This is a genomic window from Peribacillus frigoritolerans (genome assembly GCF_001636405.1).
GTDB lineage: Bacteria > Bacillota > Bacilli > Bacillales > DSM-1321 > Peribacillus > Peribacillus frigoritolerans.
Genome location: NZ_KV440950.1, coordinates 891,712 through 949,382, shown reverse-complemented (window position 1 = coordinate 949,382; position 57,671 = coordinate 891,712). Strand labels below are relative to the sequence as shown.

57 protein-coding genes and 3 pseudogenes (1 of these 60 running past the window's edge) are annotated in these 57,671 nt (G+C 42.1%); 15 read left to right on the top strand and 45 right to left on the bottom strand.

The window, feature by feature from the left end; genetic code table 11:
* From A6755_RS04665 to A6755_RS04630, 8 genes and pseudogenes are all read right to left on the bottom strand, one after another.
* Positions 1-2,283 carry the 5' portion of a YhgE/Pip domain-containing protein gene (locus A6755_RS04665; RefSeq protein ID WP_063592431.1) on the bottom strand. It extends 567 nt beyond the left edge of the window, so 2,283 of the gene's 2,850 nt are visible here — the first part of the coding sequence; it begins with the start codon at positions 2,281-2,283; its stop codon lies beyond the left edge, outside the window.
* A 2-nt stretch (positions 2,284-2,285) separates the two neighbouring features.
* Positions 2,286-2,792, bottom strand: a complete 507-nt coding sequence (locus tag A6755_RS04660; RefSeq protein ID WP_034310735.1) for an RrF2 family transcriptional regulator — start codon at positions 2,790-2,792, stop codon at positions 2,286-2,288.
* 167 nt (positions 2,793-2,959) lie between these two features.
* The gene (locus A6755_RS04655) at positions 2,960-3,322 is read right to left on the bottom strand and encodes a thioredoxin family protein (protein WP_371748549.1); all 363 of its coding nucleotides are present in this window, start codon (positions 3,320-3,322) and stop codon (positions 2,960-2,962) included.
* Between the two features lie 598 nt (positions 3,323-3,920).
* Positions 3,921-4,317, bottom strand: a pseudogene (locus tag A6755_RS04650) (VOC family protein).
* Positions 4,318-4,362: 45 nt separating this feature from the next.
* Complete coding sequence (locus tag A6755_RS04645; RefSeq protein ID WP_063589904.1) at positions 4,363-5,640, bottom strand: family 8 glycosyl hydrolase; 1,278 nt, start codon at positions 5,638-5,640, stop codon at positions 4,363-4,365.
* Positions 5,641-6,081: 441 nt separating this feature from the next.
* Positions 6,082-6,771 (bottom strand): VOC family protein, encoded by a 690-nt coding sequence (locus A6755_RS04640; RefSeq protein WP_244889632.1) that lies wholly within the window; start codon positions 6,769-6,771, stop codon positions 6,082-6,084.
* Positions 6,772-6,939: 168 nt separating this feature from the next.
* Positions 6,940-7,587, bottom strand: coding sequence for a pentapeptide repeat-containing protein (locus A6755_RS04635; protein WP_084737416.1), 648 nt, complete (start codon positions 7,585-7,587; stop codon positions 6,940-6,942).
* A 215-nt stretch (positions 7,588-7,802) separates the two neighbouring features.
* Positions 7,803-8,285, bottom strand: coding sequence for a DUF4306 domain-containing protein (locus A6755_RS04630; RefSeq protein WP_174878694.1), 483 nt, complete (start codon positions 8,283-8,285; stop codon positions 7,803-7,805).
* 134 nt (positions 8,286-8,419) lie between these two features.
* Between A6755_RS04630 and A6755_RS04625 the strand changes: the two genes are divergently transcribed.
* Positions 8,420-9,064 (top strand): DUF6944 family repetitive protein, encoded by a 645-nt coding sequence (locus A6755_RS04625; protein WP_063589902.1) that lies wholly within the window; start codon positions 8,420-8,422, stop codon positions 9,062-9,064.
* On the opposite strand, the pseudogene A6755_RS27490 reads toward A6755_RS04625, so the two are convergent.
* Positions 9,061-9,219: pseudogene (locus A6755_RS27490) on the bottom strand (VOC family protein); the annotation flags it as partial. The gene A6755_RS04625 and the pseudogene A6755_RS27490 sit on opposite strands and share 4 nt — an antisense overlap.
* Positions 9,220-9,294: 75 nt before the next feature.
* Complete coding sequence (locus A6755_RS04615; RefSeq protein ID WP_063589900.1) at positions 9,295-9,696, bottom strand: hypothetical protein; 402 nt, start codon at positions 9,694-9,696, stop codon at positions 9,295-9,297.
* Positions 9,697-9,859: 163 nt separating this feature from the next.
* Here A6755_RS04615 and A6755_RS04610 point away from each other — a divergent pair, with 163 nt between their 5' ends.
* Both A6755_RS04610 and A6755_RS04605 read left to right on the top strand, forming a co-directional pair.
* Positions 9,860-10,279 carry a MarR family winged helix-turn-helix transcriptional regulator gene (locus A6755_RS04610; RefSeq protein ID WP_034311740.1) on the top strand — a complete coding sequence of 140 codons (420 nt, stop codon included), beginning with the start codon at positions 9,860-9,862 and terminating at the stop codon, positions 10,277-10,279.
* A 12-nt stretch (positions 10,280-10,291) separates the two neighbouring features.
* Positions 10,292-11,491 (top strand): MFS transporter, encoded by a 1,200-nt coding sequence (locus tag A6755_RS04605; protein ID WP_063589899.1) that lies wholly within the window; start codon positions 10,292-10,294, stop codon positions 11,489-11,491.
* Between the two features lie 69 nt (positions 11,492-11,560).
* Here A6755_RS04605 and A6755_RS04600 read toward each other — a convergent pair whose 3' ends face one another.
* The 10 genes from A6755_RS04600 to A6755_RS04560 all read right to left on the bottom strand — a co-directional run bounded on the left by A6755_RS04600 (position 11,561) and on the right by A6755_RS04560 (position 19,056).
* Positions 11,561-12,772, bottom strand: a complete 1,212-nt coding sequence (locus tag A6755_RS04600) for a hypothetical protein (protein WP_063589898.1) — start codon at positions 12,770-12,772, stop codon at positions 11,561-11,563.
* Positions 12,773-12,796: 24 nt separating this feature from the next.
* A complete protein-coding gene (locus A6755_RS04595; protein WP_063589897.1) occupies positions 12,797-13,624 on the bottom strand; it encodes a hypothetical protein in 828 nt (275 codons plus the stop codon).
* The gene (locus A6755_RS04590) at positions 13,621-14,307 is read right to left on the bottom strand and encodes an ABC transporter ATP-binding protein (protein ID WP_057279131.1); all 687 of its coding nucleotides are present in this window, start codon (positions 14,305-14,307) and stop codon (positions 13,621-13,623) included. Before A6755_RS04590 ends, A6755_RS04595 begins: the two co-directional genes overlap by 4 nt.
* Positions 14,304-14,684: a GntR family transcriptional regulator gene (locus tag A6755_RS04585; RefSeq protein ID WP_063589896.1), complete on the bottom strand. Its 381-nt coding sequence runs from the start codon at positions 14,682-14,684 to the stop codon at positions 14,304-14,306. The genes A6755_RS04590 and A6755_RS04585 overlap by 4 nt, the downstream gene beginning before the upstream one ends.
* A 178-nt stretch (positions 14,685-14,862) precedes the next feature.
* A complete protein-coding gene (locus A6755_RS04580) occupies positions 14,863-15,618 on the bottom strand; it encodes an AAA family ATPase (RefSeq protein WP_063589895.1) in 756 nt (251 codons plus the stop codon).
* 170 nt (positions 15,619-15,788) lie between these two features.
* Positions 15,789-16,247 (bottom strand): DUF4937 domain-containing protein, encoded by a 459-nt coding sequence (locus tag A6755_RS04575; RefSeq protein WP_063589894.1) that lies wholly within the window; start codon positions 16,245-16,247, stop codon positions 15,789-15,791.
* Positions 16,196-16,312 (bottom strand): DUF4937 domain-containing protein, encoded by a 117-nt coding sequence (locus A6755_RS28085; protein WP_241637386.1) that lies wholly within the window; start codon positions 16,310-16,312, stop codon positions 16,196-16,198. The genes A6755_RS04575 and A6755_RS28085 overlap by 52 nt, the downstream gene beginning before the upstream one ends.
* Positions 16,299-16,838, bottom strand: coding sequence for a GrpB family protein (locus A6755_RS04570; protein WP_063589893.1), 540 nt, complete (start codon positions 16,836-16,838; stop codon positions 16,299-16,301). Before A6755_RS04570 ends, A6755_RS28085 begins: the two co-directional genes overlap by 14 nt.
* A 142-nt stretch (positions 16,839-16,980) precedes the next feature.
* Positions 16,981-18,006, bottom strand: a complete 1,026-nt coding sequence (locus tag A6755_RS04565) for a 2-keto-3-deoxygluconate permease (protein ID WP_063589892.1) — start codon at positions 18,004-18,006, stop codon at positions 16,981-16,983.
* Between the two features lie 84 nt (positions 18,007-18,090).
* The gene (locus A6755_RS04560; protein ID WP_063589891.1) at positions 18,091-19,056 is read right to left on the bottom strand and encodes a sugar kinase; all 966 of its coding nucleotides are present in this window, start codon (positions 19,054-19,056) and stop codon (positions 18,091-18,093) included.
* Between the two features lie 309 nt (positions 19,057-19,365).
* Here A6755_RS04560 and kduI point away from each other — a divergent pair, with 309 nt between their 5' ends.
* The 3 genes from kduI to A6755_RS04545 all read left to right on the top strand — a co-directional run bounded on the left by kduI (position 19,366) and on the right by A6755_RS04545 (position 22,210).
* Entirely contained in the window at positions 19,366-20,196 is an 831-nt protein-coding gene (kduI, locus tag A6755_RS04555; RefSeq protein WP_063592428.1) for a 5-dehydro-4-deoxy-D-glucuronate isomerase, read from the top strand.
* A 45-nt stretch (positions 20,197-20,241) separates the two neighbouring features.
* Positions 20,242-21,018: a 2-dehydro-3-deoxy-D-gluconate 5-dehydrogenase KduD gene (kduD, locus tag A6755_RS04550; RefSeq protein WP_034310689.1), complete on the top strand. Its 777-nt coding sequence runs from the start codon at positions 20,242-20,244 to the stop codon at positions 21,016-21,018.
* A 184-nt stretch (positions 21,019-21,202) separates the two neighbouring features.
* Positions 21,203-22,210, top strand: a complete 1,008-nt coding sequence (locus A6755_RS04545; RefSeq protein ID WP_063589890.1) for a LacI family DNA-binding transcriptional regulator — start codon at positions 21,203-21,205, stop codon at positions 22,208-22,210.
* Between the two features lie 74 nt (positions 22,211-22,284).
* Here A6755_RS04545 and A6755_RS04540 read toward each other — a convergent pair whose 3' ends face one another.
* Genes A6755_RS04540 through A6755_RS04530 form a run of 3 tightly spaced genes read right to left on the bottom strand, consistent with a single transcriptional unit; the run spans position 22,285 to position 23,702 of the window.
* Positions 22,285-22,794 carry a GrpB family protein gene (locus A6755_RS04540; protein ID WP_063589889.1) on the bottom strand — a complete coding sequence of 170 codons (510 nt, stop codon included), beginning with the start codon at positions 22,792-22,794 and terminating at the stop codon, positions 22,285-22,287.
* Between the two features lie 39 nt (positions 22,795-22,833).
* The gene (locus tag A6755_RS04535) at positions 22,834-23,334 is read right to left on the bottom strand and encodes a hypothetical protein (protein ID WP_063589888.1); all 501 of its coding nucleotides are present in this window, start codon (positions 23,332-23,334) and stop codon (positions 22,834-22,836) included.
* A complete protein-coding gene (locus tag A6755_RS04530; protein ID WP_244889631.1) occupies positions 23,331-23,702 on the bottom strand; it encodes a hypothetical protein in 372 nt (123 codons plus the stop codon). The genes A6755_RS04535 and A6755_RS04530 overlap by 4 nt, the downstream gene beginning before the upstream one ends.
* A 119-nt stretch (positions 23,703-23,821) precedes the next feature.
* On the opposite strand from A6755_RS04530, the gene A6755_RS04525 reads away from it, so the two are divergent.
* Entirely contained in the window at positions 23,822-24,316 is a 495-nt protein-coding gene (locus A6755_RS04525) for a VanZ family protein (RefSeq protein WP_063589887.1), read from the top strand.
* Positions 24,317-24,794: 478 nt separating this feature from the next.
* Here the strand turns inward: A6755_RS04525 and modA are convergent, their stop codons facing one another.
* From modA to bioB, 5 genes are all read right to left on the bottom strand, one after another.
* Positions 24,795-25,586: a molybdate ABC transporter substrate-binding protein gene (modA, locus tag A6755_RS04520; RefSeq protein ID WP_063589886.1), complete on the bottom strand. Its 792-nt coding sequence runs from the start codon at positions 25,584-25,586 to the stop codon at positions 24,795-24,797.
* 102 nt (positions 25,587-25,688) lie between these two features.
* Entirely contained in the window at positions 25,689-26,855 is a 1,167-nt protein-coding gene (locus A6755_RS04515; RefSeq protein WP_063589885.1) for an MGDG synthase family glycosyltransferase, read from the bottom strand.
* A gap of 132 nt (positions 26,856-26,987) precedes the next feature.
* Positions 26,988-27,587, bottom strand: coding sequence for a DedA family protein (locus A6755_RS04510; protein ID WP_053536595.1), 600 nt, complete (start codon positions 27,585-27,587; stop codon positions 26,988-26,990).
* Between the two features lie 17 nt (positions 27,588-27,604).
* Positions 27,605-28,303, bottom strand: coding sequence for a polysaccharide deacetylase family protein (locus A6755_RS04505; protein WP_063589884.1), 699 nt, complete (start codon positions 28,301-28,303; stop codon positions 27,605-27,607).
* 1,588 nt (positions 28,304-29,891) lie between these two features.
* A complete protein-coding gene (gene bioB, locus A6755_RS04495; RefSeq protein WP_063589882.1) occupies positions 29,892-30,857 on the bottom strand; it encodes a biotin synthase BioB in 966 nt (321 codons plus the stop codon).
* Between the two features lie 494 nt (positions 30,858-31,351).
* Here bioB and A6755_RS04485 point away from each other — a divergent pair, with 494 nt between their 5' ends.
* The 3 genes from A6755_RS04485 to bioA are packed head-to-tail and all read left to right on the top strand — an operon-like array spanning position 31,352 to position 34,001.
* Positions 31,352-31,936: a biotin transporter BioY gene (locus A6755_RS04485; RefSeq protein WP_034310656.1), complete on the top strand. Its 585-nt coding sequence runs from the start codon at positions 31,352-31,354 to the stop codon at positions 31,934-31,936.
* Positions 31,915-32,622: a dethiobiotin synthase gene (gene bioD / locus A6755_RS04480; protein WP_063589880.1), complete on the top strand. Its 708-nt coding sequence runs from the start codon at positions 31,915-31,917 to the stop codon at positions 32,620-32,622. Before A6755_RS04485 ends, bioD begins: the two co-directional genes overlap by 22 nt.
* Positions 32,619-34,001 carry an adenosylmethionine--8-amino-7-oxononanoate transaminase gene (bioA, locus tag A6755_RS04475; RefSeq protein WP_063589879.1) on the top strand — a complete coding sequence of 461 codons (1,383 nt, stop codon included), beginning with the start codon at positions 32,619-32,621 and terminating at the stop codon, positions 33,999-34,001. The genes bioD and bioA overlap by 4 nt, the downstream gene beginning before the upstream one ends.
* A 71-nt stretch (positions 34,002-34,072) precedes the next feature.
* Here bioA and A6755_RS04470 read toward each other — a convergent pair whose 3' ends face one another.
* The 3 genes from A6755_RS04470 to A6755_RS04460 all read right to left on the bottom strand — a co-directional run bounded on the left by A6755_RS04470 (position 34,073) and on the right by A6755_RS04460 (position 36,649).
* The gene (locus A6755_RS04470; protein WP_063589878.1) at positions 34,073-34,357 is read right to left on the bottom strand and encodes a hypothetical protein; all 285 of its coding nucleotides are present in this window, start codon (positions 34,355-34,357) and stop codon (positions 34,073-34,075) included.
* 109 nt (positions 34,358-34,466) lie between these two features.
* On the bottom strand, positions 34,467-34,976 hold the full coding sequence (locus tag A6755_RS04465) for a MepB family protein (protein ID WP_063589877.1): 510 nt from the start codon (positions 34,974-34,976) through the stop codon (positions 34,467-34,469).
* Positions 34,977-35,158: 182 nt separating this feature from the next.
* The gene (locus A6755_RS04460) at positions 35,159-36,649 is read right to left on the bottom strand and encodes a peptide MFS transporter (RefSeq protein ID WP_063589876.1); all 1,491 of its coding nucleotides are present in this window, start codon (positions 36,647-36,649) and stop codon (positions 35,159-35,161) included.
* A 338-nt stretch (positions 36,650-36,987) separates the two neighbouring features.
* Between A6755_RS04460 and A6755_RS04455 the strand changes: the two genes are divergently transcribed.
* Entirely contained in the window at positions 36,988-37,212 is a 225-nt protein-coding gene (locus tag A6755_RS04455; protein WP_063589875.1) for a hypothetical protein, read from the top strand.
* Positions 37,213-37,513: 301 nt separating this feature from the next.
* On the opposite strand, the gene rsiV is transcribed toward A6755_RS04455, so the two are convergent.
* Together rsiV and sigV are read right to left on the bottom strand one after the other, a co-directional pair.
* Positions 37,514-38,383 (bottom strand): anti-sigma-V factor RsiV, encoded by an 870-nt coding sequence (gene rsiV, locus A6755_RS04450; protein ID WP_063589874.1) that lies wholly within the window; start codon positions 38,381-38,383, stop codon positions 37,514-37,516.
* Positions 38,368-38,883 (bottom strand): RNA polymerase sigma factor SigV, encoded by a 516-nt coding sequence (gene sigV, locus A6755_RS04445; protein ID WP_034310632.1) that lies wholly within the window; start codon positions 38,881-38,883, stop codon positions 38,368-38,370. Before sigV ends, rsiV begins: the two co-directional genes overlap by 16 nt.
* Positions 38,884-39,068: 185 nt before the next feature.
* On the opposite strand from sigV, the gene A6755_RS04440 reads away from it, so the two are divergent.
* Positions 39,069-40,475 carry a polysaccharide deacetylase family protein gene (locus tag A6755_RS04440; RefSeq protein ID WP_034310629.1) on the top strand — a complete coding sequence of 469 codons (1,407 nt, stop codon included), beginning with the start codon at positions 39,069-39,071 and terminating at the stop codon, positions 40,473-40,475.
* A 101-nt stretch (positions 40,476-40,576) separates the two neighbouring features.
* Here the strand turns inward: A6755_RS04440 and A6755_RS04435 are convergent, their stop codons facing one another.
* Entirely contained in the window at positions 40,577-41,293 is a 717-nt protein-coding gene (locus A6755_RS04435) for a YebC/PmpR family DNA-binding transcriptional regulator (RefSeq protein ID WP_063589873.1), read from the bottom strand.
* A gap of 260 nt (positions 41,294-41,553) precedes the next feature.
* On the opposite strand from A6755_RS04435, the gene A6755_RS04430 reads away from it, so the two are divergent.
* Positions 41,554-42,279, top strand: a complete 726-nt coding sequence (locus tag A6755_RS04430) for a DUF4261 domain-containing protein (RefSeq protein ID WP_063589872.1) — start codon at positions 41,554-41,556, stop codon at positions 42,277-42,279.
* Between the two features lie 708 nt (positions 42,280-42,987).
* Here the strand turns inward: A6755_RS04430 and eutC are convergent.
* The 6 genes and pseudogenes from eutC to A6755_RS04400 all read right to left on the bottom strand — a co-directional run.
* Positions 42,988-43,722 (bottom strand): annotated as a pseudogene (gene eutC, locus A6755_RS04425) (ethanolamine ammonia-lyase subunit EutC); the annotation flags it as partial.
* Positions 43,723-43,745: 23 nt separating this feature from the next.
* A complete protein-coding gene (locus A6755_RS04420; protein WP_063589871.1) occupies positions 43,746-45,110 on the bottom strand; it encodes an ethanolamine ammonia-lyase subunit EutB in 1,365 nt (454 codons plus the stop codon).
* 18 nt (positions 45,111-45,128) lie between these two features.
* Positions 45,129-46,535, bottom strand: a complete 1,407-nt coding sequence (locus A6755_RS04415; RefSeq protein WP_063589870.1) for an ethanolamine ammonia-lyase reactivating factor EutA — start codon at positions 46,533-46,535, stop codon at positions 45,129-45,131.
* Between the two features lie 18 nt (positions 46,536-46,553).
* Positions 46,554-47,825 carry an ethanolamine utilization protein EutH gene (eutH, locus tag A6755_RS04410; RefSeq protein ID WP_034310619.1) on the bottom strand — a complete coding sequence of 424 codons (1,272 nt, stop codon included), beginning with the start codon at positions 47,823-47,825 and terminating at the stop codon, positions 46,554-46,556.
* 144 nt (positions 47,826-47,969) lie between these two features.
* The gene (locus tag A6755_RS04405; RefSeq protein WP_034311724.1) at positions 47,970-48,554 is read right to left on the bottom strand and encodes an ANTAR domain-containing response regulator; all 585 of its coding nucleotides are present in this window, start codon (positions 48,552-48,554) and stop codon (positions 47,970-47,972) included.
* Between the two features lie 9 nt (positions 48,555-48,563).
* Entirely contained in the window at positions 48,564-49,937 is a 1,374-nt protein-coding gene (locus A6755_RS04400) for a sensor histidine kinase (RefSeq protein ID WP_063589869.1), read from the bottom strand.
* A 273-nt stretch (positions 49,938-50,210) separates the two neighbouring features.
* Here A6755_RS04400 and A6755_RS04395 point away from each other — a divergent pair, with 273 nt between their 5' ends.
* A complete protein-coding gene (locus A6755_RS04395; RefSeq protein ID WP_034310614.1) occupies positions 50,211-50,330 on the top strand; it encodes a DUF4023 domain-containing protein in 120 nt (39 codons plus the stop codon).
* A 49-nt stretch (positions 50,331-50,379) separates the two neighbouring features.
* On the opposite strand, the gene A6755_RS04390 is transcribed toward A6755_RS04395, so the two are convergent.
* The 4 genes from A6755_RS04390 to brnQ all read right to left on the bottom strand — a co-directional run bounded on the left by A6755_RS04390 (position 50,380) and on the right by brnQ (position 56,176).
* A complete protein-coding gene (locus tag A6755_RS04390; RefSeq protein WP_063592426.1) occupies positions 50,380-51,072 on the bottom strand; it encodes a hypothetical protein in 693 nt (230 codons plus the stop codon).
* A gap of 154 nt (positions 51,073-51,226) precedes the next feature.
* On the bottom strand, positions 51,227-53,143 hold the full coding sequence (locus tag A6755_RS04385) for a vWA domain-containing protein (protein ID WP_063589868.1): 1,917 nt from the start codon (positions 53,141-53,143) through the stop codon (positions 51,227-51,229).
* Positions 53,144-53,158: 15 nt separating this feature from the next.
* Positions 53,159-54,025, bottom strand: a complete 867-nt coding sequence (locus A6755_RS04380) for an ATP-binding protein (protein WP_084737409.1) — start codon at positions 54,023-54,025, stop codon at positions 53,159-53,161.
* A gap of 819 nt (positions 54,026-54,844) precedes the next feature.
* Positions 54,845-56,176, bottom strand: coding sequence for a branched-chain amino acid transport system II carrier protein (brnQ, locus tag A6755_RS04375; RefSeq protein WP_063589866.1), 1,332 nt, complete (start codon positions 56,174-56,176; stop codon positions 54,845-54,847).
* A 363-nt stretch (positions 56,177-56,539) separates the two neighbouring features.
* Here brnQ and A6755_RS04370 point away from each other — a divergent pair, with 363 nt between their 5' ends.
* Entirely contained in the window at positions 56,540-57,106 is a 567-nt protein-coding gene (locus tag A6755_RS04370; RefSeq protein ID WP_063589864.1) for a sugar O-acetyltransferase, read from the top strand.
* 36 nt (positions 57,107-57,142) lie between these two features.
* On the opposite strand, the gene A6755_RS04365 is transcribed toward A6755_RS04370, so the two are convergent.
* A partial coding sequence (locus A6755_RS04365; protein WP_084738162.1) for an SDR family oxidoreductase occupies positions 57,143-57,671 on the bottom strand: 529 nt, incomplete at its 5' end.

The following is a 57,671-nucleotide window of genomic DNA, read 5'->3' as shown; positions in this document are numbered from 1 at the left end:
ATAAGGAGCCAGTGCATGACCATAATTCGGCACGTCACTGCTTTTTTGTTCTTTGACCTGTGTCGGTTCAGCAATCATGCTGTAATTATCATCGGTTGTTTTATTTTCACTAATTTCTTTTGCACCATCACTGAGTTTTTCCGAAAGCTCGACCGTTCCATCTTGAAGTGAGGAGATTCCCTCACCCAATTTACCGGAACCTTCAGCAAGTGCTGATGAACCTTCATTGATCTTACCCGCGCCATCAGCAAGCTGGATGACCCCATTGCTCAAAGTAGGCAGATTGCCTGCCAATTGTTCAGTTCCTTTAACAAGTGCTGATGAGCCCTCGTTCAAGGCCGCTGAGTTGGCATCCAGTTGATTGGCCCCATTAGCAAGTTTGCTTGCCCCTTCGCCAACTTGGCTAACACCAAATGCGTACTTCTCAAGACCACTCCCAAAGGAGGATGAACCTGCTTGCAGTTGTGAAACTCCATCAACCAATTGACCAGATCCCTCAGTTAGTTTTGAAAGGCCATTATTCAACGAGGAACCGCCTTGTGCTAACTGGTTGATCCCCTTCACTAATTCTGGTGTCCGTTCATTTAAACTTTGCGTTGCCGCCGTTAATTGATCGCTGCCTTCTACAGCTTCATTCAAGCCGCCATTTAATTGGGTCGCACCAGGAATCAATTGTTCTTCCAGTGCGTTCCTTATTGACGTATATCCGTTTAACGCTGAAACGGCGTTTGGATTGACTTTATTCACCGCATTATTTAAATGGGCCACTTGTTCCGGAAGCTGCCCTAATCCATTCAATACAGGCATTACCTTATCCGTTAATTGCGTTGATAAGTCTGATACACTTGCAGCAAGAGCCGATGCAATTCGTTTTTGTGCCTCCGCTTGGCTTTGAAGTTCATTTTGAATGGCTCCGATTACTTCTGATTGCTGTTCACTGGTCATGCTTTTGAAGGCTTCCGTGTTTTGAACGGCACTGATCGTGCTCTGACCATTATTCGCAATCGTTGATTGAAGTTCCGTTAACGCCGCTTGACTGTTATTGAGGGCTTCGGTAATGCCGGATACGGTACCGGACGCGCTGCTTCCTGCTGGAACCGCTTCTTGCAATTGATTTACACCGCTTTGAATGCTTGTCAGTCCTTGCTTAAGCTGATTCAGCTGTTCTTCTCCGGGCAATTGGCCATCCATTTTTTTCAGGCCGTCATTTAGCGCCTGGCTTCCTCCTGCCAGTTTATTGATTCCCTCATTTAAACTCTGCTGACCTGCTGCCAATTTTGGAATTCCTGTCGATTGATCCGTCAGCTGGCTTGCATTTTGTGATAATTGATTTAACCCATCATTCAAATTCGCACTGCCTGTTTGCGCTTGTGCCAATCCAGAATTCAAAGTTTGCGCTCCTGGAACCACTTTGGCCAGCCCAGTGGAAAGCTGGGAAGAACCTTCTATAAGTGCTTCACTATTATTAGTTAATTCCCCTGTGCCTGATGCGAGTTCGTTCGCACCCTTTTGCAACTGACCGACACCGGAGGTATATTGTGAAATACCCTTATTCAATTCCGACGCGCCACTTTCAAGCTTGTTGGCTCCTTCCAAAAACTCGCCAACGCCCACTTGGAGTTTATTCGCTCCATCTTTAAAGGTTAATGTGCTCGAAGCTAACTTATTCAGATTTCCCGTCACTTCTTTGTTTCCATCATGCAGTTTTTTTGCACCGTCATCCAGCTTGGATGCCCCATCTGCCGCATCGCCGAATCCTTCTCCGATTTCATCCAGTTGGGAGAAGATCGCTTCCGCATATTCTTTTGTGACACTTTCGGCAATTTCCGTTTTCAAATTATTCGTTGCCTGTTTCCCGACCGTTTCAGAAACGAAACTGCGTCCAGGATTCACATCATACGTCAGATTCATTTTTTTAGGATCATCATCCATGACGGTAGAAGCATTTTTTGAAAAGTCCTCCGGAATGGTGACGACCATATAATATGTACCATCATCGAACCCTTTTTTCGCCGCTTTTTCCGTTACGAAATGCCATTCTAAATCATCATTGTCCTTTAATTGCTCGACTAGCTCATTACCGACTGTTAAGGTTTTCCCCTCATATTCCGCCTTTACATCCTTATTCACGACTGCAACAGGCAATTTACCTGTATTTCCGTATGGATTCCAAGCGGAGCTAAGGAATAACCCCCCATAAATAATCGGGACGAACAGTAAAACGATTGCGACACCGACCAATTTTCGATTCGTAAGGAAAAGCTTCCATTCTTGTTTAAGCATATTCACTTCTTTTCACCTTTCTTTTCACGCAGTACATCACTCAATGACGCGGTATTCCAATTAAGGGTCGGTATGTCCGTGGTGCCAAAGCTTTCTTTAAGCAAATCTGCCACAGTTTGGCTGGAAAAGAACTCTATTAAAAGTTGATCTGCCCGAGAAAACATCCGACGAAGGACGTCCATTCCCTTCTCTGCATACTCTCCATCTTTAAACGCTTTTTCTATAAGTCCTGTATCCGGAAACATCGAAATGGGACCTTCCATCGCCTCAATAATTTCAAGGTTTTTAATCTTATCTACACTTTTGGCAAGAGTAAGGCCGCCGTTATTACCAGGAACGGAAGTGATTATCTGCTTAACGACCAATTTCCTTATGATCTTTTTCAAATAAGAAGGAGACACCTCTAATCGCCTGCTGATCTCATTTGAAGAAAGGGGGACATTTTTATCCTGGGTAGAGAGTATAACGATGATGCATATAGCTTGCTCGACCCCTTTTGTTAATTGCAAATCATTTCACCTCTTTCAGTATGTATGTGGATATCACATATCCATAATGGATATTCGGTATCTATAATTAAAACCCGTTTCACTTTAGAAATCAAGTCATTTCCAGAAAAAATTTCTAAAAAAAAGATGAACCCCTCATTACAGCACCATGGGGTTCACCTTTTCTTTTATAGGTCTTTTAAAAATTCATTGACCGCCTCTGGAGTTTTAGCATTTGCACTGTGCAGGTGCGCAACCTTTTCCCCATTTTTAAATACTAAAAGTGATGGAATTCCCATTACCGTTTGCTCTTCGGAAATCTCAGGGAACTCGTCACGATCGATTGTAAACCACTGTTTGTCTTGATGTTCTTGAGTGATCTCATCGATGAACATGTCTAAACGTTTGCAGTCCGGGCACCATGTAGTCGTAAAAATCCCGACCGTCAGTCCCTCTTGGTTGATTTGTTCACGATATTCTTGTTCTGTATTGATATTTTTCATGATTGTCTCCTCCGGGCTTTTCTTATCATCATACTTTAATCCATGAATTAATGTACTCAAGGATTAATATATAATTAATTCCTTCACAGCACAAACGGTTTATCCTAAAAGTATCTAACTCTTGCCCGGATATGATGCCTCTATAGTCTGAAAAAATATTCAGTTGATTTCAGAAATCCGCTCCCTTTCCGCCGACTGTCTGCCAAGCCTCCTCACCGCAAGCGGCTGTGGGGTCTTGGCTATCCAGTTATTCGGCAGGAGTGTCGCAAATTTCTTCAATCTAGTGGGTGGATTCATAATACACTAAAAAACATAATCAAGGTTCAGGCTGAGGCCAGCCTACAGTTTTTTCTTAAAAAAACATTCCAGTTGATTGGAACGGAAGGTGCGAGACTCCTGCGGGGAAAACGTGTCCAAGGGAGACCCCGCAGGTGCAAAGAGCGCCGAGGAGGCTCCCGGACCGCCCGCGGAAAGCGAGTGCCTGGAGTGGAAATCATATAGTTACAACCAGGTCTTGTTTATGTTTTTTCGTTGTTAACGCACTTTTTTCGATCCGTCCGCTCCTCATGGTTCGGGGTGTCACTTACGGACCCCCTTTGGTCAACAAACTGAAAAAAGCCACTATCCAGTGGACTTTCCATTTCATTCATATTGGGAGAGTAAGCTGCCAGGAAACACCAAACTTATCGGATACCCAGCCGAACTTCTTACTAAAGAAATAGTCACCCAATGGCATCATCACTTGTCCGCCATCAGTTAAGCTCGAATAAAGCCTGTCGATTTCCTCTTCACTATCACATGTAAGGAAAATTGAAAACGATGGTGTAAATGTAAATTGATGCTTAACATTGCTATCGATGCACATGAATTCCTGATCCTTCAAGGTAAAGGTAGCCTGCTTGACACTTCCCTCTGTACCTGATTCATTTGCACCATACCGAACAATGCTGGTTATTTTTTCGATCCTTCGATTAAAGATGTGTAATAATTCATCGCTTCCTCCCATTACCTTCGAACATCAAGAAAGGTGTGACCTTCATCATCCTCATCAAACTCCTTTTCATCTTTAATTGGTTTCTTCCATTGAATCATGGCGCCCACCAGTTACCTGAAGCCACGATCATTGTCTGTAATTTTATCGTATTGGCAAAATAGTCATCATCATCTTGTTCCTGTATCGTCCGGTTCCATAAGCGATTAATCCATTGCTGATTGGAGGAATCCACCATGGCACTCACCATGAATGGAGCGACGAAGCTTGTACTATTCCCTTCTTCCACGGCTTTTCCGCTTAGCGTATAACCGGATTGGATATTTTCAGGGTAGCCATGCGTTTCCGCTTTAATCCAATCATTCATCTTCTTTAATTGCGGCAGCGCTCTTTCATCACCAGTCAGTAAGTAATCGAGCGTATAGCGCCATGGGGTCCTGCTGCTGTTCCAGCTATAATTGCCGTCATTCCCCCCTTCTAAAAAGTCCGATTCTGCCGGGTGATATTCTCCCTTGGATTGTACAATGAAGTCCGGGATGAGCCCCGTATTGCCGCTTTTCTCCTTATAAATAGATTGAATGACCTTATACGCCTTATCTCTTACATCTATCCATTCATCATTACCAGTCGCCGCTTCAAATGTCTTAAAATGATTGAGAAGAAGGTCAGAGGAGCGAGTCGATTGTCCGTAGACGTCATCTTCATCTTCCGCCCAGTCCCCTAGTTTAACAAGGGACTGCGACCGATTTATTTCATTCGACATGATCGCATCCAAGATGTCCTTTGCACTCGCAAGATAGTCGATTCCCCCTTCACTTCCCCACTGGCGGTGAGCCAATAATAATGAATAGGCGATATCCATATCGCCATCAGTTGCTGAATCGGCATCCCCTGGCGTATTGATGATTTTACCCGATTTATCCTTTACTTGCTGCCATGCCATTAATGTAGGGTCATTATCACTTCCATGCGCTTTATAAAAACGATAAAGCCCATCAAAGTACCTCTTGTCCTCGCTGCCTGCCATGATTGCCGTTATCATCATCCCATAACCATGCGCTTCAGAAACGGTCACTGCATTCTTGGGCTCAGCATATCCTTTATCATTGTAAAAAATATAATATTCATCATTTTTATCGGCAGGCTGCTTAAGATAGTTATCTTTCCAGGTTTCATAAAAAGTCGCCACGGCAGCATCCATTTCCTCCTGTGACGGATTGTCAGGTTTTATCGTCCCCGCTTGATAGACTGTATGCTGGGGAAATGCCCTCTTACCGGCGACCTCTTTCTTTTTGGTTTGAGAAACCAATGCTATCGAGGCAATGATCCCAAAAACGATCACGCCCATCACTATCAATAAACTTCTTTTTTTCATGGCTTTGCTCCTTGGGTTATGTAATTCAAAATTTCATAATGACTTTTGGATATTTATGTTAAAATAAATCGAATTGTGGTATTCCTGTTTAAGTAATTTTCAAATGAAAAAGGAGTGTTTTTTAATGAAAAGAATTTGTAATCAGTGCCAAACTGAAATGATAGATGAATGCAAAGTAAATGTACTAGGCGAAATGAATGGAATTAAGATTAGCCAAAAGAAAGGACTTTTCAATTGTGTTTCTGCAACCCTAAAGCATCTGTATGCCAAAATTGTGGTTATGTAGCTTTCTATATTGATAATTTCAGTGAATTTATTAAGTTATATACAGCTAATCAACATTTGGAGGACTGGCATCATTAAAGAGAATAAATGCTGGTTTATATATACACAATGAAAGGCAGCCCTGCTTCTACTTTATTGCCAAAATATAAATCTACATCATTCCACCTTTTTCATTTCCATAAATCCTTCGCCATCCAATGAAATATATAGATGTTGATTTATGACTAGCGAAAGTGGAAAGGTTTCCGACTCTTTATCCGAGAAAATCCAACGCCGTTTCCTTGGACCTAAAAGTAAAAACGAACCTGCTTCATGTTCACCCATGAAATTCAATCCATCTTCTCTTATCGCTTCACCATTCCTTACTGGCACACCATTGCTGATCAACCGATTCCCCAAAGCCCTGACTTCATCTGTCGTAATGTTTATTTCACTGATGCACAGGACGTTTTGAGCTGAAAAAGACTCGGCCGCAGATTCGGGTGATACGGAATATCTCGATATGAACTCGACAATGTTGCCTGAAGGGTCTAAAAAATAAAAAGACTGTGCGTCTAAAAAGCTGAAATAAACTTCGTCATCATCCTCTTCCCTGGTCAATTCCACTTTTGATTTCGCCCATGCTTTTGCCGAAATAAATAAATTGGTCGGAATGTTCATGGCAAAATGGTAAAAGGGCTTATCTTTGTGATGATATTTTTTGATTTCAAGCACACTTTCCCCTGCCTTAATTTCAAAAGCATCATCCGTACTTGATAGTAACTCAAATCCTAACACATCAACATAAAAATTCCTCATTTCATTCCAGGCATGACCATACAAAGTGACCTTATTGATAATCAACATTCAATCCCCCTTCCACTTAACAAATATTGTAAAGCAATACTGCATTTGTGCAAAGATTCCGTACTTTTCAATACATATCATTTTATTCACTCTACCTATATTCACCACAAATAACTCAAAAAGGACCGCCAAATTCGGCGGCCCCTCGCTTCAGCCTTATTGAAAGGTTCACTCTTTAATTTTCAGTCCAAGCATGGCTGCAAAGACTATCGCTTGGTCCGGGGAAACTTCGCATCCTTTTAAATCTTCCGGGGATACGGTAATCCTTTGAAAGGCAGAACTGCTAATATCAATTCCCTTGAGCGGTGTCCGGGAAAAGTTCACTTCATTTAATCTGCATGTTTCGAACTTCACTTTAATTAATTTACACTCATAATAATCAGCACTTTCCAATGAGCAATGATCGAATCTCACTTGCTTTAAACTGGAATAACCAAAGGCACTTAAATTCAGGTTGCAATTCTCAAAGAGGACATTCCCTAAGCTTGCGTCAGAAAGGTTAATGCCTAAAAGTTTGGACTCTTTGAATTCCACACGATGAATAGAGCCGCCCATGAAATCGGCATTCGTTAAATCGCAATGATCAAAGATGACATCCGTCAGCTCGATATTCCTGAATGATACATCACTGAATGTCACATTTTTAAAAACAACCTGTGATAAAACGATTTTGTCCATTTTTTCTCTATCGATCGTGCAGTTGGTTATGATACAGGACTCAAGATAAGGCTCATCTTGATAATATATTTCCTGAAAGTTCGCTTGTGTTAAGTCTTGGGGGATCTTTGGCTGTTCAATTTTGATTTTGCCTGACATATTATCACCTTTTCGCTTTATTCTTCAATCACTGGTTTATCCAATCGATAGGGGTTCATCGCCGGTATTATAGCAACTGGTCTACTAAATTTCGACTTAACTATAAACTACATTACAGTGAAGTTCAATCTAAGAATTTAGCGAAAATGACTATTATTTTTCGTTATTTTGTGTCAACAATTTGCAAAAAAAAGCTGCGTCATCAGCAGCTTTGCTTACTTCATGAACGTATTGAATCCTCTTGGCATCCGATAATAATAGAGGGCTGCAGCCATTATCGCTATCATTCCGCCTATAAGAAAAAATGCTTGAAAGACATTTCCTCCAACAGTCGGGGAATTGGATACATAACCGCTTGAAAACAGAAAAAGGACTCCAAATCCCAACAAGAATAGGGCCATTTTTTTAATCCTTCTTTTGAACAGGATATATCCCAAAAGTATGATGATGTACGATGCGGCTAGGATCATAAGAAGTGGAAATAACGGTTTGAATTTTGCGGCATACACGAAATGATCAAAATTCGAAATATCATCTGCCTCTATCGCCTGTTCATCATTTATGTGTGTGAAATACGTGGAATGCTTCCATTCCCAAGGTCTATCCAGAATTTCGCTTCCTTCATACCAGGTACAAAACGTAAAAACCATAAAGAAAAGTGCTGCGATAATCATTTGCAAAAAATGTTTAAAAGTCAAAATCATCTCCTCCAGCTACCATTATACCAATATATGGGTAATTTTCAACCAGACCTAAAGTGATAAAGCAATATGTAAACAAACACTGTATCCTGAATAATATAATCTAACCACTTTTAAGGAGCGTTTGAGATATGATCACTCATGGAGATGACCTCCTTATTTCAGGAGCATGGTTACTCGGCATCGGCACACTTGTAGGTGCAATCGGGCAAACCCGGCAAACTTTAACGAGCACTGACCTCGGAAAAGATCTCGTCCTCAAAGGGAATGGCATTGAAGCCGTTGGAAATTCGCTGCAAGCAATCGGACGTTCGAAAATGCTGACCCCGGAAAATGAACGTTCGGAAACCTATTTCATTTTCGGTGCTTGGCTTGAGGCCATTGGCAATATCGCAAATGCAGTTGGAATAGATATGCAGTTGAGTGGTTCAGTGGAAGAGGGCACCAGGACCGATGCAATCGGCAGTGGAATCCAAGGCCTGGGTGCCGCTTTTGAAACATTCGGGGCATCGCTGACTGAGGAGACCATTTCACGTTCTTTTGAGATCAAGGGAAATGGACTCATTGCAGCCGGTTCTTTTTTGGAATCGGTCGGAAATATTTTCATTTTAAATGAAAAAGTACGGTTGGGAGAACATATTCTTTTACTAGGCAGCTGGACCCAAGTTTTCGGTGCATTTATATTGATCGAGGCCTTTTCACTTGACCCAGAACCCGAACCTGAGAAAGGGAAGGATGGACATAACCGCCATTATAGCTATGCCAACTATTGCTAAGGGGCCACGAGTTCGACCTTCATCCGATCGGGATCCTCGAAATATAAGGCATAATGATCCTTCCCGCCGGCAAAAGGATGCTTGTCGGCATAAAGGGTGGTAACTCCTCTCCCCCTTAACTTTCTGGCGATCTCATCAACCTGTTGCCGGACCGACCACTCCCCCCACGAGAGGTAATGCAGCCATTTCCCCGCCCCTCCATCAAAACCAACGCTTAAGCGCAGGTCCACTTATTTTATGATTCCGTCATAAACCTCTCCGCCGCTATTTATTTTGATAATTTTCAGGCGGTTGGTATTTTTGACGAAAACAGATTTATATTGTTTTTCACCATTAAGTTCAATAAGGAATACCCGTTTACCATCGTTATCCGTTTCCTTATTGAAAGTATAGTCTTCATTGCCGATTTCCTCGATGATTTTGTCATATTCGGGCAAAGAAGACCACTTCCCATGTTTAGGACTTGTTTGAGTTTCTGTTTGCGTGGCTTGTTTTTGTTGTTCATTTTCAGTTTCGGTTTGATTTTCATTCGTTGTTTGGACAGATTTTTCCTCATTTTCATTGGCTTTGTCATTATTGCAAGCAGTTAGCATTGTTGCTGCGGCAATTAACGCGATCATAGATTTATTCATGCTTCACATCATCTCCTATTCCTATATTCCCATTCATTTAACTAAAAACCTGATTAAACAAACAACACAAATCCGAGTGGACATAATGGATTTATTTTGGTATTATAGTTACTCAGGGTAACGATTACTCATGATAACTATATATTGATAAGAGGTGTTTCTGATAAAGACTTTCCAAAAATTCTTTCAGCAATTATTGCTGCTGTACCGGCCGTTTGAAAATAATCTTAATATCCAGCTGAACAAGCATGATTTACACAGGGCGCAATGGTCCATTTTGTATTACTTGAACAATTATGGTTCGGCGACGCTTGTAGAGCTTGCCAATTACCAAAGCGTGGAGAAACCCACGATTACGAGGACCATTGCCCGCTTGGAAGAGCTGGGGTATGTCGAGCATGTGCCAAGCAAAGATAAACGCGAGAAAAGGATGCGGCTTACGGAGCTTGGCAAAAAGGTCTACAGCGAAGTCCGCGTGACAATCGATCAATATGAACAGGATATCTTGAAAGGGATCACGGAAGAGGAACAACTCGCTGCCATACGCATCATGGGCGAAATTAGAAATAACATTTTAAAGTAAGGAGATAATAACATGGATCAATCCAGAACCAGACTGTGGACGAAGGACTTTGTCATCGTTTCGTCCATCAATTTTTTCATAACATTAATCTTTTATTTACTGATGGTGACACTTGCCATCTATGCTGTTAATGAATTGGATGCTTCTACAAGTGAAGCCGGACTCATATCGGGAATTTTTATTATCGGGACGTTGATCGGACGCCTGTTCATTGGCCGTTTCATTGATTCAATCGGCCGCAAGAAAACGTTATTCATAGGTTTGATCTTTTTCACTTTGACAACAATTCTTTATTTCGTGGACCTTGGAATCGGCTTCCTGCTTGTTAACCGCCTGATCCATGGGATGGCAATGGGGATGGCAAGTACTGCGACAGGCACGATCGTCGCGCAGATCATTCCGCCGACACGAAAGGGTGAAGGCATCGGCTATTACAGCATGAGCGCAACACTTGCGACGGCTATCGGTCCTTTCATCGGTCTTTATATGGCCCAACATACAAGCTTCCAAGTCATTTTCAGCTTCTGCCTGGCATTAGGGGTGATCTCCCTTATTACAGCATTCTTCCTGTATGTCCCGGCATTGAAAGTGACGGCAAAAGTTACGGAAAGCAAAGGATTCAAGCTTTCCAATTTCATTGAACCTAAGGCACTGCCCATTTCAATCATCACTCTGTTATTGGCATTCTGTTATTCCAGTGTCCTTTCTTTCATCAGTTTCTATGCCATCGAAATCGATCTGGTCAATACGGCAAGCTTCTTCTTTGTAGTGTACGCAGTAGCCGTATTGATATCACGTCCTTTCTCAGGACCATTGATGGACCGGAAAGGATCGAACTTCATTATGTATCCGGCTTTCATTATTTTCGGAGTCGGCTTGCTGCTTCTAAGCATGACAACCAATAGTTTCACTTTACTGGCAGCTGGTTTCCTCATTGGCCTTGGATTCGGTAATATGCAATCAAGCTCTCAGGCGATTGCCGTTAAACTGACACCGCCTCACCGAATGGGGATGGCAACGTCCACCTTCTTTATCATGCTTGATGCAGGACTTGGATTCGGCCCTTATATTCTGGGATTCATCATTCCGGTAACAGGTTACAGCACACTTTATGTCATCTTGGGCGTTGTGGTCATCTTGACCTCCGTCCTTTACCACTTCCTGCACGGCAAGAAGGAACGTACAGCCAGAACGAACTTGGCTTCCATTTAAATGAAAAAAGGGATATCCCATTGGAGGATATCCCTTTTTCATTTAACAGCTTCTAGCTATAGTAGGTCCTTATTTTATTTCCAGGTCTTCGATATAAAGTTCAAAACTTTTGCTGTTCTTTTTATTTATGACTGTTTCACCTTTATATAAAGTCTTTCCAGTCTTTATATCTGCAATCAGAAGTTTGGCAGGCTGGTATGTAAATAAGCCTTCCTGATTCATTCCGTTCAATAGGAAGTACACACGCCCGTTCTTAAAGGCAGCGGTATATTGCTCTTCTTTATTAGCAGCTATATCCAGCTCGGTGTCACTCGTTAATGTTTGACTGCTGAGGTCAAATGTTTTAATGCGATATTTACCTGATTTCATTTCAACTGCATAAAGGTTTTTTCCGTCTGCATATCCTGATCTAGCCACGTCCAGGCTAAGTGGTCCTTTTTTAACCGTTTCTAATTTTTCCGTTTCATAATTATAAGATAAAAGCTTGCTTTCCTTTAGTTTTTCCTTAAAGCCATCCTCATGATTTACCCCTTTATTTACCGAAATGAATACCATGCTGTTTGGCTGTGAGGGGGCAACATCGATTGGCATCTCAAAATCAACTTGATTAGGGTCAGTAAAGGTTTCAGATACAAGGGTTTTATCGCTCAAGACTTTTTTATTGGCTACATCGATCGTATACAGATGAACCTCTTTTGTCTGCTTCTCATTGTTGGAATTCACATCAATCATCGTTAAAACCTGAATTTTTGAATGGACCAATTGCACATCCCTGACATCAATATTCATGATTCTCTCTTGATTCGGAAGTTCAATTTGGAAAGAGGTTTCCTCTTCATCTTTCTTTTCCAGTAAACCGATATCAAACTTTGCTTCCATATTCCCGCTCTTTGTATATTCGCTATTCACCCATGCGTAAGCAAGAAAATCATCGTCTTCATATAAAGAACTAATGGAATCCTTGCCACGCATAAATGAACGATGTTCTTTTACCAATCTTTCAATTAGATGATCTTGTCTTCCAGTTAAGTTCTCCAAGTAAGACCTTTCGCTGGCATATGTCGTTGTATTGGATTCAATTGTTAATGGTTCATAAAATGCACCGCCATTTTGAAGCGTAGCATTTATGATCACCGGATCAAGCTCTTTATCGCTGCCTTCCAGTGTCTTGAACGTATACTTTGGAAGGCTGGAAGCGGAGGAAGCTACTTTGACATAATAGGTCCCGATGCTTAAGATGACAACCATTCCAATAATGATGCTGCATAAATAACGTTTCACCTTGTTCACTCTCCTTTAAAGTTGTTATACGGTAACGCGATTTTTCAATAACCAAGCACCAAGCCACACCGATAATCCTGTCAAAATGATCCCTATTGCGAGCATCATGCCAAATAATTCATTAGGATAGAAATAGAAATTCCCGATTTCCATTAAAACTGGGGCTAAAAACAACACAGCAGCGATTCCGCAATATAACAAGCCCATTATGATTCCTTTTATGCGGAAACTTCTTTCAAACATGATCGCCGTGAATAATATCGACATGATCATAAGACCGATGCCATAGGAAATCAGGAATTGCGTGAATGTGCTTGGGATGATCAATGACAAAATCGGATTGGCTATCGTGATAGTAGAAATTGACATTTCACTCAAGAGCGCTTCCGGCACATTTGAATTAAATAGGGCATTTTCCATAGGTAAAATGATGATTTGGAAAGCAATCAACCCTAATACCATCAGGAAGATGGACGTAGCTTTTGAAAGGTAGATCGATAATCTGGATGTCGGTAAAATCAATAGACGATAAATGAACGTATTCTTTCCAAACCAATCACGATACCAAATAAGGAAAATGTAAAAAATAAGGGCAACCGCACTCAGCGCTATCGGTCCTACAAACAAGAGGCTATTGGCGATATGGTTAAAATCAATGCCTCCATAATTGGTAATATAAGCGGCTTCAGATAGTCTTTCTTCTTTCATGATATCCCTGGCATCATTAAGAAGGCTCTTCGTCACGATGATCACCCCAGCAAATTGCGAAACTAAGGTTATCAACAATAAGCTAAGATAGATTTTACTGAAACGGTTGATTTCAAAGTTCACTAGTTTTATATATCGCATCATGATTGATACACCTCTCTCATTACATCGACTACCGATTTTCCTTCCTCTTCCCGCATTTCTTCTGTATTGAACTCTTTAAGCACTGAACCGTTATCCAATAAAATGACCTTATCGATCAAATGTTCAATATCACCGATTTCATGGGTCGTGATGATGACTCCTCTATCTTCAATCAGGTGGCTCGCAAAGACATCGGCAATTTGCTCGCGGCTAAACATATCGATTCCCGAAAATGGTTCGTCCATCAGTACATAATCGACGTCAAGGGACAAACCAAGCATCAGGTTGAGCTTAGCTGTATTCCCTTTTGACAATTCCGAAATGCGATTCTCCTCTTTAAGCTTGAAAAATCCCATTAGCTGGTTAGCTCTTTCCGGATTCCAGGACGTATAGAAATCCGACATGAAAACCATGGCCTGTTTAATGGTCATTTGCGGAAGCATGGTTGGTGCGTCCGGAATGAAGGTGATTTTTTCATAACTGTCCTTTGTCATCTTTTGATCATCGATCAGGATTTCACCTTTATATGGCGTCAAGCCCATGATCGCTTTGAGTGTAGTCGTTTTACCGACACCATTTATCCCGATCAGACAAGTGACTTCGCCTTTATTGGCTGTAAATGAAACATCATCCAAGATCTTTTTCCGTCCATAATTCTTGGAGATCTTTTTTACTTCTATCATTTTTCTTCCTCCTCCCTTATTTCTTCCGAGTATTTTTCTTTAACCACACGAAGCAGTTCATCAACCGGTACATTAATCGGACGAATCGCATCGACAAATGTATCGACGGCCGCCAAAATCAATTCCTGCCTTACAACCTGTAAAATCGTTTCATTCGTCGTGATTTGACTGGGGAAATTTCGTTCTGTATGAATCAAGCCCTGTTCCTCCATTTCTTTATACGCTTTTTGAGCGGTATTGGGATTTATATTAAGTGAAGCCGCCAGTTCTCTTCGGGAGGGAATTTCCTGCCCCGCCACGAAATTACCAATGGCTATTTGTTCTTTGAAATGCCTAACGACTTGCAGATATACCGGTTCCCGGGTATTTACGTTCATTAAAACCACCCCCTATTTATTAAAAAAGCCTGATATGCGTGTATGTACTAAGTGGTTCATACACCTTATAGATGTACTATACCCGTAATACACCTATGCTGTCAACAACCAATTCCAAAAAAATGAAAACCCCGAATGCGCAGTGCAGACGGGGTTTTTCATTGGAGATGCTAAAATCTCATTGAAACAGATGATGAAGCAGCCGATCTTTATCTTCAAAAAACTGTTTCACTAACAAATAGTGATTGGACTCCTCTAATGCCACCTCACTCATTCCCTCATCTGAAATTTGGAGGATTTTAGCATCCGGGTAGGCCATGATGATCGGGGAATGGGTGGAAATGATGAATTGGGAACCTTGTTGAACAAGCTCATTTATCCTGGCCAGCATCGATATTTGTCTCAATGGGGACAAAGCAGCTTCAGGCTCATCGAGGATATACAATCCATCGCCTTGAAATCGTTCTACAAAAGCAGAAAAAAACGATTCCCCATGAGATTGCTGGTGCAGCGATTTTCCACCGAAGGAATCGATGATTTTCGACCCAAACGATGACTCCCTGTCCAATTCCTCTATATTCGTAGCTAAATTATAAAAGGTTTCCGCCCTAAAGAAAAAATGATCCTTCGGTTTGTATACGCCTTTTTTCAAACGGAGGTATTCGTCCAAATTGGAATGTGAATCATAATTGGAAAAATTGAAATTCAACGTTCCGCCTTCCGGATTGAAGCCATACGCAATCGCAATCCCTTCAAGCAAGGTGGACTTCCCCATTCCATTTTCCCCGATGACATAGGTAACACTGGGATGAAAAGCAACTTCCTGAAGGTGCCTGATAACCGGAAGATCAAGAGGGAAATGGTCATACGAAGATATTCGGTCTCTATTGAGGTAGATGCCCCTGATATACTGTGAATCATAATCTAGTTTCATTTGTTATCACCCTTCTGTGGCCATTTAGACTGCAACAATCCAAGACGCCATAGATTATTCAAATTGATAGATTGATAATGTTTGATTCTAAATGAACATCCACTTTGGATGCAATTCAATTAAACTTACTGAAATGCGCTGGGTTTAATCTTTCACTCCCGATTCTTTTATCAATGCAGGCAATTCCTTATCCCATACCGTTGATATGAATCTTCATTATCCCCTAATGATGCATCCATATATCTGCCGTTTTGCCTTTTACCGAATGCGCCTGACAGCATGCCCGGTATCATCCCCCTGTTCCATGCGTCTTTTAGCACCTGCTCAAAACGGTCTCGTTTAACATTTTCAACAGAACATTCAGCCACACGAAGTAATTTTCCCTTATCAACAAAATCCGTAATGTCCGTTCTTCCCATATTGGATATGCTCTCGAATATATCGACAGAAATATTTGTATACGTACTTCCTTGATCAATCTTCCTGAATATTTCATCATGCCGATGCTGCATGAAACGTTGATGACAATGGAGATCTTTCCAAACGGAGAGAATGCCTGCTTCACAGGGTTTTATTTCTATTCCACGATTTGACCGATGAAGCCAGCACAATGGCGCAACTGTCCCCATCCCTCTTGTGCTTTTGAAAATGAGCGCTTGTTTTCCTCATTCATTTGGCATTTAATCCACTTCATTAACAGGATGACCACCACGCTTCGCCCAATGTTTCGCTTTTTCATCGACCTTTTTGATAAAATCATTTTTCCCGTTTACATATCCTTTAATATCATCTGGAAATTCCGCTGCCAAGCGCTGCTTCAGCCTACTATACTCTTGTGCTTCATCAGGGTGTGATAGCAAATAATCCCGAAAAGCGAGGTGTCGGGCAATTTTTTCATGTCCCTTTTGGAACATGTGAATATGATGCGTCCTCTCATCCCCGCCTTTTCGAAAAAAACGTCGGCCAGCGATTCCGTTCTCCCCCTTGGCATCATACCCCATCTCTTCCATCTCTTTATTAAAGTCAGCGACACATTCCACATCTTTCACCACTGCCAAAATATCTATTACAGGCTTGGCATGGATGGCCGGGATGGCCGTACTGCCAATATGGTATACATTCATCATTTCAGGCCCGAAAATATCCTCTAATTTTTGGCATTCATCATGAAATAGCTTGGACCATTCTTTCTTATATGGCACGACCTCTACCTTTCTCATGGAAGCCTCCTTGATAGGAATCCGCGTTTACACATTCCGTTTTATATTTCCTTATTTTAACACCAATGTGCATGCATCACAAAAAAGCAGCCGGGATAATAACCCCAGTTGCTTTTTGGATAACGCTTACATTTCATTTGTTTTATTTCGCTTTTTGTATGGAAGCCACATTTTGATCTTTCAAAATAGTTGGTTTCATGCCCCTTCGCTGCGGAATGCCTCTTTCCTCCTGTTTCTTTGCAACCCACATCGTCAGCATCGGTGTCAGGATTGCCGTCACCAATACACTTGTCGCGATGATCGCTGTTGCCGATTCTGCTACAGGAGCGAATTGCGGGTTTAACTCGGCGATGATGAAAGGTACAGCAACTGCGGCACCCGCCGTTGAAGAAGCGGCGACCCCGGCAACGCCATCGGAGCCAGTAACGTAACGGTCCAGTAGATATAAGACGCCTCCGGAAAGGAAGACAACGGCAACGCCCATTAAAATACCCATGAATCCGGATTTTAGGATCATGCCAAAATCCAACCCGAATCCTAGAGCCAATGCGAAGAACGGGATAAGGACCGGTACGGCCTGTCCAAAGAATTCCCGGCATTCTTTATCAATATTCCCTACAATCATCCCGACTGCAAACGGAATCAATGTGGAGACAATTGTTTGCCACGGGAAGGTTGCAAGGCCTCCAACACCGAGGATGATCATCGTGAAGAACGGACCGCTTTCAATACTGATGAACGGGAATGCCGCAGCATCTTCCGTTCTGCCCAATTTTGTCATGAGTGCGGTATAAAGACCGCCGTTCGTTTCATTAAAAGCCGCTATCAGCACTAAAACCGAAAGACCGGAAAAGAGACCGGTTTGAATCCCATTCTCCGGAAGCAGCAAAGCTGCACCATATCCCAATAATGCCGCAAATACGACTTTACCGAAAAGCAATGTAAATCCTTTTCTTGCAATATACCCGGATTGCTTAACATCTATCGTAGCTCCGACACAAAAGAAAAAGACGGCTAATATCGATGCGGTACCTGTTAGCATGGCACCTGTAAATCCGCCAAAGAAGGTTGCCGTGTCAGGAAAAATAGTATGTATCAAGGCACCTATGAACAACGGGACAACCATCATGCCACCAGGGATTTTTTCTATTGCGGCTTTTATTCTCATCACAATCTCTCCACTTCATTATCAAATTTATGAATATTTGTAATTGGAAGTCTAGTTGTGGAGTTAACTGGGTGCTGTTATCGATCATTCAACATTTAATAGTTTGTTCTGGCTTTCAATAAAGTCCTGCAATTTTTTCCGGCTGGGCATGCCATCCATATCACCGGGAGCCATGACTTGAAGGGCGCCAATCGCATTGCCCCGAGTAACGGTTTCCATCGTGGATTTCCCTTCAAGCAAGCCGCTGATCACACCGACGGCGAAACCATCGCCGGCACCTACCGTATCAATGACTTTTTCAGGTGCGAATCCTTTAACATACCCTTCTTCATTGGCATTTTTATAATAAGCTCCCTCTGCTCCAAACTTGATGACAATCATTTTAACTCCTTTGTTTAAATAAAATTCGGCTACCTCCTCAGGTGTTCGGAGCCCTGTTAATACTTCCGCTTCGGACATGCCTGGAAGAAATAAATCACAAATGTAAGCAAGCTCATTAATGCAATCCACCATTTTTTGTTTATCCGGCCATAGGTTAGGCCGTAAATTCGGGTCAAATGAAACGGTTTTTCCTTGATTCCTCATAAGTTTCATGGCAGCAACGGTAAATTCATGGCAGCTTTCAGATAATGCGGATGGGATACCTGTTGCATGCAGATGTTTAGCTTGCCGAAAATACTCTTCTGAGAGGTCGTCGATATTCAGAGTGGAAGCAGCTGAATTTTTTCTGAAGTATTCCACTTCCGGGTCTCCGTCATGCACTTTAGATTTAATGAGCATTCCTGTCGGGTGATCACTTGTAAAACGGATACCTGTCGTGTCGACTTTTTCTTTATTCAATTCTCCGATGATGAACTTTCCGAAACTGTCGTTGCCAAGTTTCGTCATATAAGCAACATTTAAATCAAGACGCGCCAATCCGCAAGCCACGTTTGATTCGGCTCCCGCAATCGCTCGGGAAAAGGTTTTAGCCTCATGTAAAGGCTCTACTTCATTTGCATAGAACATGTTCATCGGTTCCCCAAAGGTGATCACATCTAATTCTTTCATTCCTAATTCCCCCTGAAAAAGGTGTATTACGGTTTAGTAAACCAAAACCATAAGAAAGCGCTTTCTTTTCAATAAAGTCAGATTACCATATAAACCAGTTTTTAACAATACTAATCTTTACATTTTTATTTTGTATAAAATCATAGTTTCAATCATTCATTTCTTCTTTTATACTGATTAATCTACTAAATTTTTCTATTATCATTGACTATTTGGAAAATATTATATATATTTTTAATATTGGTAGCGCTAACATTTTGAATATTCATAATAAACCGTTTTACTAAATAGGAGGTTATTTATATGCATATGGAAAAACGTTATTCCATTCATCCGTCACAAGCCAAACACTTTGATACAAGTGAAATCCGTAAAAACTTTTTAGTGGAAAAATTATTTCTCGATGACGACGTTTCTTTATGCTATTCCCTTGATGACAGGATCATCATAGGAGGAATCAAACCTGTTTCTAAAGAGGTTAAGCTTGAGGGCCATGATTTCATTAAAGCTGATTATTTTCTTCAACGAAGAGAATTAGGTGTATTTAATGTAGGGGGATCAGGAAGGATCTCAGTTGATGGGAAAGTATATCCCCTTCAAAATCGTGATTGTCTGTATATAGGATTAGGTTGTAAGGAGCTGATTTTCATTAGTGACTCAGACTCCGAACCTGCTAAATTTTATTTAGCCTCTGCTCCGGCACATAAAAATTACCCTATTCAACACGTAGCGTTCAAGGAAGTGCAAGGTGATGAAATGGGATCACAGGAAACGGCAAATAAGCGGACGATTCGCAGAATGATTCATGAAAAAGGAATCCAAAGCTGCCAACTGTGTATGGGGATGACTGAATTGGCTCCAGGAAATGTCTGGAACTCCATGCCCCCTCATGTTCATGACCGCAGAGTGGAAGTTTATATGTATTTTGACTTGGCAGATGATGCGGTTTTGTTCCACATGATGGGTGAACCCGATGAAACAAGGCATATTGTCATGAAAAATGAACAGGCTGTCATTTCACCTCCATGGTCCATACATAGTGGTTCCGCTACAAGCAACTACACATTCATTTGGGCAATGGCTGGAGAGAATTATACATATGAAGATATGGATACCTTTCCTATATCAGATATGAAGTAAGACTAAGAGTGGTTTATTAATCCATATGGGGATGGAGGAAACAAGATGAGTTTACTGGACTTTTCAATGGACTTTTTCAGTTTAAAAGGGAAAGTTGCCATCGTAACAGGAGGAAATACCGGATTGGGCCAAGGGTATGCAGTTGCATTAGCAAAGGCGGGTGCAGATCTTTTTATCGTTGCCCATGGTGATAATTGGCAGGAAACAAAGGATTTAATCGAAACGACCGGGCAAAAGGCTGTCTTTTATCAGGCGGAGCTCACGAATAAGGAAAGCCTTAAAGGTGTTGTAAAAGGGTGTCTTGATGCATACGGAAAAATCGATATCCTTGTTAATAATGCAGGAACGATTCGCCGTGCCCCTTTATTGGAATATAAAGACGAGGATTGGAATGCAGTAATGGACATTAACCTTAATTCCTTGTATTTTCTCAGTCAGCTCGTTGCCAAAGAAATGGTTGAACAAGGCAGCGGGAAAATCATAAATATCGCTTCGATGCTCACCTTCCAAGGAGGCAAGTTCGTTCCCGCATATACTGCGAGTAAACATGGCGTTGCCGGGCTGACCAAAGCCTTCGCTAATGAATTGGCGTCTAAAAATATTCAAATAAACGCGATTGCCCCAGGTTATATTGAAACGGCCAATACTGCCGCGCTTCGTGCAGATGAGTCAAGAAACAAAGACATTCTCTCAAGGATTCCGGCTGAAAAATGGGGAACACCCTTTGATGTCATGGGAACTGTCGTTTTTCTTGCCAGCAAGGCCTCTGACTATATGAATGGCCATATCCTCGCTGTTGATGGAGGCTGGCTCGTTCGTTAATCCGCTGATCAAGATATGTAAATCAATAGTTTAAGGTTAACACCCTTAGCCAAAGTGCTTAGGGTGTTTCTTACATCCAATGTTTAACAAAATCAGCTAACTGGCGTTGGAATCGTCATGCTCCTTTGTTATGATGAAGGTATCCCGTTCTAGTTCAAGAAATAATATCCTTTAGGAGAACATCATGAAAAAAAAGAAAACTACCATATCAGATGTTGCTGAGAAGGCCGGTGTTTCCAAAAGTACGGTTTCTCAATATATTAACCAGCGTTTTCGTTATATGAGTGCTGAAACAAAGGACAGAATCGAGCAAGTCATCCAAGAACTTGACTTTCGTCCCAATGATAATGCCCGGAATTTAAAAGTGAAAAAAACAAAAGTCATTGGCATACTCGTAGCTAATATTTTACATACTTTATCCACTGAAATCATTCGTACCGTAGAAGAACAGCTTCAGCAGCATGGCATGAAAGTATTCATATGTGACTCTGCCGATGATCCAGAGAAAGAAAAAGAATACCTTGATTTGCTCGTTTCTACGCAAGTGGATGGAATCATCATCTTTCCGGTAGGAAATGATTTTAAAGTCTATAATTACTTGATCGATCATTCCATTCCAATGGTATTCGTCGATCGATTGGTTGATGGGGTAACTTCCGATTCCGTTCTTTTAGATAACCACGCTGCAATCTTTTTAGCTGTTTCCATGCTGGCTGAAAAAGGACACGAAAACATTGCATTTTTAACCTTACCGATTGATATCCCGATCACACCAAGGCTGGAGAGGATCGAAGGATTTAAAAAAGCGATGGCATCTCATAAATTGGAAGTAAGGGAGGATGATATTCATTCTTTACCCAGAAACCAAATTCAAGAAAAATTGGCCCGGATACTCGATGCAGAAAATCCACCGACGGCCATTGTGGCAGGAAATGATTTAGTATTACGTGAAATCCTTAGCTATTTGAAAAAGCAAAAAATCTCGATTCCCGGGGAAGTGGCGATTGTCAGCATTGATGATGTCGCTTATACGGAGTTTTATGAACCATCCATCACGACAATTGGACAGCCCATTCAGCAAATGGGCATTAAAACAGCTGAGTTACTATTGAACCGGATAACCAATTCGGATCAGGCCCCGTACATTACTTATCGGTTTGCCCCCGAGCTCATCGTTCGAAGTTCATGCTAATTGTTCATACAAAAACGGCAGTTTAAAACACTGCCGTTACCATTTTCAAGTAATTCAGAACTTTACCCTGGAAGTCAACCGCCTTTTGCTGATTCCATGACATTTAGGATAAATGGCGCTTTCGCTTTTGTGTACCCCACAATATCTGCAGGATGCTTTTCTGCTAAGGACATTTTTAAATGCTGATATTGTTTCCGTACGTCCGCATGGCTTCTTAAATAGTCCCTGAATGAAAGTTGATTTTTCCACTGTTCACTTCCGAATCTATAGATATGCAAATGATGCGTCCCTGCTCTCCATTGGCCTTTTCTAAAGAAACGCCTTTCTGGAAACTCCTTATGCGGGACAAATTCATACCCAATCGATTTCAAAGGTTCAATGAACGCGTCAGCTTCAGCTAACTGTTGGACGCCAGCCATGATGTCCAAAATCGGTTTTGCCCCCAACCCCATGACGGATGTACTTCCAATATGCTCAACACAAAGGGAATCGTTCTTTAAAACCTCCATTATCCTCGCTTTTTCCTGATGGAATTCACCGACCCAATCAGGGTTATATTCCTCGATCTTCACTGTTTTTTCCATATAATCACTCAACTTTACATGAAATCTTATGGTCAGCCATCATTTTTCATCACGTGACCATTTTACGAAAGGATCTTGCGTGCTCGGCTCATAGTAAGTTCCGGCATACACCTTTTCTTTTCCCGTTATTTTATTCGTTCGGATGACTGTATATCTTCCTTTATCATAATTTTTGGTAAGATGATATGTCCGGTATGAAAACCCTTTTTCGGGCCCGGTTAACTTTTCTTTAGTTTTATACACTTGGGGTTTATTCAAGTGCTCTTTCACTACACTTTTAATATTCAGCGGCGTGCCCTCAAGCTTGACATCACTTCGGAAATCGGCATCCCTGGTCTCTGTTTTCCCTGAAGGAACGGATGCCATTTCGACCGTATCATGGATTTGTTCCGAGAATGTTTTTGTGACACTGTATGAATAAAGGATATTCATGGAACTTATATTATGCTTCATTTTGCCAGCAAATTCAGGCATGGCAACATTCAATAGAAAGGTGATCGAAATACATACGATTAATATGATAAGCGAAATTTTCTTCATATTTCCTCTTTCTCAACTATGTATTCTTGTAATCCAACTTGTTCATTTTCCTTAGGAATAATCCCAAATTTGGCGATTAATAGAATGGCAAGAAAACTGAAACTGCAAAAACTAGTATTATCACTTGTAACAAATGAAGCCTGTATAATTCGGGATGCCAATAATGAATTCAAAATATAAGAAAAAAGAAACCCTGAATAGGATAGGCAAACCAGATAGTTTCCAATCAATGCCCTCTTGTAATGTACATACTCCGACTTATTTCCCTTCCTGATACTGACACAATGTCTAAATTGCCTAATGAGACCGTATGTGAAACCAATAATTAATATGACCGCAATGACAAAATCAATTATTGCTTCCTCCACTGTTTTACCCCTCCTTGGTAATTCGAACAGAAAATATAGTAAATTATTACATTAAACTCATCATATACCATTTATGATAAAATGATAAATATTTCCCACTTTAATATTGGAGTTGTATCATGAAAATTTTTGTGAAAATAGTATTATCGTTATTTATGTTTCTATATCTATTAATCCTTACAAAGCTCATTTTATTTAAAACCTTCTCGATAACCGAAATGAATGGTCATATAATTTTTTCCCATGGCCGCTATTGGGGGTCCCATAACTTCATCCCTTTTAAAACCATTGCCCATTACCTGTTCTTAGCGGATGTTAACCCATCGATCCGGATTGAAAATATAGCGGGGAATATCATCGGTTTTGTACCTTTCGGCTTGATGCTTCCCTTACTGTCAAAAAGGTTTTCCCAACTCAAATCGATCTTGATTGCAACATTCTGTCTTAGTTTCACCTATGAGATTCTTCAGCTTTTATTTGAATTAGGAAGTTTTGATACCGATGATTTGATCCTGAATACTCTCGGCGGGGTTATAGGATACCTGCCTATTAAACTGTTTTACATCGTTTTCAAAAAGAATGGTACCATTCGCAGTCAAGCCAAAGGACAGTAATGTGCTGTCCTTCTTTTGTCCCAAGGTCCATATTACGCAGCGATTGAAAAACGATTACATGCATGTCCTTATTCTTACGTGTAAAGCAAGAAGATGTTTCAATATAAAGGAAAATATACCCAATATTACTATGGATGAATAAAAAAAGACCACCAGATTGGTGGTTGGAGTTTTTGGACAAATTCGAACAAATCGAGTTTGCCTACATTTTTTTATGGCTTGTACAATGAACGTCGATTTCCGCTACAGGCACTCGCTTTCCGCGGGCGGTCGGGGAGCCTCCTCGGCTTGCGCCTGCGGGGTCTCCCTAGACACGCTTTTCCCGCAGGAGTCTCGCACCTTTCTCTCCAATCAACTTTGTTATAACATTTAGTTAGAAACCATACCTGATGAGTTGAGGGTGTTAGCTTGGGAACTTCATTTGATGAAAGATATATTTTCCGAATTCCTTTTGTCTACGAGGCCACCGGATTGGCGGTTATTTCAAATTCTTAAATCCGTATTTTTCAAAGATTTTCATGGAGGCTTCCGTTTGGAGATAGTCATAGAATAGCTTGGCTTCCTTGGCATGATCCAGGTTATTGATCATTCCCACGGGATATATGATCGGTTCATGTAAATCTCCCTGGGCTGCTGCAATGATCTCAACTTTTGATGAGTTGAGCGCATCCGTTTTATAAACGAGGCCTGCGTCCACATTTCCCGTTTCCACATATGTAAGCACTTGCCGCACATCCTTGGCATATACCAATCGATCTTCCATCTCTTTGAAAAGTTTCATGTTTTCCAAAGTTTGTTTCGCATATTGCCCTGCCGGTACAGACTCTGGAGTGCCAATCGAAATTTTATCGGCCTTTGTGAGGTCTTCCAGTGACCCGATTTCCTTTTTGGAATCCTTTGGCACCACCAGCACCAGGTCATTGCCGACTAAATCGATTCCATTCTTCTCTTCAATAAGATCTTCCTCTATTAATTTATCAAATTTATCTTCTGCTGCTGAGAAAAACAGGTCAACAGGTGCGCCTTGGGATATCTGTTGCTGTAGAGCTCCAGAGGCCCCAAAGTTATAATGAACTTCCACATTTGCATTCTCTTTTTCAAAAGACTTCTTTATATCATTCAAGGCATCTTGCAAACTTACAGCTGCGGAAACCGTCAATTCCACTTTTCCTCCGGCTTGCGGCTTCATTTCCGTTTCATCACTTGAACACCCTGCCCCCGTCATCACAAGCATCATCATCAAAAAAATCATAAGGTATGTTTTTTTCAAAGTCACACTTCCTTCCGACCTTTCATTATAGGATGGCTGCTAATTCAGCAGCCTTCCGTATCCATTCTTCCTTTTAGGCTCACCAGCGGGAACACCGTGCATTTAGCTATAAAGAAGTTTGGGCTGTCGGGCTAGATAGGAAGGCGTACCATTTTGATTAAGATCAAGGATCAATTTCATGACCTCCACTATTCCCTCGGGTTTCTCCAACTCTATTTCCTTATGATAGGACTCTATGGATGTGTTCCATTTTTTCATTTTTTTCTGATCCTTCAATATACTCAGCAATTGTTTTTCAAAAGGCGTTTTCTGATTAAGTTTAAATACAAGGCCTTGCTGTTTTAGATACTGCAGATTGATTTCCTCCTGCCCCGGAAGCCTGGAATGAACAAAGATCGGAAGCCTTTTTCGCAATGATTCACTGATCGTGACACCGCCCGGTTTCGTAACGATTGCGTCAACTTCTTCATAAAGTTTATTCATTTCAGACCTTGATGAGATATAGGGCAATGGTTTGATATGAGGTAAGTTCCATGTATTGATTTCTTCATAAAGCTTGTTGTTATTTCCGCAAAGAACTAAATAATCAAAGTCGGTTGAATTCTTTAACTCATCACCTAAGTTCAAAATCCCTCCCAGACCGCTATTTCCTCCGGATATCAAAATTTTTGGCCGTTCTGTGTTTCTTTGGACACGGGCATTTTTTGTGATTTCCTCGTGCACGGGAATGCCAGTGACCATCATCGTTTGTTTTGGTATTTGACGCTTACTCATCAGCTTTTCTTTCACTTCTTGACTAGGAAGAAAATGGGCATCTATCCCTTCGCTTCCCCACACATTATTAATAAAATAGTCCGTGTACACGTTTATTACCGGTGTGCTGCACTTTCCTTTCATCTTTAACTGACTCAAAAGATATGAAGGGAAACCGTGTGTACACACAATTAAATCAGGCTTTTCTTCCGCTATCAATCGTTCCATCTTATTCATGAATAATTGCTGATACCATTTACATGCACTTTCCTTTGGCGAGTGAACATAAAACAGGTTCTTATAGGCAAGATTGTAGGTTTCCGGCGCATAACGGATCCATGTCAGATAACTATTTGCAATGAATTTTTCTAGAGAGGTATTGGTATAACTGATTAGATCGATTTTTTTATAAGCAATCCCATTCGAATGCTTTTTTAACATATCCATCAATGCCTCTGCAACTTGATGATGTCCCGACTGCATTCGAAAGAGAGGTAAAAACAAAATCTTCTTCATATGTGTCATCTCCTAAGAAATCATTCTGAAAATACAAAATATATAGTTCATGATATCTTCCTCTTACAATATCGTTGAACAAATTCCTTAAATCGATTTTTTATTTCCGACGTTTTTTAATAAGGAGCCGACTCAACTTTTGGATCTTTGTTTTCTCTTTTTAATGTATTTGATAGTAACATAGAGTACAAAAATAACTAAAAATACAACACCTAAATATGGAACATATTTAGGATTAACATTAAAAGCATCCCCCACATAATAACCGGCCACTATAAAAGGGACGGTCCATAGTATAGTGCCTAATAGGGAAAAGAGGAAGTATTTCCGAAAGGGTATAGAAGAGATTCCTGCAAAATATGGACTTATTTGCCTCATCCCCGGAATATAAAATCCCAATACTAACGTTTTTCGTGCATTATCCGTATAGTTTCTTTTTGCTTTCTCCCAGCGTTCAGCCGTAATCCCAATGAATCTTCCATATTTATTTATAAATGGATACCCCACATATTTTCCGCATGCATAAGCTGCAAGCATTCCGATAAAGGCGCCGAGAATTGCACACAGCATCGCTAAACCCATAGAGAGCTTACCTTGGACAACCAGCACCCCAATTAGAAATAGAAGTGATTCTTCTGGAGCAGGCACTCCTACGATGCCGAAGAATAAAAAAAGAAAAATGATCAGGTATCCATAAGAATCAATAAAATGTAAAAGCGTATCTATATCCATAATACCCCCAGAATTAGTTATAAGTCTTTTAAAGAAATGAAGTGTGTTCCTTTTTCCTTACTCTCCTGCAGGTAAATTTTTAACATTTCAATCATATAGCCTGGTGCCTCATTATCCGCTCCCAATGTTTCACCACAGTCATGAAGCAATAGGATGGAACCTTCTGTTGAAGCGCTTCGAAGCTGATCAAGCAGAGTATTTTTACAATGTTCGACTTTCCAATCCCCAAAGATGCCGGACCACATAATCACTTTATATTTCCTACTGAATAGTGGGGTGAACATATTGAAATGGCCCCATGGCGGTCTATAAAATATCACCTTTTCATTCGTGCATTCCGTTATCGCCTTTTCAGTCATTTCCAACTGTTTTCGCAGATGAATTGGTGATAGGACCCAACTTGAAACATGTTGAAAATGATGGATACCTATCGTATGTCCCTCTTCATGCATTCTTTTAATAATCCCAGGATTACTTTTCACTTTACTGCCCACAACAAAAAATGTGGCCTTTATCTCATATTCTTTTAAAAGATCAAGTAATTTTATGGTATATTCAGGGTTTGGGCCATCATCGAAAGTTAGCGCAATCCCATTATTCGAATGTATTTTTTTGGTTATTCCCAAGCTGCATACACGAATTAGCACCGTTGGGATAATAGTATAAAATATTAATAGCAATAATAAAATAATAAAACTAATCAGCCATATATGCATCACACAAAACTATCCTCTCATTATTGATATTACCAATACTGATCCTTTCCCTATATCATAATCATTTACTACAATGCAGCAAATGTTATTGTATTCAGGTAATTCATTATAAAACCTCTCCTTACAATTTAGCATTTTTTTTTCATTATTTTCACTTATCATTATTTTTTTATTTTTGTAAAGGTTGAAGGACATTAGTTCTATTACAGCAATGTTTGCAGTTTTTTTCTTTGAAAACCGTTCCAGTTGATTCCAGAAATCCGCTCCCTTTCCGCCGACTGCCTGCCAAGCCTCCTCGCCGTTATACGGCTGTGGGGTCTCGACTAGCCAGTTATTCGGCAGGAGTCTCGCTCATTTCTTTCATCCTTTAAGGATTACTGTAAAAACATGAAGGATCCCCTATCTTAAGCTTGCTTCGGGATGCTTCCGAGCCTTCAGTTTTTTCTTGAAATTACATTCCAGTTGATTCCAGAAATCCGCTCCCTTTCCGCCGACTGTCTGCCAAGCCTCCTCGCCGGTAAACGGCTGTGTGGTCTAGACTAGCCAGTTATTTGGCAGGAGTGTCGCACATTTCTTGCATCCTTTAAGGGGGACTGTAAAAAAACATGAAGGATAAACTAGTCTTGTTTAAGATTGGTTCGGGGTGACAGCAATTCGAAACTCCTTTTGCCGGAAAATTGATTGAACCGCCAGACTGTAGACGAATTGGAGAAGAAGAGCCAGTTTCCCTACAATATCTCTAAAAAAAGAAGTTCCAGCTGATTGGAACGTAAGGTACGAGACTCCTCCGGGAAAAGCGTGGCCAAGGGAGACCCCGCAGGCGAACGCCGAGGAGGCTCCCCGGACCGCCCGCGGAAAGCGAGTGCCTGGAGTAGAAATCATTACACATACCCACTTCTGGAAATCCGTTCCCCTTCCCCCGACTGTCTGCCAAGCCTCTTCACCGTAAGCGGCTGTGAAGTCTTGGCTAGCCAGTTATTCGGCAGAAGTGTCGCTCATTTCTTCCATCCAAAAAGGATTACTGTAAAAACATGAAGGATAAACTAGTTTACTTTTAAAATCCTGGTTCGGGGCGAGGGCAATTCGAAACTCCTTTTGCCGGAAAATTGATTGAACCGCCAGACTGTAGACGAATTGGAGAAGAAGAGCCAATTTCCCTACAATATCTCTTAAAAAAGAAGTTCCAGCTGATTGGAACGTAAGGTACGAGACTCCTGCGGGAAAAGCGTGGCCAAGGAAGACCCCGCAGGCGCACTCCCAGGGCGGACCGCCCGCGGAAAGCGAGTGCCTGGAGTGGAAATCATTACACATACCCACTTTCGGAAATCCGCTCCTTTCCGCCGACTGCCTGCCAAGCCTCCTCGGCGCAAACGCCTGCGGGGGCTCGGCTACCCAGTTATTCGGCAGGAGTCCCGCAAATTTCTTCCATCCTTTAAGGATTACTGTAAAAAACTCTGAAGGATAAACTAGTTATGTTTAAGATTATGGTTCGAAGCGGGATTATTTCGAACCTCCTTTTATCGACAAACTGAAAAAAAAACACCCTAAGGGTGTTTTTTTAGTTTCTCTCAATAATCTTCTTTATCAATTAAAGGGCACATTCTTCAATTTCAAATCCCAGGTCTTCAATGATTCCCCAATCCGCTGTGGGTTCTTGACCAGCTGTCGTTAAATAGTCGCCGACGAAGATGGAATTGGCTGCATAAAGTGCCATGGGCTGCATGGAACGGAGATTGACCTCCCGGCCGCCGGCCAGGCGGATTTCCTTACTCGGATTAACGAATCTCATCATCGAAATCAATTTCAGGCATTTAGTGGGGGTCAGCTCGGAAGTTCCCTCAAGCGGCGTTCCGTCAATTGCATTGAGAAAATTACAAGGAATGGAATCTGCATCAAGGCTGCGTAAGGATAGAGCGACTTCCACCGCTTCCGCCTCAGATTCGCCCATTCCGAAAATGGCTCCAGAGCATGGGGACATTCCGGCATCTTTCACAGCTTCCACTGTATCTACCCGGTCTTCATATGTATGTGTCGATGTAATTTTACTGTAGTTTTCCTGTGATGTATTCAAGTTGTGGTTATAGCGATGAACGCCTGCTTCCGCTAGTTTACCGGCATGTTCCTCATTCAGGAAACCTAAACAGCAGCAGATTTTAAGATCCGTCGTTTCGCGGATTTCTTTTACCGCATCAATAACATGATCGATTTCCCTGTTGGTCGGACGACGGCCAGAAGCGACAATACAATAAGTACCCGCCTTCCGGCGAATTGATTCTTGCGCTCCCTCGACAATCTTTTCTTTAGTCAGCCAAGCATATTTATCGATCGGGGCTTCCGAGACGATCGACTGCGAGCAGTAGCCGCAATCCTCGGGACATAATCCTGATTTCGTATTGATGATCATATTCAATTTTACCTTTTTCCCATAATGATGTTTACGTATGAGATAGGCTGCATTCAGAATTTCCAAAACCTCTTCGTCTGGGGCTTGGACGATGGATAATGCCTCTTCCTCCGTCACTTTATATCCTTTGATAACGTTCTCCGCTAACATCTTCCAATCCCTTACCAATGTTTCCAAACCTATCCCTCTTTTCTTTTATTGTGTGCCGAATCGCCATTCCTTGAAAAGGAACATATCCTGTTCCGGTTCTCCGCACATAAAACGGAAGATATCCAGTAATAGACCTGCTTCCTGCAACCTGCTGCTCCAGCCGCGGGTTTACCTGAACCACTTTTCCCTCCAACCAACCGGTTGCATGTGCACAATCAGCCTCAATGGGCAATTAACATTTAGCAATATCAATGGAGCGATAATATTTGTTAACCTAAAATACAACAAGTTAACATATCGTTAGAATAATAACATACATACAAAATATTATTCAATGGCCTTTTTTCAATATTTTCCTAGTTGTCCTTTAAATCCTAAGAAAACTGGCACTTTATATGTTAACCAAACAACAAATTAGTTGACATATAAAATGGAAATCAGGCAAACTAATAGTGGGCATTCTGCCAGCACTTTCAAAAAAGGGGGGTAAAAACTTGAAAGCAAGGACGATTTCTTATGTGGCCCTTTTTACCGCGTTAACTGCCATTGGCGCCTTTATTAAGATACCTATCCCTTACATACCATTCACGCTGCAAATTCTGGCAGTCTATTTGGCAGGCGCATTGTTGGGGCCCCGGCTTGGAATGCTCAGTCAGTTATGCTACGTCTTGATCGGACTTATCGGGGTGCCCGTGTTTGCTGAAGGCGGGGGATTCGGCTATATATTCAAACCCACTTTTGGCTATTTGCTCGGATATATACTGGGAGCCTATGTAAATGGATGGCTGATCAACCGGTTTTCCCTCTCCACGATTCGTTCCATATTCTTTGCTAATGCCGCCACTTTACTGACCGTTTACCTTTTCGGCTGCATCTGGCTGTATGGTGCGATGAAGTGGATTGTGGAAACGCCGCTTTCCATCAGCCAAACGATTCTATACGGCTTCTTGTTACCTGTACCCGGTGATTTAATGCTATGCATTCTATGTGCTGTCATCATTCAGCAAGTACGTCCGCGCATTGCAAGATATATAAACGTAAAGGAGCTGAATCACCCATGGGCCAAGCCTACTTTATAACCGGAACTGGCACGGATATTGGAAAGACCATCGTCACGAGTGCACTCTATCTGTCTCTTCAAACATTGGGAAAAAGCGTCACGATATTCAAACCATTTCAAACTGGTATCAATGAGGAAAATCATACATACCCGGATATATCTTGGTTTGAGCAGGAACTCGGTGTAAAGGAAGCGGGGTTTTACACACTGGAACCCGAAACCTCCCCACATTTGGCGATTAAATTGACCGGCAGTCTCATCGATGAGAAGAAAGTCGTGGAAAGGGTTCATGAACTTGAGGAAATGTATGACATCGTATTAGTCGAGGGCGCTGGAGGATTGGCTGTGCCGCTTATTGAACGAACGGAAGGTTTCTATATGACGGCAGATTTCATAAGGGATTGCGGGATGCCTGTCCTCTTCGTATCCACAAGCGGTTTAGGGGCGATTCATGATGTCGTGACGACCCATTCTTATGCCCAAGTCCATGATATAAACGTGAAAACCATTTTGTATAATCATTACCGGGCAAAAGATCGGATTCACCAAGACAATATCGAAACCATTGAAAAGCTGACTGGGCTGAATGGCCTCGCCTGCATCCCGACACTGGCCGATGTTAGAAAAGACTTGAGGATCTGCATCCTTGATTTGCTTGGTGATCAAGTATATACCCAACAACTGAAAGAGGTGTTCGAAGCATGAACAGTCAGGATTTAGAACAATGGGATAAGGAATATGTATGGCATCCGTTCACACAAATGAAAACGTACCGGGAAAGTAAACCGCTTATCATCGAACGCGGCGAAGGCAGCTACCTGATTGATGTGGATGGCAAACGCTACCTCGATGGCTATGCTTCATTATGGGTGAATGTTCACGGGCATAACGAGCCGGAATTAAACGGCGCCCTAATTGAGCAAGTGAATAAAGTCGCGCACTCGACGCTGCTCGGATCTGCGAATGTACCATCGATCTTACTTGCGAAAAAACTGGCAGAGATCACTCCTGGTTCTTTATCGAAAGTCTTTTACTCCGACACGGGATCAGCCGCTGTGGAAATCGCCCTTAAAGTCGCTTATCAATATTGGCAGAATATCGATCCCGTCAAGCATCGGAATAAAAACAAATTCGTCTCCCTTGACGAAGCATACCACGGCGATACTGTCGGTGCCGTGAGTGTGGGCGGAATGGATCTATTCCATAGAATCTTTAAGCCCCTCTTATTTCAACGGATTTCAGCCCCTTCACCATATGCCTATCACATGACTGAATATGGAGATCCAGAAGCCGTGAAAAACCATTGCTTGAAGGAACTGGAGAAGTTAATGCAGAAACAATCCGAGGAAATTGCAGGATTGATCATCGAGCCGCTCGTGCAGGGAGCAGCAGGCATCATTACCCATCCCCATGGCTTTTTGAAAGAGGTCGGGCAATTATGCAAAAAGTACAATATACTCTTAATTTGTGACGAGGTGGCTGTAGGCTTTGGTCGAACCGGTACGATGTTTGCCTGCGAACAGGAAGATGTCGTTCCCGATATCATGTGTATGGGTAAAGGGATCACTGGGGGATATATGCCACTCGCCGCCACCATCATGAACGAGCAGATCTTTCAATCCTTCCTGGGGGAACGGGAAGAACATAAAACCTTCTATCATGGTCACACCTATACAGGAAATCAGCTTGCCTGTGCCCTGGCCCTGAAGAATATCGAGCTAATGGAAAGCCGAAATCTCATTAAAGACATCCAGAAAAAATCAAAATACCTATCACAAAGACTGCAAGCGCTATACGAACTTCCGATAGTCGGCGATATCCGCCAGCGCGGCTTCATGATTGGAGTGGAAATCGTTAAAGACCGCCAAACAAAAGAAACGTTCACCCTCCAAGAGAATGTCGTTTCCGAAATCATCCATACAGCACGGGAAAATGGCCTGATCATCCGGGAACTCGGTCCAGTCATCACGATGATGCCGATCCTTTCCATGTCAGAAAAGGAACTCGATTTCATGGTCGAAACCGTCTACCGCGCCATTCAGGAAGTCTCCATTCATAAAGGATTGATTCCAGCAGCAAACTGATTCAAAAAGATGTGGAATTAAAAAGGGCACCTCAATGAGATGCCCTTTTTTCGCTTGAATTTTGGATGAACTCACCTTTCAAACAAAGGGATTTCCGGCGGCATCCCGGCTTCAGGCAAGAAATAAATGAAAATGGTGAAACAAATGATAAGCAAGGAAAAGATGAATGCAATAAACGAAATGCCCAAGAGAAATTTCTTACCTGCTAAATATAAGCTGATCACCAGACTTGCAAACCCAATGATCAAATAAATGGTGGCCCCAACATAGGAATTTAACTTTAGAGTAATCCCGGTGATGAAAAGCAGCACGAAAGTCATTTGCATGGATATGCATATTCCAAGTAAACGTTTCATTTTTACCTCCTGTCTATTTGAAAAGTTGAGTTAGATATTTAAATATAAAAATCACCCTATCAGCCTCTTCATGAACCATAGATAGCTAAGTGGTTCCTACTTGGAAGATTCACATAGAATATAGTTCTAAAATTTTTTGTATCGGTAACTTATTCGCATGACTCAGATCAACAAAAAAAGGTAGTTGCCACTTTTGAGTCGTTATTGCCTGTTTACTAGCTGGATTATCCCAAATAGGATAAATCCTTATTGCCATTTTCCCTTTTACATTTTGCGTTTTAAGGATATTTTGTTTTGCGAGAATTTCTTTCGGGAAAATAAATTGCCCAAAATGGTCATTACTCATTGAGGTATTGATGACCAATAAATCAGGAGAATTTTCATATGCAAAGGGTTGATTTTTATCATTTTCGTCCTTTTCCCAAAACACAACAAACTGTCCCACTTTATTGGGTGTTATTTTTGCGACTCTAAATCGAACCGATTTTGCATTTAAGTGAAATGTTCCAGCTCCGTATTCTGAATTTTGATATTCTTCTTGGATTGATTTTACAGACAGATTATTAGGTTCATAAACAATTTTGTTTACAAGAGTTAAAGCTCTATAAAATTTATTCATTTCGCTACTCCTATTTACTTTGGAATGAAGCTTCATTGGTTTTTTAAGCATGAACTATGAGGCTGCTAAAACATCATATCAATTTTTTGGTAAAAGTGGTATGTAATCAATCTGGCACGGTCACAAAATCATTGTAATAAAAAAGATGACCCCGTTAATTCGGAGTCATCTTTTTTAATGCGTTAGCGAATGCCTTTCATGTAACCTTGAATCTTTGGTGATAAGGCCATCAGGGCCAGTCCAAGGACGATTGAAGCAACACCGATCACTCCAAAATAAGCCATTTCGGTTTGAGGTGTGTAGAATCTAACGATTTGTGCGTTCAGTGCTTGTGCTGCTGCACTTGCCAGGAACCACAGGCTCATTGTTTGTGCCGAGAATGCAGCTGGAGCCAATTTAGTAGTGGCAGAAAGTCCAACTGGCGATAAGCAAAGCTCTCCAAGTACTACAAGGAAATAGCTTAGTACAAGCCATAGTGGATTGACTAATGCGTCTGATCCACCGAAATAAACAGGAAGCAGGATAACCAGGAATGATAAACCGGCGAACAATAAACCTATTGAGAATTTTTGAGGAATGGTCGGCTGACGCTTTCCTAGTTTAATCCATAACCATGCGAATACTGGTGCAAGGGTAATGATGAACAAAGGGTTCAAAGATTGGAACCATGCCGGGTTTATTTCCAATCCTGCAAAGTTCAACTGTGTCCTTTTGTCTGCATAGTTTGCCAATATTGTTGCACCTTGCTCTTGAATCGCCCAGAACATGACGGCTGCTATAAACAAAGGAATATAGGCAATCAAGCGTGAACGTTCAACAGAAGTCGTTTTCGGGCTGCGATACATGAAAATGAAATAAAGGGTCGGAATAACGATTCCTAGGATACCTACAAGATTAATGAAGGTTTCAATCGTTAAGATGCCTGCAGAAGCAGTGATGCCAATGATGGCAGCAATGATAAGTGCAGCTATCCCCAATTTAGTGAATACTTTTTTCTTTTCATTCTGTGATAATGGGTTAGCAGGAAGAGTTCCAGCAAGGCCCAGGTTCTTTTTCTTTGTTGCAACAAAGACGATGAGTCCAATTAACATACCAATTGCGGCTATACCAAACCCAAGGTGGAAGCTGTAGTTCATGACTGAACCAACAATGAGTGGTGAAAGGAATGCACCCATGTTGATACCCATATAAAATATACTGAAACCGGAATCCCGGCGTTCGTCGTTTTCCGCGTAAATTTCACCGACAATGCTGGAAACATTCGGTTTTAATAAACCAGTACCTAGAACAATGAGTACCATGGAAACAAAAAACATGGAGAGATTGCCTGGTACAGCAAGGACAATATGCCCGAGCATGATCAAGATACCACCGTATAATACGGCTTTTGAGGTCCCGAAAATCCTATCGGCAAGCCATCCACCAATTATACCGGACATATAAACTAAAGATCCGTAAATGGATACAAGGGAAAGGGCTGTGGTTTCATCAAGTCCTAATCCCCCTTTAGAAACTTCATAATACATATAGTAAACAAGAATGGCTCTCATGCCATAATAGGAGAAACGCTCCCAGAACTCAGTAAAGAAAAGGGTGAATAATCCTTTAGGGTTTCCAAAAAAACCTTTTTGAGGTACACTATCCACAATTTTCTGTTTATTTATCGTTGCCATACCTAGCCCTCCTTTTATTATTGTATAATAACTTTAAATTTCACTATTGTAAACAAATATTTAGTATATTTAAATAATTAATTTCAAAATAAATAGGAGTGGCTATCCACCATGCAAGCAAAAGTCCCGATTTCGCACTAAAAAACAGTCCATATAATCTAATAGAAAGCGGCCATCAATGATATATTACCCTAACTTTCCCCATGGTATTACGTTTAATATCACTTTGGTTGCCATGCACTTATTAATGAGTATAGTAAATGGAAAATTTTGAAATATCCCCACCACAACCGTTATATTCACCGTATAATAGATATTAAAAAAGAGGAGGCACCATAATGTTCGGAATCATAACCGTGGTAATGATTTTTTCCATCCCCATACTCGGAATACTGACAAGCCATTTCGAAAAACAGTCAAAAACCAAACATAAGATGCTGCAAGTTGAACTGGAGCTTGAAAAACTTAAACATGAAAACTTCCTTATGGAGACGGAAAAAATGAGGCTGGAACTGGACCAGATGAAATTCGAACAAAAAAGAGACGAACCAAGGTTACTGTAAGTAAGTAACGTTGTTCGTCTTTTTTGTGCCGTTTTAAAAACCTTCCGCCCGTCATAAGAATTGGCTCTTTTCGTAAAAATTGTTGTTTTAAACGAAACTATTTAATGTTGATTGGAGCGGAAGTGCGAGACTCCTGCGGGTGCAGCGGGACAGGTGAGACCCCACAGTCGTTTACGCCGAGGAGGCTCGCCGCCCGCCCCGCGGAAAGCGAGCATCTGGAGGGGAAATCAACCACACCTCACTACTTGGTAAATAGCAACAAAGTATGTGAAAACAGCCTAAGAATTACAATAGGACCGTTTTAATGGATATATTGATCGCCAACAAGAAGGTCTGACAGCACCTTTGTCGGAATGATGAACTCGACGGCCCCCATGTACCCCGGCGCAGCTTCATAGCTGTTAAAGGCGATGACTAGCTTGCCATCTTCATTTATATAAAAGTTTTGGTTTTCATCGATGCCTTTAAAAGCAGTAAAATCATCATCTTCCACCCAATATATCTTTTCCGGATCTTCAGCCATCTGCCGCTTCATCTGTTCCTTGATGTTCTCGCTGATCACCTGAAGATAGCGATCATCTTTAAATAAGCTATTTAGCGTTAACAGCACTTCGTTTTTCTTGTCGACTGTATCGAATTGACTTTCTGTAGAACTGGAAGCAGAAATCGTATCCGTATAACGCTGTACGGATAAGATCGTTTCATTATCCGTCAATATCACATATCCGCTTTCCACCGAGATATTGCCCTTTTCCCCTTCCTTCAGTTTTGACATGGAATCCGTGAATTCCTGATAAAGCTGCTTGCTTTCCGATAAGTATTTATCATTCAAGCTATCTTCGAGCTGTTTATTCTCGAGACCGGATATTGCAGGCGTTTTGATTACTGCCGAAGAATTATTCGCTTCTTCTTTCCATTCGACGAAGGTAATCACTTTGATGACCTTCTCGACTATCGGTATATCACTCATGGCTTTCGCCGCTGCCGGACTGATGTTTACGGAAGCTGTCACGATCAGGAGAGCCGCTGCCGCTGACACGAGGATATTCCTGCCAATCCTCGGTTTTTTCCTTGGCTTTTCATTCAAGGCTGCTTGAACGACATCATTCAATTCCTTTGGTATCGGTATTTTAAGATATTCTTCCCGCAGATCTTTTAATTTTTTTTCCATCTTTTCGTTTCCTCCCTTTCAGTCATGTTGATCCGCAATAGTTGCAGCGCTTTATATAATCTCGTTTTAATCGTGCTTACGTTTTCTTCCAGCACTTCCGCTATCTCGTCCAGCTTCAGGTCCTCAAAGAAACGGAGGACGACTACCGTTTTGTACTTGACTGAAAGTCCTTCCAGGGCCTTTTGCAAATCCAGGTCAGGATAGTGATCCTCCTCACCGCGGCGCAAGTATTCTATTGTTTCATCATCGGCGACGGTCAGTTTCTTCTTCTTCCGCAAAACATCCAGTGCCGTTCGGACGATGATCTTATATAACCAACTATCTATAGAAGCGGCGTCTTTTATTTTGCTACTGGAGGCTAGCGCTTTCCTGATTGATTCCTGCACGATATCCAGGGCATCCTCTTGGTTTTTGACATAGTAAAAAGCAAGTCTGTACAAATTCTCTTGCCTTTCGGTTATCCGGGCCGCGATTAATTGATTCATTTCTGGGTTTTTCATTACATGTTAGAGCTCCTTACATTTAAATTACGTATCCTGGGTACAAAGAATAGACGTTGGTGCAGCCATAAAAGTTTGAAAATGAGCAAGAAAAAGTATAAATATAAAAAAATGAAATTTTTTACAAACTTTTAAGGCTTTTGGCGCGTCTATATAGTAGAATGATTATCGAGGTGGAGTGCATCATGAGGAAATTAAATTATAAAAAAGTCTTTATTTTTCTATTTTGTCTAACAGCTGCTGTAGGAACGATGGGGTTAGCCATTAAAAGCCTTGCTTTTGATAAGAAGAGAACCGTTTCGGCCTATACAACTGATAAAAATTACCCAGAAGCCGATATTCAAACGTATGTGAAAGATAATACGAAAGGCGGGTATTCAGCCAGCAGGCCCGTTCTGCATTTAGAAAATATCGACAAGCAGCTAGAAGCCTACATAAAGAAAGAAATTAAGGATTATGAAAAGAAATGGAAAGCATCCGACGGAAAAGCTTCCGAGCTTAACCTCACCTATACGATCCTCCATTTCAGCAAACAGACCATTACGATTTCCTTCGATAAATATGAGCAAGTGGAAGGAAAGAAGCAGTCTGGAACCCAGATCTTCACTTATGATATTCCATCTCAGCAAAAGCTCTCCATAGAAGACATCTTTGCCACGGATACTGATTATTTATCCGTTTTATCCGATATTGTTTTTGAAGAGTTAACGCAGAAGGAAGAAGAAGGCATTTCAAACAGTCTCATTAAAAAGGAAAACAAACTGAAGGCAGCCAACTTCAATTCTTTTTCAGTCTTGAAAAATACACTCGTTTTCTACGTTAAGACTGATGATTCAACTAAGACCCATACAATAGCCATCAATAAGGATCTTTTTAAAGATAGTTTGCTAGATTCATATCAAAGTCAAGATTTGAATGAGGATCGTGTAAAGGAATGGCAGCCAAAACATATCGTCGCCAAACTGCCCGTGCAAAATGAATGGATCGACCCTTCAAAAAAGGTCATTGCCTTGACGTTCGATGACGGGCCGCATCCAAGTCATACACTGTCCATCCTGGAAGACCTGAAAAAATATGATGGTCACGCGACGTTTTTCGTACTTGGAAGCCGCGTACAGCACTATCCGGAAGTTCTGCAAAAAATGCTGCAGGAAGGAAATGAGATCGGCAACCATTCATGGGATCATCCGCAGCTGACGCGCTTAAGCAAGAACAAAATCGAAGATCAAATCGAAAAGACCCAAGACGCTGTAAAAAAAGCTACAGGTACTGAGCCAAATCTCGTCCGTCCCCCATATGGGGCGATTAACCATAATGTGCGGGAATACATGGAGGATATGAAAGTCTCACTTTGGGATGTCGATCCAGAGGATTGGAAAGAACGCAATGAAAAGAAAATCGTAAACAAAGTGATGAGCAAAGCCAAAGATGGCAGAGTCATATTAATGCATGATATCTATCAAACTAGCGCCCAGGCTGCAGGAAAAATCATTAAACAACTGCATGACCAAGATTATCAACTTGTCACTATTTCAGAATTGGAAAAGGTAAAGAAAGACCGTGAACTTTCCGGAATCACCATAAGTGAATAATAAAAGGAAAGAACCTGTTTCGTGTTTCGGAACAGGTTCTTTCCTTTCAAATGAAATAAGCAGACCCTTGATCATATAGCAAAGGCCTGCTCATTTTATCATTAACCAAGTTCTACATTATGATAAACTTGTTGAACATCTTCCAGATCTTCCAATGCATCAATCATTTTTTCAAATTGTGCTTGTGCATCTTCCGGAAGGGTTAGATCATTTTGTGCAAGCATCGTCAGCTCCGCCACTGTAAAATCGCTGATTCCTGCATCCTTGAATGCTTGTTGTACAGCATGGAATTGTTCAGGCTCGGCATAAACGATGACACTTTCTTCTTCTTCAATGATGTCTCGTACATCAACATCCGCTTCCATTAACAGTTCAAGAACTTCATCAGCCGTTTTACCTTCAATCCCGATGACAGCCGTTGCATCGAACATATAGGCAACAGATCCGCTGACACCCATATTCCCGCCATTTTTCCCAAATGCGGCACGTACATCGGATGCCGTCCGGTTCACGTTGTTTGTCAATGCATCCACGATGACCATTGAACCATTTGGACCGAATCCTTCATAACGAAGTTCGTCATAGTTTTCTTCCGAACCGCCTTTGGCTTTTTCAATCGCACGGTCAATGATCGCTCTTGGAACATTGTACGTTTTCGCACGCTCAAGTACGACCCTTAATGCCTGATTGGATTCTGGATCTGGTTCGCCTTGTTTTGCCACTACATATATTTCCCGTCCGAACTTAGCATAAATCCGACTAGTATTAGCATCTTTTGACGCTTTTTTTTCTTTAATGTTATTCCACTTACGACCCATTATATTCCACTCTCTTTCATCATTGATATATACGAATAGATAATTAAGATACGGCCCTATGAGAAAACCCACAAGGGGAATTCCTTTGAAGATAGGCTATACGTTTACTAGATTATATTATACATCAATTGTATAATTTTGAAAAAGTCCTGCACATCCCTCACTGGCATTTATCGGTACTTTGCGCCATTTTTCATGAAATGCTATGGAAAACATCAGTAGTGGTATAGTATGAAGTGATTGGAAAGGAGAGATGATCCATGAAGGACAACCAAATCATCATCGGGATACCCGGTAAATGGAAGGACCGGACAGAATTGATTCAAACGGTTGCTTCCCAAAGCGAAGGGTATCTATTAGCCGGGAATGTTTTTCATAACAGTGATAAGAACATTACGTTTCAGGCGGAGATCCATGATTATGAACCCACTTTGAAAGAGAGCTTTTCTTACGCCAGTAAAGACGCCTTTTCAGAGAATGCATTAGAGGAAATCAATGACCATACCTTTACCGTTTATATAATAGCCGATGTATCCGATACCGGAACCGTTATCGATTTGATCGATGCCGGGGCGGCGATCCTCAAGGCAGGCGGAATGGCAGTGAAAATAGAAACGGCGGGAATTGCCCATTCAAAGGAAGATTGGCAGCATCTTCATCATAGCCCGGATATTCTCTCGGTATATGCCCATTTTGTCACGATCATCGGAGAGGAAGACTATTATTGTTCTTTCGGAATGAAGGCCTTTGGTCTTCCGGATGCCGTGACACTTAACACAATGAGTCCGAAAGAGGCGGCTGCCCTGCTTAACACATTTAATTATTACCATGTAGGTGAACGGCCTCTCTTTAAGAATGGCGAAACCTTTAGCATTCAGCAAGATGCACCCGACTTTATATTGACGGGCCTTCAAGACTTTAGATATGAAGAAGAACATCCCTTCTACAACCCGTTTGGTTTATGGAATTTAGGGACAAGTAAATAGGGGAGTGATCCGCTCCCCCAGACTGCAGGCAAATAAAGCGAGTGCCTGCAGTTTTTTTTATTTTAAAAGTATTTCCAGTCGATTTCAGAAATCGCTCCCTTTCCGCCGACTGTCTGCCAAGCCTCCTCGGCTCAAGTGCCTGTGGGGTCTTGGCTAGCCAGCTTTTCGGCAGGAGTGTCGCAATTTTCTTCCATCCAATAACGGATTCATAAAACAATAAAAAAACATATAAAGCGAGTGCCTGCAGTTTTTTTATTTCAAAAGTATCCAGTCGATTTCAGAAATCCGCTCGCTTTCCGCCGACTGTCTGCCAAGCCTCCTCGGCTCAAGTGCCTGTGGGGTCTTGGCTAGCCAGCTTTTCGGCAGGAGTGTCGCAATTTTCTTCCATCCAATAACGGATTCATAAAACAATAAAAAAACATATAAAGCGAGTGCCTGCAGTTTTTTTATTTCAAAAGTATCCAGTCGATTTCAGAAATCCGCTCGCTTTCCGCCGACTGTCTGCCAAGCCTCCTCGGCTCAAGTGCCTGTGGGGTCTTGGCTAGCCAGCTTTTCGGCAGGAGTGTCGCAATTTTCTTCCATCCAATAACGGATTCATAAAACAATAAAAAAACATATAAAGCGAGTGCCTGGAGAGGAAATCAACGACCTAGTCTTAATGATCGTCAAATGAGACCATCCGAACTTCCTTTTTTAGACACTAGGGGCTCAACCGAGTTTTTCACGCTTTTCTTCTTCATGTTCCTTCTTCACGAGGGACATGCCGCTCGCTTGGTATTTGAGGATCTTTTGAATGACCGTGCCAAGATGCGCTCCAGCTTCAACAGGGGGGATCCCTCCTTTATGGATGTTGGAAATGACCATCCTCTCCGCTTCAATGGTGCCCAAACGTGGTTTATAGCAAATGTAAGCGCTCAATGATTCAGCACTGACAAGACCGGGCCGTTCACCGATCAACAGGACAATGACCTCAGGTCCAAGGATTTCACCGATATCATCCATCACGGCAACCCGGCCCTTTTCAATATAAAATGGTGTACCCGTATCCAGACCTGCCACTGCCAAAGATTGTTTGAAAGATAAATAGACGTCCTCGACATTTTCTTCGATTGCCTTGGCACTTAAGCCATCGGAAATGATGATTTGAACCGTTGGAGCCTTTATGCATTTGGCATCTATCACCCTTTTTGCTTCATCCGAAAGCTTCCTGCCATAATCCGGACGCCGTAAATAGACTTCCTTATCATCGGCCTTCGTTTTCACCTTGAATAAATCCAAGCGCTTCAAAAGAATATCACTGACTTCACCATATACAGCATCGACGGCCGCTGCATGGTCAAAACGGAATTTCAGCCACGAATCCGTTTTCGGCCGGGTCCCTGACCTGCCTACCCCTATCCGCGCAGGGGTTTTCGCTATCATGGCATCCAAATCTTCCTTATTATTCATTCCCATATCATCCACTCCTAATGGTTAAATATAGTTGGATCACCGGCAAGCTTCGTTAATTTTCCGTTATCCATAATCCCCATCTTCTCCAGCCAAGCTTCATATAATGGGGCAGGCCGCTTATCCATCGTTTGCCTCAAAGTCGCTATATCGTGATAACTCAAAGACTGATAGTTTAACATGCAGTCATCACCCATCGGAGTAGCGATGATGAAATTCACACCAGCCGCCGTTAAAAGTACACCCAAGTCCTCGATATCATTTTGATCCGCCTTCATATGATTCGTATAGCAAATATCCACCCCCATCGGCAGTCCATGCATTTTCCCCATAAAATGATCTTCTAACCCTGCCCGGATGACCTGCTTGCTGTTATATAGATATTCAGGTCCGATGAATCCGACGACCGTATTGACAATGTATGGGTCAAAATAACGGGCAAATCCATAGTTCCTGGCTTCAAGCGTCACCTGATCGATACCGAAATGCGCCTCGGCCGATAACTCGGAGCCTTGCCCCGTTTCAAAATAAAGATGCTGCGGGCCTGTGCCGGTGCCATAGGCCTTCGCTATCTCATTAGCTTCTTCGAGCAATTGTACGTTAATTCCAAAAGAGCGATTGGCCGTTTCCGTTCCGGCTATGCTTTGAAAGATCATATCAGCAGGCGCCCCCTGCTGAACGGCCTTCATTTGCGTGGTCACATGCGCAAGCACACAGTTTTGGGTCGGGATGTTCCATTTCTGGATGACATCCTGTGTCGCATGAAGCAGCCGCTTTACGCTTTCGACCGAATCATCGACAGGGTTGATTCCAATGAGTGCATCCCCGATTCCATAGGAGAGGCCTTCTTTTAAAGAAGCCAGCATGCCATCCACATTGTCTGTCGGGTGGTTAGGCTGAAGGCGCGAAGCTAGCGTTCCTTTGTATCCGATCGTGCCATTATTCTTGGTGAGCACTTCGATTTTATTGGCTGCATGGATAAGGTCGAGGTTCGACATCAACTTGGCTGCCGCTGCAATCATTTCACTATTCAATCCCCTGCTTAATCGCTTTAAGTCCTCGCCTGTCGTTTCGTCACTCAAAATATATTCACGCAGTTCGGCAACGCTCCAATTCTTCACAGATTGATAGATGGTTCCATTGATGAGACCATCTATGATCCGCGACACCTCATCCTCTTCCGGGGAAAGCAGGGGATAGTTCCTGATGTCCGCCAAAGTCAATTCGCTAAGCACCGCTTTTGCCGCAATCCGTTCTTGAACGGAATCTGCTGCAATTCCCGCAAGCCTATCTCCTGATTTCTCTTCATTCGCTTTGGCCAGGACTTCTTTCAACGATTTGAATTGATGGATTTCCCCAAAGTATTGAGTGGATAATTTCATCGTATGATCCTCCTTTTCCTAACTGTGGAAGGTTAGCGTTTTTACTACAACCGGAACGACCCCTGTCCGCAGCAGCCTTCCTATATCTAAATAGTCACCATGTTCCACTTCTGTCTGATCAATGCAGATGACCGGCAGATCCGGTTGGTTCGCTAGAATGGTCTGACCAAGTGCCTTTCCATAATCACTATCCATGACAATGATCAGAGGCTGCTGCCGATTCGGTTTTTTCTTCAGTGCCTCGGTAAAAGCGACTGCAAGCCGGTGAATGTCCCGAAATGATTGGTAAGGTAAATTCGTTAAATAAAAGGCAAAATTCAGCCCCTCCTGCAAAGCATCGTATATTGTGATCGCTTCCTGAACAGCTTGTGTCATTTTCGCGGTTACATCATCAAGCCCGCCATGAAAATCGACCCGATAGACTGGAATATTACGAACTGGCAGATGAGAATCATTCACTTCGATGGTTGCTCCGCTGATTTCAGTTGTATGTGCGCCTGCTCCAAGTACAGTCGCACGAACCGTTTCAACAGGCTGTTCCCACTCCCATGCGGCCAATTCTTCACTTTCCTTGATGGAGGCTGCAAGCATCATGCCGATATCCCGGAAGCTTTCGTCCTCCCGTTCTTCATGATAGATGCAATCACTGACACCGCCCGAGAACATCAACACGTCTATTCGTTCTGTCCAGGATGGCTCCTTCCCAACTAATAGAAGTTCATCTTCTTTTGTGAAGGAGCCAGCCAAAAACCTCGAAAGCACCTTCGCCATTTCATTTGCGATGATTGCCCCTTCACCATTCAAAGGAGAGCGCCCTATTGATTTCAGCCATTTTCCTATTGAAGGAGCAACCTTCGCCTTCGCTCCTTCCCACTCCACCAAACGGCCTCCTATATGCAGTGTGCAGGTTCCGCAAAGCATGCCTGAATGGTATACGGCAATATTCGCTGTCCCCCCGCCAATGTCTATGTTTGCTACAGTCTTTCTTGTCTTGATGGAATGTTGATAGGCGCCGGATCCCTTGGCGGCAATGATTCCCTCCAAATCCGGACCGGCTGCCGCTACAAGGAATTCCCCCGCCGCTTTAGATAACCGGTACACCATTTCTTCTGCATTTTGTTTGGTTGCCGTTTCCCCAGTGATGATGACAGCCCCTGTTTGTATGTTTTCGATCGTGATTCCTGCTTTTTGGTATTCACTTTCCACCATTCTTTGAACAGCAGGTATGTCAATTACCGTCTCTGATACAAGCGGTGTCCTGAAAATGGGACTTCGATACAGAATTTCCTTATCGGTAATTTCAATTTTTGGCACCTGTCCGCCACCCGCCACATTCCTAAGCGAAAGCTCGCTGATAACAAGTTTCGTCGTACTGGTGCCAATATCAATTCCTGCACTGATGATTCGTTCCACCTGTTCATTCATTAAAACCACACCCCAGTTTTACACCACTTGGATTTCATTGCTGTTTTCTTCCTCGTTTTTCGTTTTATATTCATTTATGCCGATAACTCCTGCTGCTCGATCCTTTTCTTCTAATTCCAAAGCTTTCGGAACGGACAGCCAGTAAGCAAGACCGATTCCAATCGCTCCGGCAGATAGCTTCCCGACAATGATCGGTAATATTAAGGAAGGCTGAAAGTTGGCTGTGAATGATAAATGATCACCCAATAGGAAGGCCGCACACACAGCGAAGGAAATGTTAATGACCTTATCCTTCGGCGGCATTTCTTTAACAAGCTTGAACATTGCCAATATATTGGCTACCGTGGCTAATATCCCTGCACTCCCGGCTTTGCTCAACCCGATTTTCCCGCCCATCGCTTCCAATGGCTTGCCTGCATATTTTTGAATCAGGTAAATCATTGGAAATGCACCTGCCAGCATGATCCCGATATACCCCGCCGTTTCCAGGGCACGGAACTGGTCTGCCTTATCGGCCATGATCGGATGGAAGCCCCAAGCACCAAATACTTTGGAAAACAATCCGGTGAAAATTTCCACGATCGAAAACACCAGCACTAGTTTAATCGCGGCGTCCAATATTTTTCCAAACCACATGAAACCTTTGATCATCAAATCCGGCAGGAAATAAAGGCCTAACGCAAGCAAGACCACAAAAATAAGAAGCGGGGAAAGGTTCAGGGCAATTTTCAAATAGCTCAACGCGAATTCGTATGTAGAATCCGCATTCGTGGAAATCACCTCGCGGATTTTCGAATTCGTCGCCACCACCAGCACGCTTGAGATAAAAGCGCCAATAGGAATCGTCAGGATTCCTGACATGACACCAAGTGCCATGTATTTATGATCACGCTTTTCCAGCATTGCAAGCCCCATTGGGATCGAGAATACAATCGTTGCCCCGGACATAAAGCCGACAATCATCGCCATGATCCAGCCTTCATATGATTCCTTCAGCTCGGCCGCTAATTGGTAACCCCCCATATCAGTCGCCAAAATCGTTGTTGCGGCGAGGGCTGGATCTGCACCGATCGCAGCGAAAACCGGGCCGCATACTGTATTGATGAACCAAGATAAATAAGGGATCGAGGCCATGATTCCAGCTGCCGGGATAAATATATGGCCAACGGTATGCAAACCTTCCATGAACTGTTTCCCCAAGCCCTGCTCACTGTCTTTAATCGATGCAATGGCACCGACAACGGCACACACCATAATGATATAAATAACGAATTTACCTACCATTTCCATACATATTCCCCCTGAATTCCGATTTGATTTGGCCTATCGACTTAAAAAAAGGGTATAAAAAAGACGCCTCTTATAGCCCAAACTTAGGTTTTTCGGCAGAAATCCCTGCCTACAACCAATTTGGTCCATCAAAGCGCCATTGCTTCATCTATTTACTTGTTTTTGATCATTTGCAATGATTCGACGTGCCACCGTCTCCATGGAAAGCTGCTTATCCATACTAAGCCTTCTCAGCTTATTGTAAGCGATTTCTTCGCTGACATTCTTCCTTTTCATGATGATTCCTTTTGCCTTTTCAATGACTTTTCGATTTGTGAGCGTTTCATCCAATTGAGCATTTCGTTCCTGATACTTCTTTGTATTGGCTGCTTGCAGCAAAGCTATCTCCACTGCCGGAATCAGATTCGCCTCCGTAATTGGCTTTACAAGATATCCGACGATGTTCGCTCGCTTCGCCTCGTCGATATATTCACGCTGGCTGAATGCAGTTAAAAGCAGGACCGGAATCTGAAAGGTATTGGATATCACATCGCTAGCCTTAAGCCCATTCATTTTCGGCATTTTGATATCCATCAAAACGAGATCCGGCTGCAGTGCATGTGCCAATTCAATCGCCTTCTCGCCATTACGGGCATGTCCAACCACATCGAAGCCTGCATCCTTGAGCATGATCGTTATATCAAGCAGAACAATCGATTCATCCTCCACGACCAAAATCCTCTTGTCCACTTCTCCCACCTACCTCTTGTATGGAAATCTTACAGAAGCCAGGGTACCTTCTTTAATCCGCTGAATCGAAAACTCCCCATCCAAATCATTTTCCACCGTCATGCGGATGATATCCAGCCCCAAAGAAGGTTTCACTGCAGGTGAATATCCGATGCCATCATCTCTTACTTGAAGTTCCAATTCAGGACCGTCCTTTTGCAAGGATACGGTTATATTCCCTTCCGTCCCTTCCTTGAAAGCATGTTTCAAACAATTATGAATGAGCTCATTCACCACCAGCGCGACCGAAATGCCAATGTCGGAATCAATCGAATGAAGCTCACCCCTATATTCAATGCTTACGCATTGGCGAGCTTGCCCCTCCGTATGAACGATCATATCGCCTATTTTTCTAATAAGCTCCAGCAGATCCACATGATCGACCTGACTGCTTGCCAAAATGATTTCATAAACCGACGATATGCTTAACACCCGGTTCAAACTGACCAATAAATGGGGCTTGCTTTCTTCAGGGGCTCCTAACCTCATTTGCAGCCGAAGTAAACTGGCCACTGTCTGCAAATTATTCTTCACCCTATGATGAATTTCACGAATCGCTACTGACTTGCTGATCAGCTCCCTTTCTTTATCCCGCAGTTCAGTCAGGTCCCGGATGATGATGAACGTTTCATTGGAATTCTTGTTGCCCAAATGGAATTTCTTTAGTTGGATAATCTTTTTACCAATGTTCATTTCCTTCATCAAAATGTCCTCTTTTGAAGCAAGAACATCGGCAAAGCCAGGAAAATAATCGAAAATCGATTCACCTAAAACACAGTCCGTCAAACATATTTCCGATACTAAATTAATGGCAGCAGGATTCGTATAAACAAGTCGGTTTTGGTAATTAATCAGGAAAATGGACTCCTCGATAAATTCAGGAACTAAGGAATTTTGTTGATCTTGCCTATCAAACTGATTGAAAGACTCAGGTTCTTCATGAATCACCTTTTCCATGATCAAAACGGCGATGACACGATTGCATTCCCCCTTGATTGGAACGACACTTTGCTGGACCATCGCTCCCTCTTGAGTCAATGCCCGATTCACGAACATGTCCTTTCCGGTACGCAATACATAAAATACGGCCGGTTCGAATGCCTCATAAGCAAATTTACCGACAACCGGATGATCGTAAACCGATTTAACGGAGTGTCCGCATGCCTCTGCAACGACAATGGCATGCTTCCCTTCACGCACCGGACAATCAATAAACACATTCGCTTTATTCAAATCGGCTATCAACGGTAAATTCGTTGATAGGTTTTCAAGAATTTGAATATCACTGTCCAATAAATGAGTATGCAACGCACATAAATCCCGGACGGTCATTGTCCGTTCCATAGGCAAAACCCCAATAAACGTTTATTCATGGATATTATTATTGATTATTATAGATACCGGCTTTATTTTTGTCAATATTCAAAATATTCTAATGTAATGTATTCTAACATTAGATAGCGATATTTAAAACGATTGACCCATATTCTTTTCAACTCACTTGTGGAACAAAATCACCACTTTTCGTCCATATGACCACCGTTCCTTTTTGCATACTCATGAATTCCACCTCTTCTGGTTATAGTAAAAAAGAAAATAACGGAGGAGGTACATTCCATGAAAAGTTCAAAGGAGTTTGTTGAAAGCATACAAGAGCAGCAAAAAAAGCAAGAAGGCAATATGCGCCGTCAAGGTAATGGGAATCCCGCTCAGAAATTACCGAATAAAAAACACTAATGAAGACAATCTTCAAAAGATCCCAGCTTTAATATAGGCTGGGATCTTTTCAGTCTGATGCACTTTTCTTCTTCATCTCTTCGATTTCTTTTGAGAATGTTTCTTCTATCTCTTTTTTATTTCCATATAAAAAGAGATTATCCCCTAATTTGATTTTATACTCATATAGCTCTTTTCTGATTTTCACTTCTCCGCTTTCAATAAATAAAATATTGATATCGGCTCCATGTGAAATGACATCAAAGGCTTTGACATCGATGAACTCCGAGCCCTCATAAATATCGATTTCCATGACCACGTCTTCATCTTCTAAAAATAAGACCTCTTCTATCGGGTGTTCCCATAATTCATAATGATTGTACATTTCACTTTTCATCTTATTCGATAATCTATTATTCAAAAATGGAACCTTCACTAAAATGGTTAAAACCAGCAGGATTCCAATAATGATGCTTAACTCCATCAAACGCAGATCATCTGTAAGCAATGTACTGATCGATGAAATGATGACAGCAAGCGAGAATGCACCAAATAAAATTAAGAACATGCTTATTTTCCTTCGAACGGGATGATCGATGATGGATTTTGACTCGTCAGTTGTAAAACCAGTGCCCGTCAGCATGGAAATAACCTGAAATCTTGCCACTGTGCCTTTTAATCCAGTCAATTTCAACAAGGTGACCGATATTTCAATTACAAGAACAATGATTATAAAATAAAGCAGCATAAAAAGTACATTCATCAAAATGATCACTTCCTCATCTATGGTTTACCCCAATCACGACAAAAGAAATCTCATTCGACGTTCATTTTAAGTTTCCACCAATAGCTGACAAAGCCAAAAAAAAACAGTAAGATCCAAATTTGAATCCTACTGCGTGTTTATTTACTATTTCTTAAATGGTCTTCAGCAGCAATTTTTTTAACAGCGGTGTAAATTGCTCTGGCAATTCAGCTACACTCGGAATCATCAGGCGTTCTTTGCCATAGATGTTTTTCATCGTCATCTCTTCACTCTCATCGATGCCTCCATCCGCTAAAAACAGGCCGATGACTTCGATGCCCTTTTTCCTGGCTTCCGAAACAGCAAGGTGTGTATCGACAATTCCATTTTGATCATAATCGCTTGCCGCCGGCTCACCATCGGAAAATACGAGCAAGAAACGGTTTTTTTCGCGCCTTTTTTCCAATTCCATTGAGGCAACCCTGATACTGTATCCGTCGCGGTTGTCTTCCTCTGGCTCAAGCTGCATAATTTTAGCTCCTGAGTTTAGATAAAGAGAATCGGAATGGGACTGGATCACATGGAAGTAGTTTGGCTGATATCCTTCCCTCACTTCATTGGCATCTTCCCAGAAACCCACGATCGAGTGGGGGATCCTTAATTTCTTCAGCACTTCATGAAACAGGACGACCCCTCGTTTCGTTTCATCCATTTTGTTGTGCATGGAAGCCGAGCAATCGATAAGCAATGTGAATACCGCATCCATTTCATTAGAATCCTGGTTCTTTTTATAAAAGACCCTTGGATTTTCTTCAAATACAAGCGGCAGTAATTTCTTTGATAAACGGCCAAAAACCAAATCTTTTCTTGGTGCGTTCTTTTTATTTTCCAGCGTCTTTTCAATGGTACTGGAGAGTTTCCTCTTGAACGGTTCGATATCCGCAACAAACTCTTGGTAGCGTTTCTCTTCCATAAGTGTTGGTACTTTGGCTTCTTTGATTACCTGAACGACGTCTTTATTTTCTTCACCAAATGGATGTTCACCGCTTTTGCCCATATTGGTTTGTTTCTTCTCCAGCGTTTCTTGCTGATTGTATTCCTTTTGTTGACTTTCCCCTGATGAACCCTGGATTGAAGCCAGTGCTTGGTCGGCATCTTCCGCTTCCCGGGCACCTCCGCCCATCAGGCTTGTTTTCGTTCCCTGCTCCAATTCAAATTGGAGAAACGTCGAATTACTTTCGCCGTTCTTGTTCTCCCGATGCCAAGTCGAGAATTTTTCATCAATGAACTCACTTTTTTCTTCGTCTGCATCATCTGTATCATCGTTCAACAGTTCATCATTTCTAGTCAGTTCATCAAATAGGGTATTTGCTTTATACTTTTCCACACTTGCAATGGGGAAAATGAAATATTCATTCATCGTATCTTCGTACCCATCGTTCACACGGAAAACGATTTGCTCGCAAATCCTCGTGATATCACTGGTTTTAGTGGCATCAAAGACCGCATGGATGAACGGTTTGAGTTTCTCCAGTTCTTCCAGCTGCCTTTCGTTGGCCCTAGGAAAAATCGGATCCGGCCTGTCGGATTGAAGCAGTAAATATATGAGGCAATATAATTCATCCAGTGCAAAACTTCTTGTGACATTCGTCGCCAATTGGCTTTCGAAATATTGTTTAAGGTAAGCCCCCCTTACCGAAAACCATTTTTTCGTGCCTGGTCTTTCTTTCTTCACCAATTCTTCCAATCGCAAATCTTCCAGCAAAGCGAATAATTGGGCTGCAAACTTCGGGAGTGAACTTTCCCCGATGCTGTCCTGATACTCCTTCATGCTCCGGATTGTTGTATGATGCAGCGTGCCTATCGTTCTAAGAAGCACGTCCGTTTTCAGCCCCGCTTCCTTTACTTCCTTATTGCCATTTTCCCAAAAGTGGCTGGCAGTGACCTTATTCTCGATCAGATCAATGAAGGAGCCATAATTGTATTCGAATTCCAGCTCAGGAATGCCGGATAAAACAGTCGAGAGATCCTGAAGCTGTAAAAAAAGTGCCGTATCTATTATTGAATCATTGAACCGGATATACTTCATGAGGCATTCTCCTAGTTAGAATAATGTGTCAGCCAAGTTCTTCACGAACTCACGCTCCCGTTCCTCGTCCAACTTATCCACAATGGAACGAAGAATCGCCCGTTTCGGCGGGATCAACACACTCAGATCGCAAGCATCAAGCAAAGCCCTGATCGACGCCGCATCTTCAGCCACCTTCCCTTGATTCACGGCATTTATCAAATCACTCGACAGTTTAACGAACAAGTCAATACTTCTTGGGTCCTTCAGCATTGTATTGGTTTCTATCAATTGCTTTAACTGCTCCCCTTCGATATAAGGAACTTCAATGATGACAAACCTATTTTTTAGCGCTTCGTTCAGCGGCACTGTCCCGACATACCCTTCGTTGATTGCAGCAATCACATTAAAGCCTTCTTTTGCCGTTATGACTTCATTCGTGAACGGATTCGTTATCGTCCTTCTGTAATCAAGCACACCATTGATAAGCGGCAGAGTCTCCGGTTTTGCCATGTTGATTTCATCTATATATAAGAAGTGACCGTGATTCATCGAATTGGTCACTGGTCCAGGTACGAATTCTATCACTTGTTTTTCCTCTTTGTAAGCCAGCGTCTTGAAGCCCAATAAGCTTTCTGCATCCAAGTCGACTGAGCAGTTGACGCTGAACATCGGCTGATTGAATAAGTTCGATAAAGTCTCGGCAAACTTTGTCTTTCCAGCCCCTGTCGGACCCTTCAAAAGGATATTCTTCCCCATGCTCAAGGCCGTGATGGCATCCACCATCAACTCCATCTCGGGAGGCAGATATCCGCCGCTCCTGATCAATTCCTCAAATTGAGCAGGATTCTTTTTGCTTGCTTGTAATATATTTGCTATTTCTGTTGGTAATCGATTGATCATTATGTTCCTACACCCCTTTCTGAACATTTTAAGGCTCTTTCCCATTAAAAACAAACACTAAGAAAAGGAGCTGTCATCAAGACAGCTCCCCGACTGTAGATAAACCCGGAGTAAAGTGAGTTTTTCATTTCAGAAATCCGTTCCTTACTCTAACCAAGGCTCATCAAAACTAACTGAGTGTCGCAGCTTTCTTCCATACAATAAGAGTTCATAAAACAATAAAAAACCATATGAAACTAGTTCGCTGCAGCTTTTTATGAAAAAGACGTTCCAGCTTGATTTCTGAAATCCGCTCCCTTTCCGCCGACTGTCTGCCAAGCCTCCGCACCGCACGCGGCTGTGGGGTCTGGGCTCGCCAGATATTCGGCAGGGGTATCGCAAATTTCTTCAATCCACTAAGGGTTCATAGAACAATAAAAAACCATATGGAACTAGTTCGCTGCAGCTTTTTAGGAAAAAGACGTTCCAGCTTGATTTCTGAAATCCGCTCCCTTTCCGCCGACTGTCTGCCAAGCCTCCTCACCGCAAGCGGCTGTGGGGTCTTGGCTAGCCAGATATTCGGCAGGGGTGTCGCAAATTTCTTCAATCCAATAAGGGTTCATAAAACAATAAAAAACCATATAGAACTAGTCCGCTGCAGCTTTTTATGAAAAAGACGTTCCAGCTTGATTTAAAGAAATCCGCTCCATTTCCGCCGATGCCAAGCCTCATTAAAACAGGGGACGGGTGAGAGCATTCCGAACTCACTTTTGTAGACAAACTAAGGAGCTGTCATCAAGACAGCTCCTTTCAAGATTCGATGTTAGAGAATGGTATCCCTTAATAGGCTTCCTTAGGGTCACCTTTCAATAGGTATACCATATAGCCCAATACACCGCCGATGATGGCAGGAATCACCCAGCCCACCCCTACACTATATAGTGGAAGGTATTGAGTGAAAAGGTCCGAAACGGCATCCAGTTTAATGCCTGATGCCACTATTCCATCCATTATGCTGATGATGGCCGTTAATAACAAGCTTCCTAAATATACCTCTGATTTCCCTTTGAATAAGGAATGGAAGAACGTAAGAACAATCAAAACGATTGCCACGGGATAAAGCGCCGTTAACACAGGCACTGTAATGGAAATCAGCTTGGTCAAACCTACATTGGCAACGGCCGCACTGAAAACGGAGAAGATGACGACATAAGATTTATACGATACGGCAGGCAGTATTTTATTGAAATACGTAGCACAAGCCGTTATTAAACCGATGCTTGTAGTCAGGCAAGCAGCGATTACAATCAACCCTAACAACACGGCACCAGCCGGTCCGAAAAAATGGTTCGAGGCTTGGGCCAAAACGTCTCCGCCATTACCCAGTTGACCGAGTTTTTCCACACTTGTTGCACCTACATAAGTTATAGACGCATAAACGATCACCAACAAGGTGGCAGCGATTAAGCCGGCTTTCATACAGAAGTTCAACACTTCTTTTCTTGATGTTATCCCTCTATCTTTGATCGCGTTGATGACGATGATCCCAAATGCAAATCCGGCCAGCGTATCCATGGTCAAATATCCTTCTTTAAACCCCTTAAAGAAAGAATTATCTGAATAATCAGCCGCTGGTGCCTGGATTTCACCCATTGGGTTAATAATTGCGACCACAATGAGAATCCCGATGAAAATTAATAATAAAGGTGTTAATATTTTTCCGACGATATCGAGCATTTTTGATGGATTGATGGATAATAAACAGGCAATCCCAAAGTATATGATCGTGAATATCAGCAATGGTAAAAATCCGACATCATTAGATAGGAAAGGTTTAATCCCTATTTCGTAGGATACACTCCCCGTTCTGGGAAGTGCGAAAAGCGGTCCCAAAGATAAATAAAGAACGACGGTGAAAATGATGCCGAATAAGGGGTGTGCCCTGCTTGCAAGCGATTGAACATCATTTTTCCCTGAAAAACCAAAGGCCAATATTGTAATGAATGGCAGTCCAACACCAGTAATGATGAACCCTAAACTGGCCGACCATAAATTGGTCCCCGCGGATTGACCGAGCATGGCAGGGAAAATTAAGTTTCCTGCACCAAAAAATAAAGCAAAAAGCATTAATCCTGTTACAATGACGAAAGACAGCGGTGCTTTCTGTGACATATAGAGCCCTCCATTGTTTTGTGATTATCTTCACCAAGAAAAGAGTTGTCCACAATTTCCGAAAAAAAATGACATGAACTTCGAACCATTCTACTGATCTGTTAAAATGGACCTTCATGAAACTATGAATCATCCATAACTCTTCTTACTATAAAATCCGGCGGAACGTTTGTCAAAGCTATTTCATTCATTATTCGGAAAAATCTTTCTTTTCTAACTTCTTTTTTAAAAAACGAGAGAAGCATTTAGATACAACAGAAAAGTTGAGTAAAAAGTACTGCAATTTATTTTGCAGGAAAAATGTTTTAATATTCAGATATTATTTCAAACTATATAAAAAAAAAAAAAACAGGAGGCGCATACATGAATACTGAAAAAGAAAAGATGGTGAGCGGGAAACCTTACATCGCCGCTGATCCGGAATTAATCAGAGATAGTGAAAATGCCAGAAGGTTGACCCGGTTATACAATCAGACAACGGAAAGCGAAGGGGATGAACGGACCGCACTGCTGAAACGGCTTTTAGGTTCCACTGGGCTAAATGTATATATTGAACCCACTTTCCGTTGTGACTATGGATACAATATTTCTGTCGGGGAAAATTTTTATGCTAATTTTGATTGTGTCATTTTGGATGTTTGCGAAGTGAAAATTGGCAGGGACTGCATGTTGGCTCCCGGAGTGCATATCTATACAGCTACACATCCGCTGGATCCCTTTGAACGCAGTTCTGGAGTGGAATACGGAAAACCGGTTACGATAGGGGATCATGTATGGATTGGAGGAAGGGCCATCATCAATCCTGGCGTTACAATAGGGAGTCATTCCGTCGTCGCCTCAGGGGCCGTCGTAACAAAGGATGTTCCTGAAGGCGTTGTTGTCGCTGGAAACCCAGCGAAGGTCATCAAGCATATCGAAGGAATTAAATAAGCAGAGACCACTGAGTGGCCCTGCCCCTGTTTTACGTTAAATTTTCCTCAAGGCTTCCGCGATTGCAGTATCGCCAGAGATTAAATCAAATGAACGCTTATAGGTATTTTCATCGGTCAATGAAGCAAGGATCGTTCGAGCCACATCTTCACGGGCAATCGAGCCTCTTTCCAATTCCTCGGCGGCGGTCACTTTGCCCGTTCCCGGTTCATTAACCAGACCGCCAGGCCGAATGATCGTATAATTTAAATCGCTTTGTAACAATGCCCTATCCGCATAGTGCTTGGCCACATAATAGGGTTTGATGGCTTCATTCCAGTTTTCGCGATTATTGGCCTGAAAAGCACTCACCATGATGAATCGGTCGATTCCCAAGATTTCTGCCGCTTCAATCGTTTTAACTGCACCATCCAGATCAATCAACAGCGTTTGATCAGCACCGGTGCTACCCCCGGACCCTGCTGTGAACACGATGGCATTGCAGCCTTTTGCCGCATTGGCAATCTCATCCACTGATCCAGTTAAACTGACGACTGCAGATTCAATTCCATTTTTCTTAAAATGC

Coding starts and splice junctions, on each gene's coding strand:
- A6755_RS04645 (WP_063589904.1), bottom strand. CDS start 5,640: ATGAAAAAAAGAAGTTTATTGATAGTGATGGGCGTGATCGTTTTTGGG.
- A6755_RS04640 (WP_244889632.1), bottom strand. CDS start 6,771: ATGTTGATTATCAATAAGGTCACTTTGTATGGTCATGCCTGGAATGAA.
- A6755_RS04635 (WP_084737416.1), bottom strand. CDS start 7,587: ATGTCAGGCAAAATCAAAATTGAACAGCCAAAGATCCCCCAAGACTTA.
- A6755_RS04625 (WP_063589902.1), top strand. CDS start 8,420: ATGATCACTCATGGAGATGACCTCCTTATTTCAGGAGCATGGTTACTC.
- A6755_RS04615 (WP_063589900.1), bottom strand. CDS start 9,696: ATGAATAAATCTATGATCGCGTTAATTGCCGCAGCAACAATGCTAACT.
- A6755_RS04605 (WP_063589899.1), top strand. CDS start 10,292: ATGGATCAATCCAGAACCAGACTGTGGACGAAGGACTTTGTCATCGTT.
- A6755_RS04595 (WP_063589897.1), bottom strand. CDS start 13,624: ATGATGCGATATATAAAACTAGTGAACTTTGAAATCAACCGTTTCAGT.
- A6755_RS04590 (WP_057279131.1), bottom strand. CDS start 14,307: ATGATAGAAGTAAAAAAGATCTCCAAGAATTATGGACGGAAAAAGATC.
- A6755_RS04585 (WP_063589896.1), bottom strand. CDS start 14,684: ATGAACGTAAATACCCGGGAACCGGTATATCTGCAAGTCGTTAGGCAT.
- A6755_RS04580 (WP_063589895.1), bottom strand. CDS start 15,618: ATGAAACTAGATTATGATTCACAGTATATCAGGGGCATCTACCTCAAT.
- A6755_RS04575 (WP_063589894.1), bottom strand. CDS start 16,247: ATGGGGACAGTTGCGCCATTGTGCTGGCTTCATCGGTCAAATCGTGGA.
- A6755_RS28085 (WP_241637386.1), bottom strand. CDS start 16,312: ATGAAGTGGATTAAATGCCAAATGAATGAGGAAAACAAGCGCTCATTT.
- A6755_RS04570 (WP_063589893.1), bottom strand. CDS start 16,838: ATGAGAAAGGTAGAGGTCGTGCCATATAAGAAAGAATGGTCCAAGCTA.
- A6755_RS04565 (WP_063589892.1), bottom strand. CDS start 18,006: ATGAGAATAAAAGCCGCAATAGAAAAAATCCCTGGTGGCATGATGGTT.
- A6755_RS04560 (WP_063589891.1), bottom strand. CDS start 19,056: ATGAAAGAATTAGATGTGATCACCTTTGGGGAACCGATGAACATGTTC.
- kduI (WP_063592428.1), top strand. CDS start 19,366: ATGGAAAAACGTTATTCCATTCATCCGTCACAAGCCAAACACTTTGAT.
- kduD (WP_034310689.1), top strand. CDS start 20,242: ATGAGTTTACTGGACTTTTCAATGGACTTTTTCAGTTTAAAAGGGAAA.
- A6755_RS04545 (WP_063589890.1), top strand. CDS start 21,203: ATGAAAAAAAAGAAAACTACCATATCAGATGTTGCTGAGAAGGCCGGT.
- A6755_RS04540 (WP_063589889.1), bottom strand. CDS start 22,794: ATGGAAAAAACAGTGAAGATCGAGGAATATAACCCTGATTGGGTCGGT.
- A6755_RS04535 (WP_063589888.1), bottom strand. CDS start 23,334: ATGAAGAAAATTTCGCTTATCATATTAATCGTATGTATTTCGATCACC.
- A6755_RS04525 (WP_063589887.1), top strand. CDS start 23,822: ATGAAAATTTTTGTGAAAATAGTATTATCGTTATTTATGTTTCTATAT.
- A6755_RS04515 (WP_063589885.1), bottom strand. CDS start 26,855: ATGAAGAAGATTTTGTTTTTACCTCTCTTTCGAATGCAGTCGGGACAT.
- A6755_RS04510 (WP_053536595.1), bottom strand. CDS start 27,587: ATGGATATAGATACGCTTTTACATTTTATTGATTCTTATGGATACCTG.
- A6755_RS04505 (WP_063589884.1), bottom strand. CDS start 28,303: ATGCATATATGGCTGATTAGTTTTATTATTTTATTATTGCTATTAATA.
- bioB (WP_063589882.1), bottom strand. CDS start 30,857: ATGTTAGCGGAGAACGTTATCAAAGGATATAAAGTGACGGAGGAAGAG.
- bioD (WP_063589880.1), top strand. CDS start 31,915: ATGGGCCAAGCCTACTTTATAACCGGAACTGGCACGGATATTGGAAAG.
- bioA (WP_063589879.1), top strand. CDS start 32,619: ATGAACAGTCAGGATTTAGAACAATGGGATAAGGAATATGTATGGCAT.
- A6755_RS04470 (WP_063589878.1), bottom strand. CDS start 34,357: ATGAAACGTTTACTTGGAATATGCATATCCATGCAAATGACTTTCGTG.
- A6755_RS04465 (WP_063589877.1), bottom strand. CDS start 34,976: ATGAATAAATTTTATAGAGCTTTAACTCTTGTAAACAAAATTGTTTAT.
- A6755_RS04460 (WP_063589876.1), bottom strand. CDS start 36,649: ATGGCAACGATAAATAAACAGAAAATTGTGGATAGTGTACCTCAAAAA.
- A6755_RS04455 (WP_063589875.1), top strand. CDS start 36,988: ATGTTCGGAATCATAACCGTGGTAATGATTTTTTCCATCCCCATACTC.
- rsiV (WP_063589874.1), bottom strand. CDS start 38,383: ATGGAAAAAAAATTAAAAGATCTGCGGGAAGAATATCTTAAAATACCG.
- sigV (WP_034310632.1), bottom strand. CDS start 38,883: ATGAAAAACCCAGAAATGAATCAATTAATCGCGGCCCGGATAACCGAA.
- A6755_RS04440 (WP_034310629.1), top strand. CDS start 39,069: ATGAGGAAATTAAATTATAAAAAAGTCTTTATTTTTCTATTTTGTCTA.
- A6755_RS04435 (WP_063589873.1), bottom strand. CDS start 41,293: ATGGGTCGTAAGTGGAATAACATTAAAGAAAAAAAAGCGTCAAAAGAT.
- A6755_RS04430 (WP_063589872.1), top strand. CDS start 41,554: ATGAAGGACAACCAAATCATCATCGGGATACCCGGTAAATGGAAGGAC.
- A6755_RS04420 (WP_063589871.1), bottom strand. CDS start 45,110: ATGAAATTATCCACTCAATACTTTGGGGAAATCCATCAATTCAAATCG.
- A6755_RS04415 (WP_063589870.1), bottom strand. CDS start 46,535: ATGAATGAACAGGTGGAACGAATCATCAGTGCAGGAATTGATATTGGC.
- eutH (WP_034310619.1), bottom strand. CDS start 47,825: ATGGAAATGGTAGGTAAATTCGTTATTTATATCATTATGGTGTGTGCC.
- A6755_RS04400 (WP_063589869.1), bottom strand. CDS start 49,937: ATGGAACGGACAATGACCGTCCGGGATTTATGTGCGTTGCATACTCAT.
- A6755_RS04395 (WP_034310614.1), top strand. CDS start 50,211: ATGAAAAGTTCAAAGGAGTTTGTTGAAAGCATACAAGAGCAGCAAAAA.
- A6755_RS04390 (WP_063592426.1), bottom strand. CDS start 51,072: ATGAATGTACTTTTTATGCTGCTTTATTTTATAATCATTGTTCTTGTA.
- A6755_RS04385 (WP_063589868.1), bottom strand. CDS start 53,143: ATGAAGTATATCCGGTTCAATGATTCAATAATAGATACGGCACTTTTT.
- A6755_RS04380 (WP_084737409.1), bottom strand. CDS start 54,025: ATGATCAATCGATTACCAACAGAAATAGCAAATATATTACAAGCAAGC.
- brnQ (WP_063589866.1), bottom strand. CDS start 56,176: ATGTCACAGAAAGCACCGCTGTCTTTCGTCATTGTAACAGGATTAATG.
- A6755_RS04370 (WP_063589864.1), top strand. CDS start 56,540: ATGAATACTGAAAAAGAAAAGATGGTGAGCGGGAAACCTTACATCGCC.